Below are 55,634 nucleotides of genomic sequence, written 5' to 3' on the forward strand. Positions count from 1 at the left end.
GTGGTGCATGCGGAAATCTTTTTTGACCCCCAGACCCATACGGCCCGAAAAGTGTCCATGCGTACCGTCATCACTGGTTTGCACCGCGCTTGTGTGGATGCGCAAAATCAGTTGGGCATCAGCTCTTCATTGATTTTGTGTTTCTTGCGTCATTTGTCGGAGGACGAAGCCTTTGAAACGTTCGATGAAGCTTTCCCTTTCAGAGACAAATTCATCGGGGTGGGTTTGGACTCCAGTGAACGCGGCCATCCACCCGAGAAGTTTGAGCGGGTGTTCAAACGTGCGGCTCAACTGGGCTTCAAGCTGGTAGCCCATGCGGGTGAAGAGGGGCCACCTGCCTATATGTGGAGTGCTTTGGATGTACTGAAGGTGCAGCGCATCGACCATGGGGTTCAAGCCATTCACGATGAAGCGCTGATGGCGCGTTTGGCCAAAGAACGCATGCCCTTGACGGTGTGCCCTTTGTCCAACCAAAAGCTGTGCGTCTTTCCCAATTTGGCCGACCACAACTTGGGGCACATGTTGGCGCAAGGCCTTTGCGTCATGCTCAACTCTGACGACCCCGCTTACTTTGGTGGCTATTTGAACGAGAACTATCTGCAAACCTTTGCCGCCTTGAATTTGAATGCGGAGCATGCCTACCAGTTGGCCAGCAACAGCTTTGAGGCCGCCTTTGTTTCGCCAGACCAAAAGGCGTTGTGGCGTCAGCAGTTGAACGACTGCTTTGCGCAGTTTGGGGCTTAGAAAGCCATTTAATTTATCCAGTTTTCCAAAGACAACTGCGGTACGCGTTTAAAGTCGCGGGTGTTATTGGTCACCACGGTTGCGCCCAGGCTAAGGGCATGGGCGGCAATCATCAAGTCGTTGCTGCCGATCAACTTGCCCTTGGTTTTCAAAGCATGTCGAATATGGGCGTAGTGCATGGCAGCTTCATGGCTCCAATCCAGCGATTTGATATGTTGCCCAAGCAACGCCACAGCTGAGCGGTTTTCCTCCACACGGTTGGAGGCTTGCACACCGTACTGAAGTTCAGCCCATGTCACCATCGACATTGCCAAGTGGTTTGGGTTGATGCTTTGCAAGCGCTTAAGAAGGCTTGGTGAATTGCGCCTGAGCAGGGCCACGCAGGTGTCTGTATCCAAGAGGTACAAAGCGCTCAAAGGCTCTCTCGCTCTTGCACGGCTTGGTCCTCAGGCGTGGTCATGAAGTCTGCGCTGACTTGGGCGCCAAGACTTAAAAAATCTGCCCAATTGTCTGGGCGTGGTGACAACACCAGATCGTCACCAATTTTGCGAATGTAGACTGTTTTTATAGTGTCTGGAAAGCGAAATGCCAAGGGGATGGTCACGATTTGGCTCCGGTTGTTGGTGCCCACTCGGGCGGTGGTGAGGGTCATAAGCTACTCCATTTGCCAGCTACAAAAGTATGTGGCACTTACTAAATTTTGTCAATCTACTTACAAACCGTGGCAGGCACTTGCTAGCATGGGCCGATGGACGAGATCTTGTTGGTAGGCGGCGGAATAGGGGGCTTGGCGGCTGCTTTGGCCTTGGGTCAAGGCGGCGTGGCCACGCAGTTGTATGAGCAAAGCCCTGAGTTCACTGAAGTGGGCGCAGGTATTGGCTTGGGGCCTAACGCTTTGCGGCGACTGCAAACTTGGGGCGTTTGGGATGCGCTGCACGCCAAAGGTTTTGTGCCTTCACAGCTCGAGGTGATGGACGCGCAAGACGGGCGGCAGTTGGGCTGCTTGCCCATGGCAACAGCGTTTGAGCTGCGTTATGGTGCGCCTTACCTCACCATCCACCGAGCAGATTTGCATCAAGTCTTGTCAGATGCGGTGAATACGCAAGGCCTGTCTGCGCTGCATCTGGGGCATCGTTTGCAAGATGCAAAAGCCCATGCCTCGTGCGTCAATACCCATTGGCTGGCGCCTGATGGGCAAGCTGTTTGGCATGAAAGCCAAGTTTTGGTGGGCGCGGACGGCATCAGCAGCAAGGTGCGTGAACTTGCATGGCCTTCTCAGCAACTGCAAGCCAGCGGCCACTGGGCTTATCGAACATTGCTGCCTCGCCATGCATTACCCGCTGCGTGGCGCAGTGACGCCATGGGCTTGTGGCTGGGGCCTCGATTGCATGTGGTGCACTACCCTGTGCGGGGTGGTGAATGGCTTAATGTGGTGGTTTTGGTCGAGGCCACTGACTCAGCGCAAACCCCAGGTTGGGACATGCAGCGCAGCGCAGACCAAACTGCCGACGATTTGCAGCGTGCCCTCAAAGACAGTTGCAGTCGCTTGCAAGATATGGTGCTTATGGCTGAGCAATGGCGAGCATGGGCTTTGTTTGACCGCCCTCCTTTGCACAGTGCCAGCGATATGGCTAAGGGCAGGGTGGCATTGCTAGGCGATGCGGCCCACCCCATGTTGCCCTACTTGGCGCAGGGTGCTGGCATGGCGATCGAAGATGCAGACGCTTTGGCGCAATGTTGGTCGCAAGCGGGCCTCTCAGTTGAGCAGCGCTTACTCGCCTATGCGCAGGCCCGTTGGCAGCGCGTGGCCAAGGTACAGGCCAGAGCGCGGCGCAATGCGCTTGTGTTTCACGCCAGCGGTGTGCTGGCTTGGGGGCGGGACGCTGCCATGCGTTGGGGCGGTGCGGCGGTGATGGACATGCCTTGGCTGTACGCGGGCTAAATTCAGAGCCGACCCAGTAGCAACCACTCCATCAAGGCTTTTTGCACATGCAAGCGGTTTTCCGCTTCGTCCCACACCACCGATTGCGCCCCGTCTATCACCTCGGCTTGCACTTCTTCACCACGGTGGGCCGGTAGGCAATGCATGAACAAGGCCTCGGGCTTGGCTTGCGCCATCATGCGCTCATCCACGCACCAAGCACCAAAGGCTTTTAAGCGTGCCTCGTTTTCGGCTTCAAAGCCCATGCTGGTCCACACATCGGTGGTCACCAAGTCTGCGCCTTGGCAAGCTTGCAAGGGGGCTTTAAATACTTTGAAACAGTTGGCGTTTTTCACGCCTGCAATCGCTTGGTTCACCTCGTAGCCGCTGGGCGTGCTGACGTGCACCGTGAAGCCCAGCAAGTCGGCCGCTTGCAACCACGTGTTGGCCATGTTGTTGCCGTCGCCCACCCACGCTACCACTTTCCCCTTCAAACAATCCAAGGGGTGGTTGACGTTGCCGCGGTGCTCAATAAAGGTGAAGAGATCAGCCAAGATTTGGCAGGGGTGGAACTCATTGGTTAAACCATTGATGACTGGTACGCGAGAGTTGGCGGCAAAGCGCTCTATCTTGGTTTGCTCATAGGTGCGAATCATCACCAAATCCACCATGCGGCTGATGACTTTGGCGCTGTCTTCTATCGGCTCGGCCCGACCCAACTGGCTGTCGCCTGTGGTGAGATGCACCACCGCGCCGCCCATTTGGTACATGCCGGCTTCAAAGCTGATGCGGGTGCGTGTCGAGGCCTTCTCGAAAATCATGGCCAAGCTGCGGTCCACCAACGGCTGGTGTTTTTCGTAAGTTTTGAATTTATGCTTGATAAAAGCAGCACGGCTGAACAAATACGCGTAGTCATCGGCAGACGCATCGCCAAAGTGCAAATAGTGTTTCAAGGCTTGGCTCATCTCAGGCCTTAGGCGTGTTTAAAAACGCTTTCACCAAAGGCACCAAGATGGCCACCACTTCATCCGCTTCTGCCTCGGTCATGGTCAGGGCTGGCAGCAAGCGAATCACGCTGTCGGCGGTGATGCTGAGCAACAAGCCTGCTTCCAAAGCTTGACCCATCAAAGGGCCACATGGGCGGTCTAGCTCGATGCCGATCATCAAGCCTTGGCCGCGAATCTCTTTCACACCCGTCATGCCTTTGAATTCACGCTCGAAGGCAGCTTTGAAATACAGGCCGAGTCGGTGGGCGTTGTCCAGTAAACCGTCTTCTTCCATGATGCGCAGGGTTTCCACACCGGCACGCATGGCCAAGGGGTTGCCACCAAACGTGGTGCCGTGGTTGCCGGGCTGAAAAATATTCGCGGCCTTGGGGCCAGCGACCACCGCGCCAATGGGCACGCCCGAGCCCAAGCCTTTGGCCAAGGGCATGACATCAGGCTGAATGCCAGCCCATTGGTGGGCAAACCATTTGCCAGTGCGACCTATGCCGCATTGCACCTCGTCGATCATCAGCAACCAGTCTTGAGCGTCACACAGAGCGCGTACCTCGCGCAGGTAATCGGCACGCATAGGGTTGATACCGCCTTCGCCTTGAATGGTCTCGAAAAACACCGCCACCACATTCGGGTTGCCATGCGTGGCTTTTTTTAAGGCCTCGATATCGTTCAAGGGCACTCGAATGAATCCTTCCACCAGCGGCCCAAAGCCTTGTTGAATTTTGGTGTTGCCTGTGGCACTGAGTGTGGCGATGCTGCGGCCATGAAAAGCGCGTTCGTAAACCACGATTTCAGGTCGCTCAATGCCTTTGTCGTGGCCAAACTTGCGGGCCATCTTCAGGGCGGCTTCGTTGGCCTCTAAGCCTGAATTGCAAAAGAATACATTGCTCAACCCCGACAACTCGACCAGCTTGTCAGCCAGCTGTTGCTGCAAAGGGATGTGGTAATAGTTGCAACTGTGCATGATTTTTCTGACCTGATCTTGCAGGGCAGGCACCAGCTTGGGGTGGTCGTGGCCCAAGGTGTTCACCGCAATACCGGCCAAGGCGTCTAGGTAGCATTTGCCAGCGGTATCCCACACACGCACACCTCGGCCATGCGACACCGTCATGGGCAGTCGGCCATAGGTGTTCATCAAATGGGCAGCAGGGTCGTGGGCGGCAGGCATGGGCATTCCTCGGGCATCAAATGAAATCGGCTCTGCAGACATGCAGGCTGGAGCCGAGGTGCAGATTCTAGGGGGCAATGCTTGTCAGCCCATTGAAAAACGCCGCGCATAGAATGAAATTGCTGCAAAGCAACAACCGCCATGTTGGCGAAAAGGCTTTTGCGCTTTATTCATGGTCAGCCCCTTACTACACGAAGTCATTATTCTCGGCGTGACCACCAGCGGTCAAACTTTTCGCCCCAGCGACTGGGCCGAGCGTTTGGCAGGCGTGATGAGCAGTTTTCGCCCTGGGGGTGCCGTACCTGGCGACCATTTAAGTTACTCCCCTTGGTGCGTACCCAATACCTTGGATGGCAAAAAATGCGTCATCGTGCATACCGATATGCGGGAGGCCAATGTCATGGCTTGGGACTTTGTCATAGGTTTTGCGCGAGACAACCAGTTACAGGTGGTCAAGGCCTCGCCATAAAAAAACCGCCCCGAGGGGCGGTTCTTGCTTTTTTTGCCGTCAGCGCACCGTTTTCAAACGGCGGTCAGCGCAAAGGCCGACCGGGCTGTTTGCCTGAATCGTCAGGCGGCGAGGGCCAAGGTTTTCACCTTGGCGGCTAAGCGACTCTTGTCGCGAGCAGCCTTGTTTTTGTGGAAGATGTGCTTGTCGGCGATGGTGTCCACTACCGACTGCATCTTGCCAAACAGTTCTGTGGCTTTGGTTTTGTCACCCGCCAGCACTGCTTTTTCAACATTCTTAACCGCAGTGCGGTATTGCGAGCGCAGCGAGGTGTTCGCGGCGTTGAGTTTGACGTCCTGACGGGCGCGTTTACGGCCCGACGCTAGGCGCGGGTTCTTTTTCTTGGGCTTTCCAGAGGCCATGGTGTTTCCTTTAGGGGTTTGATGATGATGACGGCAAAGCCCGACATTGTAACAAGCCTGTTTAGCGGTACATGAAGCCCTCCCGCTACACTCCACGGCGTGAGCCTGTTCAAGTCCGCCTCTACCGTGTCCTTATGGACTTTGGCCTCGCGCATCACCGGTTTTGCGCGGGAGACGCTGATCGCCAGCGTGTTTGGCGCCAATGCCCTGACAGACGCCTTCAATGTGGCGTTTCGCATCCCCAATTTGTTTCGCCGCTTGTTCGCCGAAGGCGCTTTTGCCCAAGCCTTTGTGCCGGTGTTGGCGGTTACCCGCGCCGAGCAGGGCGACGCCGCTACCCGTGTGTTGATCGACAAAGTGGCCAGCGTGCTGCTGCTGGCGGTGGTGACGTTAAGCCTTTTGGGTGTGTTGGCCGCGCCCTGGTTGGTGTGGGCCATGGCCAGTGGTTTGCAGCAGTCGGCGCAGGGCATGGCCACCGCGGTAGACCTCACCCGCTTCATGTTTCCCTACATCGCCTTTATGTCCATGGTGGCTTTGTCAGCGGGTATCTTGAACACGTGGAAGCGCTTTGCGGTGCCAGCGGCCACGCCGGTGCTGCTGAATGTGTGCATGATCAGCGCGGCGGTGTGGGGTGCACCTTGGCTGGGCGCGCAAGATGTGGAGCCTATTTTTGCCATGGCGGGTGGGGTGATGCTGGGCGGCTTGCTGCAGTTATCGGTGCAAATACCGGCATTGCGCCGTTTGGGCGTGTTGCCGCGCTTAGCGTTTTCTCCCACAGGTCTTCAAACTGCATGGCAAGACACAGGAACCCGGCGCATTTTGTCTCTGATGGCACCGGCTTTGCTGGGGGTGGGCGTGGCGCAGTTGTCGCTCATCATCAATACCCAAATTGCTTCGCATTTGACGCCGGGCAGCGTGAGCTGGATCAGCTACGCCGACCGCCTCATGGAGTTTCCTATCGCCTTGCTGGGCGTGGCCTTGGGCGTGGTGCTGATGCCGCAGCTCTCCGCCGCGCAAGCCAGTGGCGATGCAGATGCCTACTCTTCCATGCTGGACTGGGGCTTGCGGCTGGTGGTGGTGTTGGCTTGGCCGTGCGCCGTGGCGTTGCTGGTCTTTGCCCAGCCCCTGGTGGCGGTGCTCTACCACTACGGCGCTTTCACCGACCGAGATGTGGCTCAAACCACGCTGGCCTTGACAGGTTATGGCGTGGGCGTGCTGGGGTTGGTGGCCATCAAAGTGCTGGCACCAGGTTTTTTTGCCAAACAAGACACCCGCACCCCTGTGCGTATAGCAGTACTGGTGCTGGTGTTCACCCAAGTCATGAATATGTTGCTGGTACCCTACTTGGCCCATGCGGCGCTGACCTTGTCGATTGGCCTCGGCGCCTTACTCAACGCCTTGTGGTTGCTGCAAGGTTTGCGGCGCAACCGCAGTTTTGTGGCCAAGCCGGGCTGGGGTTTGTTGGTTTTGCGGGTGGTTTTGGCATCTGTCGCCATGGGAGGCTGCCTGTTTTACAGCGCTGGCCATTGGGATTGGACGGCCTTGCGAGTCACGCCTTGGCTACGAATAGGCTTGATGACAGGCGTATTAAGCGCCTGTGCTGTGGTGTATTTCGCGACACTCAGGGGTCTTGGCATGGATCTGCGTGCACTTTTGCGGCGCTAAAGGCATGATGACGCCATGGACTACAAATTAAAGCCCCCCAGCGCCCTCGACTACTTCACCGCCTTGGTGCAAAGCGATGACGAGTTTCCTCTGTTGGAGGCCGCTATCAGCTTGGCGCAAGATGAATTTCCCATGCTCGATATTCAGCAGGTGCTCAGCGACATGGACCATTGGACGGCCCGTTTAAAGCGCAGCATCCTGCCCGTTGCAGACGCTTTGGACAAACTGCGCGAACTCAACCACTTTTTTTACGCCAACCTGCGCTTTGCAGGCAATGTGAACCACTATGACAACCCCCACAACAGCTACTTGAATGTGGTGATGTCTACCCGCTTGGGCATTCCCATCAGCTTGGCGGTGTTGTGGTTGGAGTTGGGTCAAAGCATTGGTTTGCCCGTGTTTGGTGTAGGTTTTCCGGGGCACTTCTTGGTGAAGTTGGATTTGCCAGCGCCCCAAGAAGGCCATGTGGTGATTGACCCCTTCAGCGGCGAGTCGCTAAGCCGCGAGGACCTGTGTGAGCGCCTCATTCCTTGGTTGCCCGGCGCTAAGCTTGGTCAACCAAATGCCATCTCCGACGATGCTTTGGCGTTTCATCTGCAAGCCGCCGAGCCTCGCGACATCATCGCTCGCATGTTGCGCAATTTGCATGAGATTTACCGCCGCCAAGGCGACCAAGAACGTCTTTTAAGAGTTCAAGCGCGGTTGGCGGTGTTGTTGCCGGAGTAGATGGCTTAAAAAATCACCACCGCAGCACCCTCGCCCTTATCAGCGATCACGCCAATTCGGTAAACCTGCTCGCCCAAGTCCGCCAAGGTTTTGGCGCAAGCCTCTGCGGCGGAGGCGTCTAGCACCAAGACCATGCCGATGCCATTGTTGAAGGTGCGGCACATCTCGGCCTCGTCAATGCCGGCCGTCGTTTGCAGCCAGGTGAACAGCTCCGTGCGCGGCCAACTGGCGCGTTGCAGGTGCGCGGCGCAGTGGTCAGGCAACACGCGGGGGATGTTCTCGGTCAAGCCGCCCCCTGTGATATGCGCCAAAGCTTTGAGGGGATGCGCCTTCAAAGCCGCCAACACCGACCTCACATACAACCGAGTGGGTGCCATCAGCGCTTGCTTGAAGGGCTGGCCGTCCAAGGTGGCGGGCAAATGCGCCGCCGCTCTGTCGATGCATTTACGCACCAAGCTGAAACCATTGGAATGCACACCGCTGGAGGCCAAACCCAGCACCACGTCGCCTGCCTTGACATCTTTGCCTGTGAGGATGAGCGACTTTTCCACCACGCCCACTGCAAAACCCGCTAAGTCGTATTCGCCAGCCGGGTACATGCCGGGCATCTCGGCGGTCTCGCCGCCAATCAAAGCGCAGCCCGACAATTCGCAACCCTTGGCAATGCCGCCCACTACCGCGGCGGCGGTGTCCACATCGAGCTTGCCGCAAGCAAAGTAGTCGAGGAAAAAAAGCGGTTCCGCGCCTTGCACTAACACGTCGTTCACGCTCATGGCCACCAAGTCAATGCCCACGGTGTCGTGCATCTGCCATTCAAAGGCCAGCTTCAGTTTGGTGCCCACGCCATCGGTACCGCTGACCAACACCGGTTCTTTGTAATTTTTGGGTACTTCAAACAAAGCGCCAAAGCCGCCAATGCCCGCCAACACCCCTTCGCGCATGGTTTTTTTCGCCAAAGGCTTGATGCGTTCAACCAGTGCGTCACCTGCGTCGATGTCAACGCCAGCGTCTTTGTAGGAAAGGGGAGTGTTCATGGGGAGTAGGGCGCAAAGGCGCTAAAGGGTCGGGTCGATAGAATGGCGCATTCTAAATGCCGGGTCTAACGCCAGCTAATGTCATCCTCCCCTGATTACCGACTCTATGCCGCTTGGCTGTCCATTGCGGCAGCGGTGGCGTTCGTGTTGTGGTGGTTGCTGCCCGTCTTGACGCCGTTTTTAATTGCCGCCGTCATGGCCTATGTGCTCTCGCCGGTGGTGCAGCGTTTGCAGCAATGGCTGGGTGAGGGCTTCCCCAAAAGCTTGTTGGTGCTGGTATGCGAGACCGCGTTCATCGGGATTTTGCTGGCTGTGGTGGCCTTGGTGGTGCCGGTGCTGTTCAAAGAAGCAGCTCGAATACAAATGCAATTGCCGCAGCTGCTCGATGAGCTGAAAACCCATCTAGAGCCTGTAATGCTGAGTTGGGGCTTTCCCATTGAGCTCGATGCCCAAGCCCTTAAAGCGTGGCTGGCGAAAAATGCGGATGGCCTGTCAGACAGCGCCTTGACCTCTTTGTTGGCGTCGCTGCGCATCGGTGGCAGCGTGGCTTTGGCGGTGGTGGGCAATTTGGTGCTGATCCCCGTGGTCTTGTTTTACCTGCTGATGGATGGTCATGTGGCTTTGTCGCATCTGCGCAAATGGGTGCCTTTGAAAGCGCAAGCCTCGGTGGACAGTTTTGTGCATGAGGCTGACAGCGTCTTGGGTGAATATGTGCGTGGCCAGTTATTGGTCATGCTGATCTTGGCGGCGTATTACGTGATCGGCTTGTCCTTGTTCGGCTTGTCGGTGGCTTGGCCCATTGGCATCTTCACGGGCTTGGCGGTGTTTGTGCCCTATGTGGGTTTTGGCGTGGGCTTGTTGTTGGCTGCCTTGTCGGGTTTTTTGGAAATGGCACCCATGCAAGCCACCATCATGTTGTTGGTGGTGTTTGGCGTGGGCCAGTTGATCGAGGGCTTTGTGCTCACACCTCGTTTGGTGGGCGAGCGTATTGGCTTGCATCCACTGGCGGTGATTTTTGCCTTGTTGGCTTTTGGGCAACTGTTGGGGTTTGTCGGCGTATTGATGGCCTTGCCTGCAAGTGCGGTGCTGTTGGTTGCTTTGCGCCGAATGCGAGAGCGTTACATGGCCAGTCGTTTGTATGCTGGTTAGCTTGGCATGAGGCAAATTGCTTTGGACATCGGCGTCGATGTTGGCCCGACCCTCGCCAATTTCGAGCCAGGCGAAAACGCCGCGGCAGTCGAGCATTTGCAACTGTGGATGGCAGGCAGTACCCGCTCCCCAGTTCCCACTTATTTATGGGGTGAACAAGGTTGCGGCAAAAGCCACTTGCTTGCCGCTGTGGCACATGCCATCACCTCGCAAGGCCATAGCGTGGGTTGGCTGGACGCAAGCATTACCGAGCCCAGTGCCTTTGACTCCACTTGGAATGTGGTCTTGATGGATGACGTGCAAGCCTACAGCGCGGTGCAGCAACATGCAGCTTTCAACTGGTTTGTACATGCTGCAACACCTGGCTCAGCGCATCAGCCATGGGTGCTGGCTGCGGGTTCCTTGCCCCCGCAAGACCTGCCTTTGCGTGAAGACCTGCGCACCCGCTTGGGCTGGGGTCATGTGTTTCAGTTGCAGGTGTTGGGCGACAACGATCGCCGCGCCGTGTTGGTTCGCCACGCACAGGCTTTAGGAATGACCTTGAACACCGATTTGTTGGACTATTTGCTAAGCCGATTCAGCCGTGACTTGGGTCATTTGATCGACCTGCTGCACCGCTTGGACGCCTTTGCCCTGCAAACCCAGCGCCCTCTCACCATCCCTTTGCTTCGAGCCATGCTCGATGAGAGTTAAGCCCATGAAATTGGCCCTGTTTGATTTAGACCAGACCTTGCTGCCGCTGGACTCTGACCAATCTTGGGGCGAGTTCACCTTGGGTTTGGGTTGGGCTGACCCGCTGACGTTCAAGCAGCGCAACGATGGGTTTTATGCCGACTACAACGCCGGTTGCTTGGACATCCATGCTTATGTGCGATTTGCCACCGAAGCGATCAGGCAACACGGCTTGACCGCAGCCCATGAAGCGCACCAACAATTCATGCGGCAAGTGATTGAACCGGCGATCAAGCCGCAAGCAATCGACTTGGTGCAGGCGCATCGTGCGCAAGGCGACACCTTGGTGATGGTGACTGCCACCAACGAATTTGTCACCACCCCTATTGCCAAAGCCTTTGGCATGGACGTGCTGTTGGCGGTGCAACTGGTGCGCGATGCCGAGGGCAACTTCACCGGCGACATTGACGGCGTGCCTACGCTGCGCGAAGGTAAGGTCACTCGGGTGAGCCAATGGTTGCAAGCGCAGGGTTTGAGTCTGCCGCAGGTTCACGCCACGTTTTACAGTGATTCCATGAACGACTTGCCCTTGCTTGAAAAAGTCGATGTCCCCGTGGTCACCAATGGCGGTCCAGCCCTCAAGCAAATTGCCCAAGAACGCGGGTGGCGTATCCTCGACCTTTTCGAGACTTCATGATCAGCAAAATCATTAACCGTTTGATGGGCAAGTCCAGCCCCAAACCTGAACCTAAATTCGGCAAGCGCCGCGTCATCAGCGAACAGGTTCATGGCATTGACCATACCTTGGTAGACGAACGCGCCATGAACGTGGTGCGCACTTTGCAAGAGCGTGGCTTTGAAGCCTATATCGTGGGCGGTGCGGTGCGTGACTTGCTGGTGGGCTTAAAGCCCAAAGACTTCGATGTGGCCACCAACGCCACACCTGAAGAGGTGAAAGCCTGTTTTCGCCGTGCCTTCATCATCGGGCGGCGCTTTCGTATCGTGCACGTGGTGTATGGCCGTGGTCGTGAACACGAGGTGATTGAGGTGTCCACCTTCCGCGCCCACCTCGACAGCAACGATGCCGAGCAGGTCAGTGGCAATGAGCGCACCAGCAAAAAAGCCCTCTCCAACATGACCCATGCGGTTGACGCGAGCGGCCGTGTGTTGCGCGACAACGTCTGGGGTCCGCAAGAAGAAGATGCGGCGCGACGTGACTTCACCGTCGACGCCATGTATTACGACCCCCTGACCGGCGACGTCATCGATTACCACCATGGTTTAGAGGACGCCAAAAAACGTGTGCTGCGCATGATTGGCGACCCCGCCACCCGTTACCGCGAAGACCCGGTACGCATCATCCGCGCAGTTCGTTTTGCAGCCAAGTTAAACAACCTGGGTTTCAAGATAGAGCCACGAACTGCCAAGCCATTGAAGGCATCGGTGGGTTTGTTGGCCGAGGTGCCGCAAAGCCGGTTGTTTGACGAGATGCTTAAGCTTTTGCAAACTGGCCATGCACTGGCGAGTATTGAGCAACTCAAAACTTTGGGGCTGGCGCGGGGCATTTACCCTTTGCTGGATGTGGTGGTGGAGCGGGTGGAGTCCAAGTTTGTCCATGCCGCTTTGCAAGACACCGACCGCCGTGTGGGCGAAGGTAAACCGGTAGCACCCAGCTTTTTATTGGCTTGCGTGTTGTGGGCCGATGTGCGTGAAGGTTGGCAAGTACGCAGTGCCGAGATGCCCACTTTTCCCGCTTTGCAAGAAGCGATTGAAGATGTCTTCAATGCCCGCATTGGGGACGTGTCGGGGCGTGGCAAATTGGCGGGCGATATGCGCGAAATTTGGACCATGCAACCGCGCTTTGACAAACGCAGCGGCAGTGCCCCTTTTGGCTTGGTCGAACAAGCACGTTTTCGTGCCGGTTTCGATTTCATGCGCTTGCGTGCTGAAGTGGGCGAGATCGACGAAGAATTGGCCGATTGGTGGGAAACCTTCAGCACGGCCAGCGATGACACCCGAGCCGACATGTTGCAATCGGTGAAAGCGCCACCCCGCGCCGTGCGAGCCGACGGCACGCCTGTGGCACGTAAGCGACCGCGCCGTCGCCGCAAGCCTGCCGACAGTGGCCCCAGCAGTGGCGATGACGCCACTTAAGTAAGTGCGTCAATGTTCAGTGAACCCGTCTAAGTACAGAGAACCCGTCAATGCCCTTGTCGCACTGGGCGCGAATTTGGGTGATGCAGCGGCCACTCTTCGCCAAGCCGTGGTTGACATCGCTGCATTGCCCTACACCCAACTTTTGCAAGCCTCTCCTTTGCTTGGCAGCGCACCGCTGGACGCGCATGGCCCGTCGTATGTGAATGCGGTGGCACACATACAAACCCGTTTGAATGCAGTGCAACTCTTAGAGGCTTTGCAGTCGCTAGAGCAAGCCGCGGGGCGCACCCGAGACTATCTTCATGCGCCACGCACGCTGGATTTGGATCTGCTTTTTTACGGTGATGCGCAAACACAAAGCGCTTTTTTAAGTTTGCCCCACCCGCGTTGGGCGCAGCGTGCTTTTGTGTTGCTGCCCTTGGAGGTGGTTTGCCCTGAAAAGGTGACGCCTCAGATGCTGGCAGCCGTGGCCCACCAAGCCTGCGCTTGGCTCAAGGACTAGGCAGTCATTGAGAAATTTTTCGCGCCTCTTCGATTTGTGACTCAAAGTAGCGCTGAAAGCCATAGGCCAAAGTGGAGAGCAAAGCGGTGGTGCCCACCATCAAAGACAAGACCAAGGCACCCACGGTCAACCAGTTGGTGGCGCCAGCTGTTGATTCCACATCCTCTTGCGGGTTGTAAGTGCAGTTCCAGCGTTCGGTGGACATTAGTCCCCAGTAAATCGCATTCAGCGCACCGCCGGCAACCGTGATACCCAACAGGGGGACCAACCACCAACTGAGAGGGTCGTCCACGCCAAAATCTTTGGCCCGCTCAAAGCCATACAAACCCAGCAGGGTGGGCCAAGGCAAAACCCAGGCCAGCCAATCACTTTTGCCAAACATGTAAAAGCGGTGGACACCCAAGGCACCGCCAGCAAAGCTCAACCACGTCGCCAATGTTTTATGTTTCATGGACGAGATTATCGGTTTGGCGGCAAGAGCTCGCTGGCGGGGCTGGAATCTCCCGCCCCCAAGGCTTTTTGCATGAACACCGTGTCCAGCCATTGGCCGTGTTTCCAACCGCTGGCTTTCAACATGCCGGTGTGCTCAAAACCCAGACTGCGGTGCAGCCCAATCGAACCGGCGTTGGCCGAGTCGCCAATGACCGCCAGCATTTGTCGAATACCCAGCACCTCGCAATGGCGAATGAGTTCGGCCAGCAAGGCGCGGCCCAAGCCTTGACCTGCATGGTCGGCATGGATGTAAACCGAGTCTTCGGCCATGAAGCGAAAAGCAGGTCGGGGCCTGAAGACGCCCGCATAGGCAAAGCCCAGCACCTCTGCACCACGGCTGGCGACCAAGTGCGGCAAGCCTTTGGCCAGCACATCGGCGCGTCGTTGTGTCATGTCGGCCAGATCCGGCGCTTCTATTTCAAAGCTGCCTTTGCCATGCCTCACATGGTGGGCGTAGATCGCGGTAATGGCTGGCAAGTCGTCTTGCAAACTGGGTCGGATAAGCAGGGCGGGAGAGGGCATGGGTGCTCAGTCTATAATGGCAGGCTTTTCAGCGAGCGCTGGCCGGGTGGCCATGTCGCGTGTCTCATCGCTGAATCAAAGTCTGCACCCAAGGATAAACCATGGTCGTCATCCGACTTTCACGCGGCGGAGCAAAAGCTCGCCCCTTTTTCAACATTGTTGTGGCTGACAAACGCGTTCGCCGCGATGGCCGCTTTATCGAGCGCATCGGTTTTTACAACCCTATCGCTTCTGGTGGTGAGGAAGGCTTGCGCATTGCCCAAGACCGACTGAGCTACTGGGTCGGCGTCGGTGCGCAAACTTCACCCACCGTTGACCGCCTCATCAAACAAGCCGGCAAAACTGCCGCTTAAAAACCCATCCCCAACCCATGCAACCCGCTTGGGAGCCTGCTGAATTACCAGCGGACGCTGTCGAAGTCGGGCGCATTCTGGATGCTTGGGGGCTTAAGGGTTGGCTGAAAATCCTGCCCCACAGCGCCTCTCCCGAGGCGCTGTTTTCTTCTAAACGCTGGTTTTTACAACCCAACGAACGTGGCGCTTCGCCTTTCACTGGGACGGTCTTGTTGCGAGTGCGTGAAGCCAAAGAGCATTCGGACAGCGTGGTGGCTTGCATCCACGAATTGGATGACCGCGATGTCGCCCAAAGCCTCAAAGGTGCCCGCATATTTGTTCCTCGATCCAGTTTTCCCACCCCCGCCAGCGACGAATACTATTGGGTTGACCTGATGGGTTTGCAGGTGATAAACCGCGAAGGTGTCAATTTAGGCGAGGTCACCGAATTGTTGTCCACCGGACCTCAAACTGTTTTGGTGTTACGCGACGCGGTAACCGACGCCCAAGGCAAACCCATTGAGCGCATGATCCCCTTTGTCTCTGCCTATGTCGACTCAGTGGATACGCAGGCCCGCCTCATCACGGTGGATTGGCAAGCCGATTACTGATCGCCGCACTTGCCGCATACTTTCGCCATGCGCGTAGACATCATCACCTTGTTTCCCGAACTGTTTGCGCCTTTTGTGCAAGCTGGGGTCACGCGCCGCGCCTATGAAAGTGGGCAGCTGCTGGTCAAGACTTGGAACCCGCGTGACTTTGCCGAAGGCAATTACAAACGTGTCGATGACCGGCCTTTTGGCGGAGGCCCTGGCATGGTCATGCTGGCCCAGCCTTTGGCTGCTTGCTTGACTACGGTGCGTGCTGAAAGCGGCTTGAACCGCCAACAATCGCCGCTCATCTATTTCTCACCTGTGGGCGAGGTCTTGAGCCAAAGCTTGGTGGAGCGCAGCGGTCAAACCGAAGGCGTGGTGTTGCTGTGTGGCCGCTATGAGGGCATAGACCAGCGCTTCATTGACGCTTATGTTGACGCCCATATCAGCTTGGGTGACTTTGTGTTGTCAGGTGGGGAGATTGCTGCCATGGCATGGCTGGATGCCTTGGCACGATTGCAACCGGGCGTTTTGCACGATGAGCAAAGCCATTTGCAAGACAGCTTCACGCCAGCCCTGAGCGGTTTGCTGGACTGCCCGCACTACACCCGTCCTGAGGTTTGGCAAGACCAAGCCGTGCCCGAGGCATTGCTGTCGGGTCACCATGCCCATATTGCCGCTTGGCGTCGTCAGCAAAGTCTGACCCTGACAGCCCAAAATCGCCCTGATTTGCTGGAAAAAGCCCGTCAATCTGGGCTTTTAAGCCGTTCAGATGAGCAGCTGTTGGCCGCAAAGCCTAAGAGTTAGACAGCAAGCTATAATGTAGGGCTTTCGATCCTCTGGATGGCCGCCTCGTGTTTCAAACACCATAGGCCTTTTGTGTAGCGCATCCATGATCATTGTGAGGACATCATGAATCTCATCCAGACCCTGGAACAAGAAGAAATCGCCCGCATGGGCAAGAAAATCCCTGTTTTCGCCCCAGGCGACACCGTGGTGGTCAGTGTCAACGTGGTCGAGGGAACGCGCAAACGTGTACAGGCCTTTGAAGGCGTAGTCATTGCCAAGCGCAACCGCGGCATCAACTCCAACTTCATCGTTCGCAAAATCTCTAGCGGCGAAGGCGTTGAGCGTACTTTCCAGACCTACAGCCCCTTGATCGCAGCCATTGACGTCAAGCGCCGTGGCGATGTGCGTCGTGCAAAGTTGTACTACCTGCGCGAACGCAGTGGCAAATCTGCCCGTATCAAAGAAAAACTCACAGCCAAAGCAGCCCCCGCTGCTGCCGCTAAATAAGACCTACCCCAAGGTCTGCTTGAAACAAACCGCCCCAGTTCAGACTGCGGCGATTTTTTTCTGACCTCTCAAAGACCAACTTGGTTTCCTTGACCCAAATTCCCCGTTTTTCGCCAGAATCCGCCGAAGTTTTGGGATGGGATGGGCATTTGCCACGTGTGCCTGTGCAAAGGCTTGGGCCGCTGGGCTTGCGACAGCATTTCGCCAGCCCACCCGTGTGGCAGCCCGACGCCATGCTCGAGCCGGCGTTAAACCCCCATAAACCGCCGGTGGATGCCGCTGTCCTCGTGGGGGTGGTGATGCGCCCTCAGCCCAGTGTGTTGCTCACGCTCAGGACTGCCCATTTGTCGACCCACTCGGGCCAGATTGCCTTTCCTGGGGGACGCCTAGATGAAGGTGACGCCGATGCGGTGGCGGCGGCTCTTCGGGAGTCGCAAGAAGAAGTGGGGCTGGACCCCTCACATGTCGAGATCTTGGGGCAATTGCCCTTGTACCTCACTGGCACAGGCTTCAGGGTCACGCCAGTGGTGGCTTTGCTAGACCCTGCGATGCGTTTAAACGCCAACCCGCATGAGGTGGCGCAAGTGTTTGAGGTGCCGCTAGCCCACGTCATGAACCCTGCGAACCATTGCCGCCATGCGGTGGAATGGTCAGGCGTGCGGCGCGAATGGTTTTCGATGCCGTATGAAGACCGCGATCAAAAACGCTTTATTTGGGGCGTTACTGCAGGTATTTTGCGCAATCTGTATTGTTTTTTAAGCACGGACCACTGATCCGGCTGATCCAAGCGTCGAGTCTTGACTATCATGCGGGAATGAGTTTTTTTGCACTTTTATTCGCTTTCTTGCTAGAACAAGCCCGACCTTTGAGTTTTGGCGAGAGTTTGGAACGAGTCTCGCGCGCTTGGTCTGACAAGGTACGTAACACCCTAGATACCGGCGACCAACGCCATGCTTGGACCGCTTGGGGCTTGGCCATTGGCTTGCCCTGCTTGCTGGTTTGGGCTGTTCATTTTGTTTTGGCGTGGTACTTGGGTTGGGTGTTTGCCATGGTTTGGAGTGTGGCCGTGCTTTACGCCACTTTGGGGTTTCGCCACTTCAGCCATCATTTCACTGGTATTCGTCATGCGTTGTCGGTGGGGGACGATGTGCAAGCCAATACATTGCTGTCTGAATGGTCTGGCGCCAAAGGAGAAAACCTCTCCCGCGAGGAAATCATTCGTCATGTGATTGAATATTCAGCTATTGCCGCGCATCGGCATGTATTTGGTGTGGTGGTTTGGTTTGTTGTGTTTGCCGGTTTGGGGCTGGGCCCCGTTGGTGCAATTTTTTACCGCTTAAGTGAATTTTTATCCCGCTCGTGGGAAAGTTCCCATACTTGCGCTTTGTCAGATGCCAAGCACAACAGTCCCGCGCTAGAAACCTCTGCCGCCAAAGCTTGGCGCAGCGCAGACTGGTTGCCAGCCCGATTGACCGCCTTAAGTTTTGCGGTGGTTGGCAATTTCGAAGACGCTGTCGAGGCATGGCGTCACGATGCAGCGCATTTCCCCGACTCCAACGATGGCGTGGTGCTGGCCGCTACCTCGGGCGCCATCAATGTGCGCTTGGGTGGCAAAAACTTAGGCGTGCCCGACGATGAGTTGCTTCTCACCCCAAGTGCAGTAGAAACCACCGCGGGAAGAGAGCCCGAGTTGTTTCATCTGCGCAGCATGGTGGGCTTGGTCTGGCGAGCTGTGGTGATGTGGATGTTGCTGCTGGCGCTTTTGACTTTGGCCCGCTTACTGGGCTGATTTCTTAGTAAGTTTTAGGCGCCGACAGTTCGGCAAAAAGTTCGGTGTAAATTTTGTAGCGCCCTGCGTCAATGGCTTGTTCAAGCAAAGCTTGGCGCACGCCGCAATCGGGTTCATGCACATGGCTGCAGTTGTGAAATTTGCAGTGATCTGCATAGGCGGCAATATCGGGCATGCAAGAGGCCAATGCATGGGGGTCGATGTGGTGCAAACCAAAGGCTTGAAACCCTGGTGAATCCATCAAGGCGGTTTTTTTGGTTTCATCTACCCAGTACCAAGTGGTGGTGGTGGTAGTGTGTTTGCCCGACTGCAAGGCCTGAGAAATGATATTCGTCGCCGCATTGGCATCGGGCACCAAGCGGTTGATCAGCGTGCTTTTGCCAGCCCCAGAGGGGCCCAGCACCAAGGTAACCCGGTTGGCAAGTTCGTGGTTTAAGACACTCAGATCTTGTTCGAGGTCTTTCAGACTCAGCGGCAATACCAGACACCCAAGTTGCTGGTAGGGCAGGAGTTTTTGCCAAGCCCTTGCAAAAGCAGCGCTTAGGTCTTGTTTATTTAAGCCAATCAGAGTGCGGATGCCTTCGTGGCGAGCCGCAATCAGGGCCCGGGCAAGCTGGCTTTGCGAAAAATCGGGCTCTGCTGCAACGAGAACCAAAACTTGGTCGATATTGGCAGCAAATGATTTGGTTCGAATTTCATCTTGACGGTAGAAGATATTTTTCCGAGTTTCAACTGACTCTATGCTGCCGCCGTCTTCGCTGGCGCTCCACTGCACATGGTCGCCTACCACCGCTTGGTTTTTTTTGCCACGGGGATGACAAATTCTGCGCTCACCCGCGGCATCTTCAACCCAAACATGGCGACCATGACTGGCCACCACCAAACCCCAAGCGGTCATGCAGTGAGTCGGGCTAAGCGCTGTGCAGCCGGAGGGTGTGAGTGGTAAAAGGCCACATAAAGCGGATCGGGCGTAAGCGTTGACGCATTGTCTTGGTAGAGCTTGAGAAGTGCATTTCGCAAGTCAGCGCCTTTGGCGTGTTGGCAAGCAAAGGCATCTGCTTCAAATTCGTGCTGTCTAGAGCGGGCAGATTGCCAAGGTTTGGTGACAAAGGACACAAGAGGAACAAACATCATGAACAAGAGCAAGGCAATGGCGTCATTGGCGCTGCCCAAGTGCGGTTGAACGCCTAAGCCTTCGAAAAACCATGTTTGTGTGCTGAGCCAACCCAGGCCTGCAAGTCCCACCAAGGTGAACACAAAGCTGCTTAGCAAAGATTTTGGAATGTGCTTGAGTTTGGCATGACCCAGTTCGTGGGCTAGCACGGCTTCCATTTCATCGGCGTTCAGTTGCTTGAGCAAAGTATCAAAAAACACCACACGTTTTTGTTTGCCAAGACCGGTGAAGAAGGCATTTGAATGGGCCGAGCGGCGACTGCCATCCATTACAAAAAAACCATTCGCTTGAAAACCTGTGCGCTGCATTAAGGCAATGACACGGTCCTTGAGAGATGCGTCTTCCAGTGGTTGAAATTTATTGAACAAGGGCATGATGACGCTTGGGGCCAACCACATGACAAACAACTGGTAAGCCACCAACACCCCCCAAGCAATCATCCACCACCATGCGCCGCCCGACTGCATTAAATACAAGACCAACCACAGCAAAGGCAGACCCAATGCTGCACCTACCAAACTACCCTTGAGCAAGTCGCTCAGCCACAAGCCAAGTGTCATACGGTTAAAACCAAACGCCTGTTCAATGTGAAAGGTTTGTACGTATGAGAGGGGCAAACTGACCACAGCGCTCACAAGTGTGAAGCCCACCACCAAGGCGATTTGCTGCCACATACCAGCGCCGATGAGGTCGAGCAATAGTTGGTCCAGAAATCCCAAACCGCCGAGCAAGGTCCACATCACTAACATGGCCGTGTCCAGTGCCAAATCCCAATGACCTAAGCGTAATTTGGCGATGGTGTAGTCAGCAGCTTTTTGGTGTGCAGCAGCATCTATCACAGAGGCGAATGCATCGGGAACTTTGGCGCGGTGTTGCGCTACGTGACGCATTTGTCGATTGGCAAGCCAAAACTTGATGAGCAAGTTGAGCACCAGCAGGCTGGAAAAAACGAAAGTAAAGGTTAGTGAGGTATTCATCTCTCTAGTTTAGAGGACAATGGGTGAATGAACATGACTCTAACGAATAGCCCTGCTGCCACCGAAAATACCGTATTGTCCAAATCGGATGAAAACCTTGTTTGGTTGGACTGCGAGATGTCTGGCCTTGACCCCGAAAAAGATAAGCTGCTGGAAATTGCAGTGGTGGTGACGGGCCCGCATCTCACGCCTCGCAAAGAAAGCTCAGTGTGGGTGTTACACCAATCAGACGCCGTCCTCAACGGCATGGACGCATGGAACAAAGGGACACACGGCAAAAGCGGCTTGATTGACAAAGTCAAAGCCTCCACCTTGGATGAAGAGCAAGTGCAAGAGCAACTCATAGCTTTTATGAAGCAGTATGTTTCTAAAGGTGTGTCGCCTATGTGCGGCAACACCATTGGCCAAGACAGACGTTTTTTGGTCAAGTACATGCCCAAATTCGAGGCATGGTTTCACTATCGCAATTTAGACGTCAGCACACTCAAAGAACTTTCTAAACGATGGAGGCCAGAGGTGTATGCCTCTTTCAAGAAGCAACAAAGCCATACGGCCTTGGCCGATGTGCATGAATCGATTGATGAGTTGGTGCATTACCGCGAGCATTTTTTGAAGCTGTAAAAATATTTCTCAGGGTAGACCCTAATTCGTGCCACAATACATGTTGTTGGGTCATTGACCCGCTTGCTACATCTGCCTCACACCTTGGGTTCATAGAGTTGAACCACGCCAATGTTCATTTATTGGCTTGCTTTGTTTGAAGGTTGATGTTTTTCCAACCTTTGAACGGAGCGCCCGCCTTCAGGCAGGGCTTTATCTATGACTGATTTGAATTCCCACGCATTAGCCGAAGTTGTTCTCGATACATCCGACGACAACTCAATTGCAACAACAGTTGCATCCCCTAAACCCACCGCTGTTGATGGTTCTGGCTTTGTTGAGATGGGGCTTGCCCCCGAATTACTGGCCGCGTTACGTGACTTGTCATTCACCCAGCCCACACCGGTACAAGTTCGTGCCATCCCTTTGGCCTTGCAAGACAACGCCGACAAACCCGCCAACGATTTGCTGGTTTCCAGTCAAACGGGCAGCGGTAAAACGGCAGCCTTTTTGCTGCCCGTGATGCACACTTTGTTGCAACAACAAAAGCAGGCTGAAAAGGCCGAAAACAAAGCTTGGGCTGAAAAGGTTGCCCAAGCTGTTGAACGTGGTGAAGAGGCTCCCAAAAAGCCACGCCGCAAAAATCCCACCGATACACGCCATGTCAAACCTGCCAACCCAGGCGCTTTGATTTTGTGTCCTACCCGTGAATTAGCCCAACAAGTGGCCAAAGATGCTATCGACTTGGTACGTCACTGCAAAGGCCTGCGCATCGCCTGTGTGGTGGGCGGCATGCCTTACCCTTTGCAAATTGCACGTTTGCACAACGCCGACTTGGTTGTGGCCACACCTGGACGTCTGCTTGACTTACAGCGCTCCAAACAACTGCATTTGGATAAAGTGCAGTTCTTGGTGGTCGATGAAGCCGACCGTATGCTCGATTTGGGCTTTGCCGAAGATTTGGCCGAAGTCCACAAACTGACCGAGTCGCGTCGACAAACCATGATGTTCAGCGCAACATTTGCACCTCGCATTCAGCAGTTGGCGGCTCGCATCATGCGCACGCCCCAACGTTTGCAAGTCGACTCACCTCAAGAAGCGCACGTCAATATCAAGCAAGTGCTGTTTTGGGCTGATAACCAACAGCACAAGCGCAAGTTGCTTGACCACTGGTTACGCGACACCACCATTGACCAAGCCATTGTCTTTGCGTCTACCCAAATTGAGTGCGATGCCTTGGCTGAAGATTTGCAGCAAGTAGGTTTTTCTGCTGTTGCATTGCATGGCGCTTTAAGTCAAGGTTTGCGTAACCGTCGCTTGCAGGCCCTGCGGGACGGTCGCGTGCAAATTTTGGTGGCCACCGATGTTGCAGCCCGTGGTATTGATGTCCCTAGCATCAGCCATGTGTTCAATTTCGGCTTGCCCATGAAGCAAGAAGACTATGTTCACCGTATTGGCCGCACAGGTCGAGCAGGGCGCGATGGTTTGGCGGTGACCTTTGCTGAATGGCGTGATCGTCGCAAAATTTTGGACATCGAACATTTCACCCAACAGCCTTTACGTGCTGACATGATCCCTGGCTTAGAGCCCACCCAACGCGCACCGCGCGCTCCCAGCGGTGCAGAGCCCAAGCGCTTTGGCAAGCCCTCAGGCGGTCGCTCTTACGCCGGTGCTGCTGCCAAGCGCGGTTCTGGCTTTAAACCACGCGGCCCAGCCCGCGGTTAAAAAACCAAATGGGTGCTATTGTTCATTGAGCGAAGTACCCAAGCTCTTGATCACTGGTTTTAACAATGTGACCTTGGGAATTTCAAAATGTACCTCGGCTTTGGCATGGAGCAAAGCCGCTTTGAGTGAGATGATGCGATAGCGGGTTTCTTCTAGGTTGGCTTGAACCCGTTATTTCAATGTTTCGCCATCAGCGGCTTGGACCAATTTGTGGGTGGTCATGACCAAGGTGTCTGTTGGGCGTAATTTTCGAAGCGTTTGCGATGCCAGATGCCGCTGGTCAGTGACAGCAAAAAAAACATATTGGGAATGGTGGAGCGCGCGCGATGGCCCACAAAACCGATCCCATTAAAAAACCGAGGCGACTTCATGCTTTGGAATGACTTTTAAATTTGGAGAATTGATTAATTTGGAAATAAATCGTTCAATTACAAGTTATTGTGAGATTTTTTGAATGCAAAGCTTTAAAAATAATAGTTAATAAAGGCACTTTCTTCGCTTGTCTCATTTAAGCGTTGCAAAACAACCTCGAATTCACTAATTAGTGAATTATTTTGGGAATTTAGAAATATTGCTCGGCTTTTATAATGAATTAATAATAACTTTAACACTAAAAAATATGAGTACTATTATATAAATTTATTTTTGTATTTTGAAAGTTATTGTCGTTAATTAATTTTTTCTTCAATTAAATCAATGGCTTCAACAAAAAACTTAATTTATATTTATTCTTTGCTAAAATGCCGATCAAGGAGCATGTATGGCTAATCAATCCGATTCTTTAGAAAGCGTTGTCATTGGGGACGGCGTGGTTGTCAAGGGTGCGTTTACCGTTCCTTCAAAAGCTGTGATCAACGGCGTGATTGAAGGTGACTTGACGGCAGAAGAGGTCTTGATTGGCCCCACAGGACGTATCACTGGCCGTGTTTCAGCCAAGGTTATTGATGTTCGCGGCCAGCTTCACAACACTATCGTCAGTGAAAAAAGCTTGATTGTTCGAACTACAGGAAAAATTGTTGGCAAAATTCACTATTCAGAAATTGAGATTGAAAAGGGCGGCGAAATTGAAGGCGTGCTCAGCCAAGGCGCTGAGCCAACAGCCCCCTCCGTACCGCCCCCTAGTCCCTCTAAACCCTAGGTTTTATCCGGTTTAATTTACGAGATTTATGCGTTTAGCGCTCAGTCCTTTTTTAGCTCAATTGCGAACTCTGCCGCACCTTGTGCGCCAGCTTTGGGTGCGCGATTACCAAGACGTCAAACTCATCATTGAGCAAAGCGGCGATTTGCGTTATTTCAATATCCCTGCGCGTTTCCAACGTGTCTTCGCTCGCGGCACCATCATTGTGATGTCAGTGCTTGTTTCTAGTTTGCTGGTGTTGTTGGTTACCTCCTTGTCTCTGGGCATCAGCCGCGCCCGTCTAGAGCGCTCGCATGAGGAGGTATTCAGGGCCTTGATCACCAGCACCGCCGAATCTCAGCAGGATATAGAAAACCAGCAAGCCTTGACCGAGGAGCAGATGGTGAGCTTGGCGCAAACCATCCGCGACCGTGATATGAGCATTCGACGGTTTGTGGAAACTTCAATGGTGGCTGTTTCGGAAGAAAATGACAACCTCAAGTCTCAGTTGGAAACTTCTGGCCTGACTGAGAAAATCATCAAAATCATCCAACAAAACTCGGCCAATGGTGGCTTTACCTTGGAAGGCGATTTACAGGCCAACCCGTTGATGCGTGGCAAGGTCGCGGAAGAATTGTCCACTAACCGTTCTTTGCGTGAAGTACTTTATGCTTTGCCTAACCGTATGCCGGTGACCAATTTCAGCTTTTCCTCTGACTTTGGTATCCGTAAACACCCTCTTACCGGCAAATCCCATTTCCATACTGGTGTTGATATGATGAGCGAAACGGGGGACGATAAAGTCCTTGCCGTCAAGCCTGGCGTTGTAGTTATGTCAGAATTCCACCCCCAGTATGGCAACACCGTTGTCGTTCGTCACTCCAATGGAGTGGAGTCTCTGTATGCTCACATGGCCCAGTTATTGGTCAAAGTGGGCGATAAGGTGACAACCGACAATGTCTTGGGCTATATTGGGAACACTGGATTTTCAACCGGCAAGCATCTGCATTTTGAGATATTGGTTGGGGGTTATCCTGTGAATCCTCAAAAAGTGATCCGCACCGCCCAATATGTTCAGCAAATCCAAAACAAACAGCCCTAATCCGGCGGTTCAGAGCCCTGCAGTTGCCCCCCAGCCTGTCGCTCCTGTACAGTCAGCACTCCCCAGCGAGTCGGTTCCGCTAGATCAACCTCAGAGAAATACCATGATGGATATCATTTCTTCCAATGCTTCGAAACCCTCTATTTTGAGTGAGGGCTTTTCCTTTCGAGGTGAAATTTCCGCCAAGGGCGCCATTCATGTTGAAGGTTCTCTCAATGGCCAAGTTCAAGTCGATGAACTTACCATCGGCTCGCGTGGTCAGGTTGAAGGTGTGGTGACTTGCTCGAGTCTGCATATCAAGGGTAAGTTTTCAGGCACAGCCACTTGCAGCGAGTTGATCGTGACCTCTTCTGCATCAGTCGATGGCCATGTGGTCTACCAAACTTTATCGGTACAAAAAGGCGCCTCTATCAAGGGCGAGTTGCTACTGGTAAAGTAAAGCCTTTCGCTGTCCCGCTTAAGGTTTGGAATGTCGGATGTTTCTCAAATAGATGGAAGTGCGGTACGTTTGTGCCGCGAAGCCCAAGGCTGGGCAATCAACGATCTCGCTGCCAGGGCCTGTTTATCGGTCAAGCAAGTGCGGCAAATTGAAGAGGGCGGCCTAAGTTCTTTTTACAGCGAGAGCGTCAAACTTACTGCGGCCAGAAAAATTGCTGGTTTATTGCAACTCAGCGAGGCTCAATTATTCGGTCAAGTTCCACCCGCTGCTTCTCCTATCGAGGAGGAAATGCTCTTTTTTGCTTCGCAATCGACACCCGCAAGCGTCGTTGCTTCAAGCGCTGCCCAACCGTACTCTTCGACGGATACAACCCAGACAGATGCTTCAGGCGTTCATTTGATGCGCAGCGAGGCTTTGCACATCTTGGCGCAACCCCCAGAAATCGACTGGACCAGCTCTTCGGCCCAGGCTCAAGAAGCCAGCCATCTTCAAGAACAACCCCAAACCTCAGTCCAGGCAGCGGCTACTCAGGAATCAAGCTCAGCTGCTTCAGAGGAGCCAAGTCCCTCGGGTAACTATTTCCTGAAAATCTTGGTCTTGTTTTTGGTAGCGATCGCTGTGGCTGCCTTGATGCGTCCTAAGCCTGTGGAGCCCACTACAACCTCGCCAGAAGCTTCCACAGGGCAAAGCATGACGCCACCAGTGACCCCTGCAGCAGGTGAATCTGCCACCCCTGAAACGGCTACTGGAGCAACTGCTGGGGTTGTTCCAAACCAAGCTGATGGCAATAAACCCCCAGCAACATCAGAATTAACCCCCGCTAAAGCCCCCTCCGAGCGTTAATTCTCTGCGCCCATGGCAAGCGCTGCCTCGCGCGATGCCTGTGCCTCGTGGGCGGGTGCAGGATGCAAAGGCCAGCCTGCCAGATGGGACGTGGACAAATCTTCCAGAGCTTGAATCCATAAGGGGTTGTCATTCAGGCAAGGGATATAGCCATAAACCTCTCCACCTTCTTCAAGAAACGCCTCTTTGACTTCAATGGCAATTTCTTCCAAGGTTTCTAAGCAATCGCTGACAAAACCAGGGCAGACGATATCCATGGACTTCAAGCCAGCCCGTGCCAATTCCCTCACCGTGGGTTCGGTGTAAGGCTCTAACCATTTGGCTTTGCCAAACCGCGATTGAAAGCAAACCCTATATTGATCTTTAGATAAACCTAAAGCGTGCGCTAACAAACGCGCGGTTTTGTGGCATTCGCAGTGGTAGGGGTCCCCTAATTTCAAGGTGCGGGCAGGCACACCGTGAAAGCTCATGACCAAGAGTTCATTGCGGCCGTGGGTTTGCCAGTGGCGTTGAATGCTGTCGGCAAGCGCCGCGATATAGCCAGGGTGGTCGTGGTAGTTGTTGATAAAGCGCAACTCGGGTACGCGGCGAGTGCGCAAGGCCCATGTGTAAACCGCATCAAACACGCTGGCAGTTGTGGTGGCCGAATACTGCGGGTAGGCGGGGATGACCAGCACGCGGTTGACGCCATCTTGTTTGAGTTCATCCAACACCTGCGCAACCGCAGGGGAGCCATAGCGCATCATCAAACGGACCTGAACCCCACGGCTGCTCCACTTTTGATGCAATGCATCTGCTTGGCGTTGTGACCACACTTTGAGTGGGGAGCCTTCTTCGGTCCAGATGCTGGCGTATTTTTGCGCCGACTTGGCCGGGCGCACCCGTAAGATGATGCCGTGCAAGATAAAAAGCCATAAAAAACGGGGAATTTCCACCACCCTTGGGTCACTTAAAAACTCAGCCAAATATCGGCGAAGGGCAGCTGCGGTGGGTGCGTCTGGGGTACCTAGGTTGCAGTAGACAATAGCGGTATGGGAAGCTTGCCCATGGGCGTAAGCAGGCTCTTGGGCAAAACGGGGTTCTATAGACATGCCCGTATTTTCACTTATTGCGAAATAGCTTTTTCGCCTAAGACTATTGCGTTAAGCAAGGCTTAGAAGGTCTACGGCTGCAAAGCCACTGCGCACCGCAGCTTCCAGTGTGGCGGGGTAGGGGCCTGAAACATAGTCGCCACACGCGACAACCCCCTCGCACACTTGTAAAGGCGGTCGAGAAAGTGCGGGCACACAGGCAAAGGTGGCTCGCTTTTCCACCACCGTGGTGATGTGTACCGCGTCGTGAATACCTAGTTCATCCTGTATTTGCTGCAAGACGTCTTGCGTGGTGGCGCAGCGCTCGCCAGTGCTGGCGCTCACCACCAAAGCCAGTACACCTTTGAAGAAAGGGTCGGCATTGAGGTGACCTTTGTCAAAAGCAAATTGAGCGGGAGCCTGGGGGTTGCTGTGCATGGCCACAAGAGGCTTGAGCCACGATAGGCGTTGGGCAGTGCGCACGTAAACGGTGGTGATAGCGGTGTGCGTCAAACTTGCCGCTTGCGCAGACCATGTGGGTGCCAAGCTGTGGGTCAGCTTGGCTGCTTCCCATGGCGGACAAGCCAGCACCACGGGGTTTTGCAGCCAAGGACCGAGGTCATCCACGCGTTGGTGTGTTTGCACCACAGCACCATGGGCGCTCAACCAAGCGTGGGCGGCGTCAGGCATCAGGCTGCCCAAATCCACCTTGGGCAGCAACATATCGCTGCTGCCCTTGCCCGACCACAACGCATCTTTCAAAACGGCGAGAAAAATTTGGCCACTGGCGTCAACGGCTGGCAGGTTTAAAGCAGAAACGCAAAGCGGCTCTATCAGTTCTTGCATGACTTTTGGCTTCAAGCCTTTGCACAGATGCGCCACCGTCATCCGCGCATCGCATGCAAAGCCTTGGGCTTGCCAGCGCGTGGCTTGGTGCAGCAAGCTGAGTTTGTCTGACCAAGACCAACCATCTGCCATGCACACGCCCATCAAAAGGTTAAGCGGTGCTGGCAAAGAAGGCAAGGACAGACCCTGACCATCAACGTACTTCAAATGCAAGGGCATACGCCACAAAGTGTCTTCGGTATTGACACCCACCGTTTGTAAAAGTTGCAAGGTATCGCTGTAAGCGCCGATCAAAATATGCTGGCCGTTGTCAAGAAACAGGCCTTCATGCACCACCCGTCTTGCGCGACCGCCCAATTGCGGGGCGGCTTCGAGCAAGCGCACCGCAAAACCCGCTTGGGTTGCGCGAACCGCAGCGGCCAAGCCAGCCCAACCGCCACCAATGATGGTCAAGGGCGTCAAAAACGCCCCAAGGCCTGCATTTTCCAAGCCAACCAAAACTTGCGCAAAGGTGTGAGCGCCACGCGTTGGCGCAGCACGGGAAAGCCCGCTGCTTGGATTTCCACCAGCAAGGTTCGGTAAATGCTGGCCATCATCAGACCTGGCTTTTGGCTGCGCCAATCGGCTTGCGGCAAAGCGGCCAAGGCTTGCGCGTAAAGGCCTTGGGCGCGTTCGTATTGAAAAGCCATCAAGGCTTGGAAAGCGGCGCTGTCGCGGCGCTCCAAAATATCTTTGGCGCTCACCCCAAACTGCTGCAATTCATTCACCGGCAGGTAGATGCGCCCTCGCAAAGCGTCTTCGCCTACGTCACGGATGATGTTGGTCAGTTGAAACGCCAAGCCCAATTGATGGGCGTAATGGGAGGTTTCGTCTTGGCTTTGCCCAAAAATACGCGCCGCCACTTCGCCCACCACACCGGCCACCAAATGGCAGTAGCGTTGCAGGCCCGCAAAGTCCAGATAGCGTGTTTGGTTCAAATCCATGTGGCAACCCGCAATCACATCTTGCAGGTGTTGGGCGAGGATGCCAAAGTCTGCGGTCAAGGGCATCAAGGCTTTCATCACTGGATGCTGGGCGGTGCCTGCAAAGCTGCTTTGCACCTCCATTTGCCACCAATGCAATTTTTGGGCGGCTACCGAGGGGTCTTGAACTTCGTCCACCACATCGTCGACTTCACGGCAAAACGCATAAAAAGCGGTGATGGCAGCCCGCCTGTGCGGTGGAAGGAATAAAAAAGCGTAATAAAAACTGCTGCCCGAGGCGGCGGCTTTTTGTTGAACATAGTCTTGCGGCGTCATGTCAGCGATTGTGGCATCCAGCTCACATCCAAGCGGCTCGCCAAGCCACGCTCAGCCAGTCCAAGCCTTTGAGCACAGGGCGTTGCTGGAAGGCATCCAGCTGTTCGAGTTTGTCCAAAACGCGTAAACCACCTTGCACCACCAGACGCAACTCCCAACCGCCACGCCCTGGCAAGGTGTGGACCAGTGGGCTGCCTTGGCGCATTAAGGCGCGGGCAAAAGCGGTTTCGTCGCAAAGTTTGGCGTTATGGGGCAGGTAATGCCTGCCACGGGGTATGTCAACGCTCAAATCTTGCCAAAAGTTGATGAGTTGCAAGGCCGAGCAAATGGCATCACTTTGCGCTAAAGAAGCTGCGTCGTTCACGCCATACAAATGCAGCAATAACCGGCCTATGGGGTTGGCCGAGCGGCGGCAGTAGTCCAGCAGTTCCTCACGCGAGGTGTAGTGCCGTTGCGACTGGGTGTAGTTAACGTCTTGGGTGAAGGCGTCGAGCAGGTCGAGCAAGGGCTGCAGGGGGATGCTGTGTTGGCGAATTTGTGTTGCCAAATGCGTGAACACCTGCGGCCATTGGGCGCTGACATGGCCATCGTTGGTGCACGCCAGCAGGTCTGTTTGCATGGCCGATAGGCCAGCCAAGCGACTGTGGGCATTTGCATTTCCTTCATCGGCCATATCGTCAGCTGTGCGGGCAAAGTGGTAGATCGCCACCACCGCTGGTCGCAACTGCGCAGGGCACAGCCAAGAGGCGACAGGAAAGTTTTCGTAATGGTCTATGGCCGACATGGTTTTTCTATTGTCGCTTGACACACCAAGGCTGTAGAATTAGGTTACTAACCAGTCAGTCATTAATATTTTATAAAGAAAGCCTCGTCATGCCGCACTTGTCCCGACTTTTCTTGCTAGCCACCATCATGGGGCTGGTGGCATGCTCCCCGCCACCTGCCGCCCAAGAACCGGTGCGCTCCGTCAAGGTCATTCAAGTGGGGGAAACCGCCTTGGCAAGCCCCACCGAGTACGCAGGCGAGGTTAAGGCGCGTATCGAGTCTCGCTTGGGCTTTCGGGTAGGTGGCAAATTGATTGCAAGGCATGTGGAATTGGGTCAGCGTGTCAAAGCGGGGCAGTTGCTGGCAGAGATTGACGCGCAAGACTACCGATTGACGGTGGATGCCGCTCGCGCACAAATCAACGCAGCCGTCACCAACCGCGATTTGGCTGCTGCCGAATTCAAGCGGTTCAAGGAATTGCGTGACAAAGAATTCATCAGCAGCGCCGAGCTTGAGCGGCGCGAAACCACCCTCAAAGCCGCCCAGGCCCAAGTCGACCAATCGCAAGCGCAGTTGTCCGCTCAAACCAACCAAGTGTCTTACAGCAAATTGGTGGCCGATAAAGCCGGTGTGGTCACTGGCATCGACGCCGAAGCAGGGCAGGTTGTGAGTGCAGGCATGCCCGTGCTGCGTTTGGCCCAAGACGGCCCCCGCGATGTGCTGTTTGCCGTCCCCGAAGACAAAGTGGCCAGCCTGCAGCGAGGCCAAGGCGTGCAAGTGAAGTTTTGGGGCAGCGAAGAACTGCACAAAGCCTCGGTTTACGAAATCGCTGCGAGCGCAGACCCCGTTACCCGTACGTTCAGCGTCCGCGTGGCCTTAACAGGGCCAGTGACCGCGCCTTTGGGTAGCACGGTGACGGTCAACATGCAGTCCAACCTTGCCGCCAGCGTTCAAAAAATCAAGCTCCCCACCAGCGCTTTGCGCCAAGAGGGCGGCAAGACCATGGTGTGGGTTTTGGACATGGCCACCATGACGGTGAAATCCCAAGAAATCCAAATCACCACAGCTGACGGTAATGAGGTGGTGGTCAACAGTGGTTTGCAATCAGGCCAGCAAGTGGTGGTGGCAGGTGTGCATGTGTTGTCACCGGGTCAAAAAGTCACCTTGTTTCAGCCTGCTGGCGCTAAACCATGAGCGATACACCCAGCCCCAAGGGCTTCAACCTTTCACTGTGGGCGCTCAAACATCCAGCCCTTACCCGTTACCTGATGGTGGTGATGATGGTCTTGGGCGTGACTGCCTACTTTCAGCTTGGGCAGGATGAAGATCCGCCCTTCACCTTTCGCGCCATGGTCATTCGCACCTATTGGCCAGGCGCGACCGCACAGCAAGTGGCGGAACAAATCACCGACAAGCTAGAGCGCACACTGCAAGAGGCGCCCTTTGCCGACAAGATTCGCAGCTACTCCAAGCCGGGCGAATCGCAAATCATTTTTCAGATCAAAGACTCCTCCAAAGCCGCGGATGTCGCCAACGTCTGGTACACGGTTCGCAAAAAAGTCAGCGACATGCGACAAACCTTGCCGCAAGGCGTGGTTGGACCATTCTTTAATGACGATTTTGGCGATGTGTATGGCGTGATCTATGCTATCGAGGCCCAAGGCTTTTCCATGGCTGAAATCCGAGATATCGCCGATGAGGTTAGACAGCAATTGCTACGGGTGACCGATGTCTACAAAGTGGAATTGTTTGGCACCCAAGACGAAAAAATTTACATTGAAATACCGCAAAAGCGTTTGGTCCAACTGGGCTTGGACTTGAATGCGGTTCTGGCGCAACTGGGTCAGCAAAACGCAGTGGAAAGTGCCGGCACCATGCAAACGCCTTTGGACGTGGTCCAAATTCGCGTTCAAGGCCAGTTCCAAGCGATAGAGCAACTCCAAGCCATGCCCATACGAGGTGCATCGGGGCAGCAAATCAAGTTGGGCGATATCGCCTCCATTCAACGCGGCTATGTGGACCCAGCCTCTGTCAAGGTGCGTTTTCAAGGCAAGCAGGTGGTGGCGCTGGGTGTATCCATGGCCAAGGGCGGCGACATCATTGCATTGGGCAAAGCCTTGCGTGAATCAACAGCCAAAATTCAATCTAACTTGCCCCATGGCGTGACGTTGTTGCAGTTGCAAGACCAACCCAAGGCGGTGGGTCGTTCCATCAGCGAGTTCATCAGCGTGTTGATCGAGGCTGTGGTGATTGTGTTGGTGGTCAGCTTTGTGGCATTGGGTTGGCACAAGGGCGGGCGTTTGGGGTGGTACATCGATATGCGCCCTGGTTTGGTGGTGGGCATCACCATCCCCTTGGTGCTTGCCATGACGTTTTTGGCGATGTATTACTTCGGTATTGGTCTGCACAAAATATCGCTGGGTTCGCTCATCATCGCTTTGGGCTTGCTGGTCGACGATGCCATCATTGCGGTGGAGATGATGGTGCGCAAAATGGAGGAAGGCTTTGATAAGGTCAGGGCTGCGACCTTTGCCTATGAAGTCACAGCCATGCCCATGTTGACCGGCACACTCATTACCGCTGCGGGTTTCTTACCCATTGGTTTGGCCAAGTCCGTGACGGGCGAGTACACCTTTGCGATTTTTGCGGTCACCGTCATTGCTTTGCTGCTGAGTTGGTGGGTCTCGGTATTTTTTGTACCCTATTTAGGAACCTTGATCCTCAAGGTCAAGCCACACGCTGTGGGTGGGGCGCCACAAGAACTCTTTGACTCAGCCTTCTACAACACCTTTCGCCGCACAGTGAACTGGTGTGTGAAGCACCGCTGGCTCACCATAGGTGCCACGCTGCTGACGTTTGCGCTGGGTATTGTCGGCATGGGCAAAGTTCAGCAGCAGTTTTTCCCTGATTCCAGTCGTCCCGAAATCATGATGGACATCTGGTTTCCCGAAGGCACCAGCGTCGCAGCCAATGAAGCTTTGAGTTTGCAAGTGGAAAAGCGCTTGTTAGCCACTGACGGTGTTGAGTCGGTCAGTTTGTGGGTGGGCTCTGGTGTGCCGCGTTTTTACCTGCCACTGGACCAAGTGTTTGCGCAAAGCAATGTCTCGCAATTCATCATCCAACCCAAAGATTTAAAGCTGCGTGAAAGCCTGCGGGTGGCCTTGCCAGCCATCATGGCCAAAGAGTTCCCTGACGTCAGAGCCCGTGTCAAGCTCTTGCCCAATGGGCCGCCTGTGCCTTTCCCCGTGCAGTTTCGAGTGGCTGGCCCCGATCCCCATGCTCTGCGTTTACGGGCTGACGAGGTCAAGGCGGTGATGCGAACCAACGCCAATACCCGAGGCGTGAATGACAACTGGAACGAGTCCATCAAGGTTATTCGATTGGCAGTCGACCAGGAGAAGGCCCGCGCTTTGGGCGTAACCAGCCAATCAATCGCTCAAGCCTCACGGGTTTTGCTCAGCGGAACCACCGTGGGTCAGTACCGCGAAGGCGATAAATTGATCGATATCGTGTTGCGTCAACCGCAAACCGAGCGACAAGCCATCACCGATTTGGGTAACGCCTATGTGCCCACCGCCTCGGGCAAATCGGTGCCGTTGTTGCAAGTGGCCAAGCCGCAGTTCACTTGGGAGCCTGGGGTGATGTGGCGGGAGAACCGCGACTACGCCATTACCGTGCAGTCCGACATCGTCGAAGGCTTGCAAGGCGCCACCGTCACCGCTCAGTTGTTGCCAGAGTTGAAAAAGCTGGAGAAGCAATGGGCCGCGGACGGGCTCGCCGAGTACCGCATCCATGTGGCTGGGGCGGTAGAAGAAAGCTCCAAAGGCTCGGCATCCATCGCTGCTGGCTTGCCCTTGATGCTGTTTGTCACCTTCACCTTGCTGATGTTGCAGTTGCAAAGCTTTAGCCGTGCCTTGCTGGTGTTTCTCACTGGGCCGATGGGCATTGCGGGCGTTGCCTTGGCTTTGCTCACCCTGGGTCGCCCCTTTGGCTTTGTCGCATTGCTAGGGGTGATTGCGCTCATGGGCATGATTCAGCGCAACTCGGTCATCTTGATTGACCAAATCGAGCAAGACCGTGCCAATGGTGTGCCTGCATGGGACGCCATCGTTGAGTCGGCGGTCAGGCGTTTGCGCCCGATTGTGTTGACTGCCGCTGCAGCGGTGTTGGCCATGATTCCACTGTCGCGTAGCGTGTTTTGGGGCCCCATGGCGGTTGCCATCATGGGTGGTTTGATTGTGGCAACGGTGCTGACTTTGTTGGCGTTGCCAGCCATGTATGCCGCTTGGTTCAGGGTTAAGCGTTAAGCCAAGCTTGGCCTACAGCCGGGGCGGGTAGAATTTCGCCTTGACCGATTTCAGATGGGCGGTATGTTCAGTCACACCGCCCTTTGCTTTTTTTTAAATCCCGCGCGGGTGGCGAAATTGGTAGACGCACCAGGTTTAGGTCCTGACGGTAGCAATACTGTGGGGGTTCGAGTCCCCCCCCGCGCACCAATGTATGCCCAAAGCCCCGCGCTTTTAAGTTTAAAGATGGAGAAACCACATGGCTGTGAATGTTGAAACCTTGGAAAAGTTGGAACGCAAAATCACTTTGACTTTGCCAACCACTGTCATCCAAAACGAAGTCAATGCACGTTTGAAGAAACTGGCTCGCCAAGTCAAGATTGACGGTTTTCGCCCAGGCAAAGTGCCCATGAACATCGTGGCGCAGCGCTACGGTTACTCGGTGCATTACGAAGTCATGAACGACAAGGTGGGTGAGGCGTTCAACCAAGCCGCTATAGAAGCCCAGTTGCGTGTCGCCGGCCAGCCCCGCATCAGCGAAAAAGACCAAGCACCTGATGGCGAAATGGCATTTGATGCCATCTTCGAGGTGTACCCCGAAGTGAAGATGAAAGACTTGACGCAGGTTGCCATTGACATGCTCAAAGCCGATGTCACCGACGAAGCCATCGACAAAACAGTTGAAATTTTGCGCAAACAACGCCGCACTTATGCCCAGCGCTCTTTGGACTCCAGCGCTGACGCAGATGACCGCGTGACAGTGGACTTTGAAGGCAAGATAGACGGCGAGCCTTTTGACGGCGGCCGTGCCCAAGATTTCCAATTCGTGGTGGGCGAAGGCCAGATGCTGCAAGAATTTGAAGCTGCGGTCAAAGGCATGAAGGTCGGCGAAAGCAAGACATTCCCTTTGGCATTCCCCGCTGACTACCAGGGCCGCGAAGTGGCCGGTAAAACCGCTGACTTCATGGTGACCTTGAAAAAGTTGGAAGCCAGCCATTTGCCCGAAGTGACTGACGAACTCGCCAAGTCACTGGGTGCGGCTGACGCCACCGTGGCCGGTTTGCGAGCGGACATCCTTGGCAACTTACAGCGTGAAGTGAAATTTCGCTTGCTGGGTCGCAACAAACAAGCCGCTTTGGACGCATTGGTTGAGCACGCTGAACTCGACTTGCCCAACTCCATCGTTCAGGCCGAGCTTGACCGCATGGTGCAAGGCGCCCGTGAGGAGTTGAAGCAGCGCGGCATCAAAGACGCTGACAAAGCGCCTATCCCCGAAGATGTGTTTAAGCCGCAGGCTGAGCGCCGTGTGCGCATGGGCTTGGTGGTCTCCGAGTTGGTGCGCCAGCAGGGATTACAAGCCACCCCTGACCAAATCAAAGCCCATGTGGAAGAACTGTCTGCCAGCTATGAAAAACCCACCGAGGTTCAGCGTTGGTATTACAGTGACAACCGCCGCATGGCCGAGGTTGAAGGCATTGTGATTGAGCAAAACGTCACCAACTACGTATTCTCACTGGCTAAAGTCAGTGAGAAAGCCATCAGCTTCGATGAATTAATGGGACAACAAGCCTAAGCAGGCTGGAGAAACGCAATGAGCGCATTAGATACACAAGCGCTGGGCATGGTCCCAGTCGTCATCGAGACCAGCGGTCGGGGCGAACGCGCTTACGACATCTATTCGCGTCTTTTGCGCGAACGCGTCATCTTCTTGGTCGGTCCCGTCAACGACCACACCGCCAATTTGATCGTTGCGCAGTTGCTTTTTTTGGAAAGTGAAAATCCTGACAAGGATATTTCTCTCTACATCAACTCACCTGGCGGCTCTGTCAGCGCAGGCATGGCGATTTACGACACCATGAACTTCATCAAGCCAGCGGTCTCCACCTTGTGCATTGGCATGGCAGCCAGCATGGGTGCATTCTTGCTCGCTGCAGGCGCCAAGGGCAAACGCTTTTCTTTGCCTAACTCCAAGGTCATGATTCACCAACCCTTGGGCGGCACACAGGGGCAAGCCACGGAAATTGAAATTGCAGCGCGCGAAATTTTGAAGACCCGTGAACGCTTGAATCAGTTGTTGTCCGAAAACACTGGACAACCTTTGTCACGCATTGAGGTCGATACCGAGCGCGATTACTACCTCACCGCTGATGAGGCTAAGGCCTACGGTTTGGTGGATGATGTGATTGCCAAGCGGCCCTGACGGTTTTGAGTATCATTGAAACTTCTACTTAAGACATAAGATCGAATGGCCGACAAAAAAGGTACTTCCAGCGAAAAAACGCTTTACTGCTCTTTTTGCGGCAAAAGCCAGCATGAGGTCAAAAAACTCATTGCTGGGCCCTCTGTTTTTATCTGCGATGAATGCATCGATTTATGCAATGACATCATCCGTGACGAGTTGCCCCCTGATGCGGCGACCATGCGCGAAGGTCGAGGCGATTTGCCCAGCCCCTTGGATATCAAAAACAATCTTGACAACTATGTGATTGGACAAGAACCCGCCAAGCGGGCTCTGGCGGTGGCGGTTTATAACCACTACAAACGCTTGCAGCACAAGGAAACTGCTAAAAAAGACGAGGTCGAACTGACCAAGTCCAATATTTTGCTGATTGGTCCCACCGGTTCAGGCAAAACCCTGCTGGCGCAAACCTTGGCCCGCATGCTGAACGTGCCGTTTGTCATGTCCGACGCCACCACCCTGACCGAGGCCGGGTATGTGGGTGAAGACGTGGAAAACATCATTCAAAAACTGCTGCAAAACTGCAATTACGACGTCGAGCGTGCTCAACGTGGCATTGTTTACATCGATGAAATTGACAAAATTTCTCGCAAATCCGATAACCCCTCCATCACGCGTGATGTATCCGGCGAAGGCGTTCAGCAGGCTTTGCTGAAGTTGATCGAAGGCACCATGGCCAGCGTCCCCCCCCAAGGCGGGCGTAAGCACCCCAACCAAGACTTCCTGCAGGTCGATACCACCAATATTTTGTTTATCTGTGGCGGGGCTTTTGCGGGCTTGGAAAAGGTCATTGAAAACCGCACAGAGCGCTCTGGCATTGGCTTTAGCGCTGTGGTCAAGACTAAAGAAGAACGCAGTTTGTCCGATATGTTTGGACAAGTAGAGCCAGAAGATTTGATCAAATTCGGCCTGATTCCCGAGCTTGTAGGACGTTTGCCAGTGGTCGCCACTCTGAGTGAACTCTCTGAGGATGCGCTCATGGAAATTCTTACCGAGCCCAAAAATGCGCTGGTCAAGCAATACAACAAACTGTTTGGAATGGAAGGCGTTGAGCTAGAGATACGACCCTCCGCTCTCAAGGCGATTGCCAAAAAGGCTTTGGCCCGGAAAACCGGTGCACGCGGATTGCGCTCTATTCTTGAACAATCGCTGATTGACACCATGTTTGAATTGCCCAACAGCACCAATGTTGAGAAAGTGGTTGTAGAGGAATCTACGATCGAAGAGAACAAACCTCCTTTATTGGTCTACCGCGAGGCAGCCAAAAAGGCCTGAATTTCCCGTCGACCCTAGGGTTGGCTTTTTTCCAGATTGGATGTTTGACCATGTCAGGACAAACCCCTTTGCCCCCCGTTGCTATCGATCTGCCTTTGTTGCCTTTGCGCGATGTGGTGGTGTTTCCGCACATGGTCATCCCGCTGTTTGTGGGTAGACCCAAGAGCATCAAGGCGTTGGAGACTGCCATGGCGGCAGACCGCAGCATCATGTTGGTGGCTCAAAAAGCAGCAGCCAAAGATGAGCCTTTGGTGACCGATATGTTTGAGGTGGGATGCGTATCCACCATCTTGCAAATGCTCAAGTTGCCCGACGGCACCGTCAAAGTGCTGGTCGAAGGCCAACAGCGCGCCATGGTCAACCACATTGAAGATGGCGCTTCTCACTTTGTTTGTACCTTGACGCCAGTGCAACCCGCCGAGGTAGGTGACCAAGACACCGAGATCGAGGCCTTGCGTCGCGCTGTGATGCAGCAGTTTGACCAGTACGTCAAATTGAACAAAAAAATTCCCCCTGAAATTCTGACCTCTATTTCCAGCATTGACGATGCAGGTCGCTTGGCTGACACCATCGCGGCGCACTTGCCACTCAAGCTTGAAAACAAACAAGCGGTGCTCGATTTACCGCAAATCAAAGAGCGTCTTGAAAACCTCTATACCCAACTCGAGCGCGAAGTTGACATCTTGAATGTCGACAAGCGCATCCGCGGCCGTGTCAAACGTCAGATGGAGAAAAACCAACGCGATTTCTATTTGAATGAGCAAGTCAAAGCCATTCAAAAAGAATTGGGCGAAGGTGAAGAGGGCGCTGACATTGAAGAGATCGAGAAAAAGATCAAGGCTGCTCGCATGTCTACCGAGGCCCGCAAAAAAGCCGACAGCGAACTCAAAAAACTCAAACTCATGTCACCCATGTCGGCCGAGGCCACCGTGGTGCGCAATTACATCGATGTCTTGGTGGGCTTGCCTTGGAGCAAACGCACCAAGATCAAACACGACTTGATGAACGCCGAAGCTGTCCTCAACGAAGACCACTACGGCCTTGAAAAAGTCAAAGACCGTATTTTGGAATATTTGGCGGTACAGCAACGTGTCGACAAGGTCAAAGCACCCATTTTGTGTTTGGTAGGCCCGCCCGGCGTGGGTAAGACCTCTTTGGGTCAATCTATTGCGAAAGCCACTGGACGCAAATACGTTCGCATGGCTTTGGGCGGTATGCGTGACGAGGCTGAAATTCGCGGGCACCGCCGCACCTATATCGGCGCTTTGCCAGGCAAGGTATTGCAAAACCTCGCAAAGGTAAACACCCGTAATCCCTTGTTCTTGTTGGACGAGATCGACAAACTGGGTTCTGACTTCCGAGGCGACCCCTCCAGTGCTTTGCTGGAAGTTCTTGACCCCGAGCAAAACAACACCTTTAACGATCACTATGTGGAAGTGGACTTCGATTTAAGCGATGTGATGTTTGTCGCCACCTCCAATTCCATGAACATTCCTCCCGCCTTGCTGGACCGCATGGAAGTGATTCGTTTGTCTGGCTACACAGAGGACGAAAAAATCAATATTGCCACTCGTTACCTCATCCCCAAGCAGTTGAAAAACAACGGCATCAAGGAGGAAGAGTTGCTTATCGAAGAATCTGCGGTACGCGATATCGTTCGCTACTACACACGCGAAGCAGGTGTGCGTTCGCTAGAGCGTGAGATCTCCAAGATTTGCCGCAAAGTGGTCAAGGCCTTGTTGCTCAAAACCATGCAGCCTTTGGTCGTCGTTAACGAAGATAACCTCAACGACTTCCTGAGTGTTCGCAAGTACACCTATGGCCGTGCTGAGAAAGAGAACCAAGTCGGTCAAGTGGTGGGTTTGGCTTGGACCGAAGTCGGTGGCGATTTGCTGACTATCGAAGCGGCCATCATCCCTGGTAAAGGCAATATCACCCGCACCGGCTCTTTGGGCGATGTGATGAAGGAGTCTGTCGAGGCAGCTCGCACCGTGGTGCGCAGCCGCTCAGCAAGTTTGGGCATTCGCAGTGATGTCTTTGAGAAGTCCGATATCCATGTGCACGTGCCTGACGGGGCGACGCCCAAAGATGGCCCAAGTGCGGGTGCTGCCATCACCTTGTCCATCGTTTCTGCCCTCACAGGTATTCCTGTACGCAGCGATGTAGCAATGACAGGTGAAATCACTTTGCGTGGTGAAGTCACCGAGATTGGCGGCTTGAAAGAAAAATTGCTGGCAGCATTGCGTGGCGGTATCAAAACTGTGTTGATTCCCGAGCAAAACGTCAAAGATTTGCAGGAAATTCCTGACAACGTCAAAGCCAATCTCGAGATCATTCCAGTTCGCTGGATTGACAAAGTGCTTGAAATTGCCCTCGAACGCATCCCCACGCCCCTGCCTTTGGATGAGCCTGAAGTCGTTGCAGCAGCACCTGCTGTTGAAGTAGCTACGGTCGCTGTCAAACATTAACCGAGACGGAATAATTTTGGCGAAATTTTCAGCTATAATTTGCGCCTCATGCGGGAATAGCTCAGTTGGTAGAGCGCAACCTTGCCAAGGTTGAGGTCGCGAGTTCGAGCCTCGTTTCCCGCTCCAAATAAGAAACAAGGGAAGCACCAGCTTCCCTTTTTCGTCAAAGCATATGGCTCGATAGCAAAGCGGTTATGCACCGGATTGCAAATCCGTGTAGGTCGGTTCGACTCCGGCTCGCGCCTCCACCATTCAAAGATAATTATTGCGATGAAATACTGGCTGTCCACGTAATAGAGCATTTGTGCCCCAACTTAACGACGGCTTGTGAAGAATTTTTAAGAAATCCTGAAAAAGCTTCTCAACCCGGACCTGAGGGACAACGAACCATGTGGGTTTTTTATGGTGACCAAAGATGGCAAGATCCTTTGATGGTGCACCGTTGGGGATATACCCCCATTTCCTTAGCTACGCTAATGAAGACCTGTGGACTTATTGAAGTTAAGCAAGAATCTGCCCAGTACAAATTGAGAGAACCCCGCGATATGCGGATAACTGGAATTAAGCCTTTGTTAAATGAAAAACCAAGCCTCTCATTTAATCCAATAAATTACTTATTCAAGTTACGGTAATTATTAAATGATTTTGATTCATTGGCTCATCCCCGGAAACTTCAAATCTTTAGAAGATCTATCTGAATCCCATTTAGCCAGTATCCGAATGAGAGCAGGCTTGGTTGGAAAATGTGCACTTGACATTCAAGTTAAATTGACAACAGGAGACATCATCAACACAAAAGCAGATATTGTGGTTGTGGGAAAAATTGGTGGCGATTGTCAAAATGGACGTGCCAGTCTATGGATTGAGCAGATTTCAAAAGCAAATAAACAATCTAAGAAAATTATTCTTGACTATACCGATCACCACTTAGAGTCAATCTCGTCGACAATGGGTGTTTTTTACAAAAATATATTGCCGTTTATTGATAAAGCAGTTGTTCCTTCAACGCGTTTATCTCAGTTATTGATGCAATTTCTCGATAAAGAAATTACCGTCATAGAAGACCCTATTGAAATACAAATTACACCACCCAAAAATTTGCCTCCTTCTGATGAGATGACTTTGTTATGGTTTGGTCATGCAACAAATACTTCTTACTTGGTTAATTACTTGCAAAATAATTTGCTTTGCGACGCGGGCTTTAGATTAATTACTTTATCAAATGGACCTGGGCTTGAAATGCTGGCATCGCATCAACAACGTTTACGCTCTAGTATCAAACTGGATCTTGCTGAATGGTCATTGCAAAATATGATTAATGCTTCATTGGTTAGTCACGGTTGCCTGATTCCTTCTGATTTGAACGACTCGAGAAAAGCTGGTGCTAGCTCAAATAGATTGATCACTGCATTTGCTCTAGGTCTGCCAGTTTCTGCAGATGTTTTAGAGTCGTATGCTCCATTCTCAGATTACTTTCATAATATTCGAGATACACCGTTATCTGAATTCAATAAACAACTTGCTTCATACGCAAAAAAAATTGAGCTTGCCCAAGAGAATGTTGTACCCATGTTTAGCCAAGGAGTTCTTGCGCAAAAATGGAAAAGTCTTTTTCAATCAGCAACGAAGGGTTGAAGAGTGGTAACTACTGATGCGTAGACTACGAAATCGATTGGATTGAAAACAGTGATGAATCATTTACGCTGAAATTCGTCCAGCTTAACGAAAGAAATTTCTATGGGTGGTGTTTGCTTTTAATAGGCTTGGTGGGTATTCAAACCCAAACATCTACCTCACTGCCCAATGTGTCAACGCCGCCATGCGACTTTTTTTTGGACTGCTTATCGTTCTCTAAAGACGTATCGAGCGCTGGGTAGTCAGAAACCTCATCTACTGCCAAAGTGAGTGGTTGCGTGACAGCCGACACCTTTCTAATAGCACCTTGCGCCTTATTGAGTGGGCGGTTCATACTGACGCTTGAGATTTTCATAGCCTCTCCTTGGCAGGAAACTGTTTCTTACTAAGCTTATCAATCGGCATATGATTGGAAAAGTTGAATAAATCAACACTGAGTTAAGGATTAAAAGAGGCATATTACTCGGGTTAACCATAGGTAATTTAGTCTCTCATACCCGCGAAGATACTCTCTTGCAGAATTTTGTCGTAAATAGGCGCTGAAGATGGTTGATGATGTCATCCTAGAAACCCACCAATTGGTTAAAGAGTTCAAAGGATTTGTTGCCGTCAATGCAGTGGATTTAAAAATACAGCGCGGCTCCATCCATGCCCTGATTGGCCCCAATGGTGCTGGCAAAACCACTTTCTTTAATTTGCTCACCAAATTTTTGATACCCACCAGCGGGCGTATTCTTTTTAACCAACAAGACATCACCTCGGAAAAGCCTGCACAAGTGGCGCGCAGAGGCATTGTTCGGTCATTCCAAATTTCGGCCACTTTTCCCCATTTAACCGTTTTGGAAAATGTCCGTATTGCACTGCAACGCTCTGTAGGCTCTTCTTTTGATTTTTGGCGTTCTCAAAACAGCTTGAATCGACTCAACGACCAAGCCATGCAATTGCTTAAAGAGGTTGAGCTGGGTGATTTTTCTAAGGTACAGGCAGTGGAACTTTCGTATGGCCGAAAGCGTGCGCTTGAAATTGCCACCACCCTGGCCACCGAACCCGAACTCATGCTGTTGGATGAGCCTACTCAAGGCATGGGTCATGAAGATGTCGACAAGGTCACGCAGTTGATTAAAAAAGTCAGCGCCAATCGCACCGTCTTGATGGTTGAACACAATATGGGCGTGGTTTCGCAAATTGCTGACACCATCAGCGTATTGCAGCGCGGTCAAATCATCGCTGAAGGGTCTTATGCCAAGGTCTCGCAAGACCCCTTGGTATTGGAAGCTTATATGGGCAGTACCGACGCGGCCTTGGCTGGTGCCCATGGTCACTGAGTCCAGCACAGCAGTGCCGTTTCTTCGAATGCAAGGTGTGAAAGCCTTTTATGGTGAATCGCATATCCTGCATGGGGTGGATTTGGTGGTTCACCAAGGGGAGTTGGTTACCTTGCTAGGACGCAATGGCGCTGGCCGTACTACCACCATCAAGTCTGTATTGGGTCTGGTGGGGCAGCGAAGTGGTTCGATTGAAATATTGGGTCAAGAAACCATTGACTGGGACACGCACCACATTGCCCGTTTAGGTGTGGGTTATTGCCCTGAAGAGCGTGGTATTTTTTCGAGCTTGACTTGCGAGGAAAACCTGCTGCTGCCCCCTGTCATTGCGCCTGGGGCCATGACCTTGGATGAGATCTACAGCATCTTCCCTAATTTATATGAGCGCAGAAACAGCCCTGGCACCCGTCTATCGGGTGGTGAGCAGCAGATGTTGGCGATTGCCCGTATCTTGCGCACAGGTGCGAAGCTGTTGCTGCTCGATGAAATTTCGGAAGGCTTGGCGCCGGTGATTGTGCAGGCCTTGTCACGCATGATTCAAACTCTGCGTGAAAAGAAATTCACCATCATCATGATTGAGCAAAACTTTCGCTTTGCCAGTGGTTTGGCTGACCGCTTCTATGTGATGGAACACGGTCGCATCGTTCAAGGCTTTGCGGCCCGAGAGCTGCCAAGCAAGATGGGCATGCTTAACGAGTATTTGGGTATTTGATTTTAATAGGACGAACGAACATGAAATTTTCTTTAAACACTTTGATGGTTTGTATGTTGGCTGCGGTGGGCTTGAATGCTCACGCACAAATTTCCGATGGCATTGTGAAGATTGGCGTGCTCAACGACATGTCGGGTTTGTATGCCGATATCACCGGTCCTGGGTCGGTCGTTGCTGCCAAGATGGCTGTTGAAGATTATTTGAAGAGCAGCAAAAGCAGTTTGAAGGTGGAAATCGTCAGCGCAGACCACCAAAACAAGGCTGATATTGGCTCCAACATTGCTCGCCAGTGGTACGACACTGACAAGGTCGACATGATCATTGATGTGCCCACTTCCTCCGTGGCATTGGCCATCAGTCAAGTCAGCCGTGAGAAAGGAAAAATCCATGTCAACACCGGTGCGGCCACTGCAGATTTGACAGGTAAAGCTTGCTCTCCAAACACCATTCACTGGTTGTACGATACTTGGATGTTGGCCAATGGCACGGGCAAGGCCGTGGTGCAACACGGCGGTACCAGTTGGTTTTTCTTGACCGCTGACTATGCGTTTGGCCAAGCCTTAGAACGCGATACTGAAGCAGTGATCTTGAAAAATGGCGGTAAAGTGTTGGGTAAAGTGCGTCACCCCTTAGCGACCCAAGATTTTTCTTCCTTCTTATTGCAAGCACAAGCCTCTAAAGCCAAGGTCATTGGTTTGGCGAATGCGGGTGGAGACACCACCAACTCCATTAAACAAGCATACGAGTTTGGCATTGTCAAAGGCGGCCAGACTCTTGCGGGCTTGTTGGTGTTTCTGACCGACATTCATTCGCTGGGACTTGAAAAAGCACAGGGCTTGTATTTGACCGAGACGTTTTATTGGGACTTGAACGACCAAACCCGTGCTTGGTCTAAGCGCTTCGCTGCTCTCAACAATGGCAAGTACCCTTCGATGGACCAAGCGGGTGTGTATGCGGGCATCTTGCATTACTTGAAAGCCATTGATGCAGGAAAAACCGATGACGGCACCAAGGTTGCACAGAAGATGAAAGACTTGCAAACAGACGACGTTTTGTTTGGCAAAGGCAGCATACGCAAAGACGGACGCAAATTGCATCCCGCTTATTTGTTTGAAGTGAAAAAGCCGTCAGAGTCTAAAGGCCCTTACGACTACTACAAATTGCTGGCGACCATTCCAGCGGACCAAGCATTTCGGCCCTTGAACGAAGGCGATTGTCCTTTGGTGAAGAACTGATCTGCACATGGAACTGTTTGGCATTCCCTCGCAAGCGCTGTTTGGTCAGTTGTTGATCGGTTTGATCAACGGCTCGTTTTATGCCTTGCTGTCTTTGGGATTGGCCGTGATTTTTGGTCTGCTTAACATCATCAATTTCACCCATGGTGCGCAGTACATGATGGGCGCATTTGTCGCCTATCTGTCCCTGCAATGGTTTGGCATGAACTATTGGCTTGCCTTGCTGATTGCCCCGGTGGTGGTGGGCGCCACAGGCGTTTTGATAGAGCGAACCATGTTGGTTCGTTTGTACAAACTAGATCATTTGTATGGCTTGTTATTGACCTTTGGATTAGCGCTGATCTTTCAAGGTTTGTTCCGTAATGCCTATGGGGCATCCGGCATGCCTTATGCGGTGCCCGAGGTGTTCCAAGGCGCAGTCGATTTAGGTTTCATGTTTTTACCCAAATACAGAGCCTGGGTCATCGTTGCTTCAATGTTGATTTGCGTGACGACTTGGTTTGTGATTGAACGCACCAAGCTTGGCGCGTACTTAAGGGCTGCGACAGAGAACCCCTCATTGGTTCAAGCCTTTGGTATCAATGTGCCGCGCATGATCACGCTGACCTATGGTTTTGGTGTGGGCTTGGCGGCCTTGGCTGGGGTCATGGCGGCCCCTATTTACCAAGTCAGTCCCATGATGGGGGCTGACATCATCATTGTGGTGTTCGCGGTGGTGGTGATTGGCGGCATGGGCTCGATCATGGGCGCTATCTTGTCTGGCTTTGGTCTTGGCTTGATTGAAGGTTTGACCAAAGTAGTTTATCCCGAGGCTTCTAACACCGTGATTTTTGTCATCATGGCGATTGTGCTGCTGATCAAACCAGCTGGCTTGTTTGGAACTGAGAAGTGACGCCATGAACAACCCTGTGTTTAACAGCCAAGACCTTCGCCACCAGTGGGTAGCTGCGGGCTTGATGGTGGCATTCTTCGCTATCGCGCCTTATTTTGTTTACCCTGTGTTTTTGATGAAGGTCATGTGCTTTGCTCTCTTTGCCTGCGCCTTCAATTTGTTGCTGGGCTTTGGTGGTTTGCTGTCTTTTGGTCATGCCACGTTTTTTGGCACCTCGGGCTATGCGGCGGCCCATGCGGCCAAGGTCTGGGGATTGACGCCAGAGCTCAGCGTTCTGTTTGCCACGCTGTGTGCCAGTGTGTTAGCTTGGGTGGTGGGTTTGCTGGCGATTCGCCGCCAAGGCATTTACTTTGCGATGATTACTTTGGCTTTGTCGCAAATGGTATTTTTTGTCTATTTGCAAACACCTTTCACGGGCGGTGAAGACGGTATTCAAGGTGTGCCGCATGGACAGTTGTTTGGGTTTATCGATTTGAACAACGAAGTTGCCATGTATATCTTTGTACTGGCTGTATTCCTCTTGGGCTTTGGATTGGTTTGGCGCATTGTCCATTCGCCTTTTGGTCAAGTGCTCAAAGCAATTCGTGAGAACGAGCAACGCGCCTTGTCACTGGGCTACGACACCGACCGGTTCAAGTTGATTGCATTTGTTTTGTCGGGAACCGTGGCCGGCATGGCTGGCGGCACCAAAGCCTTGGTGTTTCAGTTGGCATCTTTGACGGATGTGCATTGGACCATGTCAGGCGAAGTGGTGTTGATGACCTTGGTAGGTGGCTTAGGTACCTTGTTTGGTCCTGTGGTGGGTGCCGCGGTGATCGTCACCATGCAAAACTATTTGGCCCAACTAGGCTCTTGGGTCACTGTGGTGCAAGGTCTCGTATTTGTGGTGTGCGTCATGCTGTTTCGCAAAGGCGTGGTTGGCGAGATTGCCAATCTGCTGAAAAAGCCTTTGTAAAACGACTTAATAACGGTTGTAAATTTCTAGCGCTTTAAGCATAGATTTTTCTTTTTCGATGATGGTAATCATCTTGGACTCTTTGTCATCATATTGCTTGAGAAGGGCAATGATTTTTTCTGCAAGAGCAGCAGGTACTACCACCACGCCATCAGAGTCGCCCACGATGTAGTCGCCAGGGTTGACCATCACATCGCCACATTTCACAGGAACCTGTTTTTCTGCGCCCACCATTCTGCCCACAGAGGTGGCGGGTGTGATTCGCCTCGACCACACGGGGAAACCCATGCGTTTTAATTCCGCTACATCACGCACTGCGCCGTCAATGACTGCCCCAGCCAATTTGCGAGCTTTGGCGGTGGTGCCCATCAAATTACCCATGGCGGCGATGTCTATGCCGTCTTGCATCACATACACCAGCACAGAACCCTCAGGTGCTTGATCCAAAATTTCTAAAGCTGAATTCGGGTACTTACGGTTATCACTTTTCAGCACAGGGCGCAGCAAGGCAGTAACGGCACGTCCGACCACCCGAGCCTCGAAGATGGGCTTCATATCGGCAGACATCCAGCCTCTGGCACCTGTGGCTTCTTCGATGGCGTCTGCAATATTTCCCGTGCTGTTTTCTGGCAATGACAGGGCTTTGATGATGTCAGCTTCAGACATGGCAGCAAAAGCTGACGGAAAACCAAAACAGATTACCAGTGCACAGAGTTGAATAAATCGTTTCATGGGATGTGTCTCCAGAGGGCGGTCAAAAGCTTGGGCGATGGTACAAGATTTGCTAATCAATGACTATGTCTAACGTCATGCTGCCCTATACACGGACGATTGCTCCTTCGCCGCAGTGCCAGACCTGCCTTTACCTGATGCCCTCTGAATCTTCGCGCACTGGTTTGCGCTGCGGTTACCAGTATTTCAAAAGTCCAGTGTTGATGCGTAAGTTTTTACAGATGAAGCATTTCGCTGAAGTCAAGCCAATAAACGCCTGCGAGTCGTGGAGGCTAACAGAGAAAACCAGTGAAGATGGTGCACCGAAAACTGTTTGATGCACAAATTGCGTGCATTTTTTGTTTGTTTATGCCCTGTTATGGGAGGAGTTGCCAGTGTTGAACAGTATTGAAAAGAAATTAGATTCTCAGTGGGTGCAATTGGTGTTGGGTGTACTTTGCATGATGAGTATTTCAAGTCCTCAGTACGTCTGGGCTCTTTTTACAAAACCATTGGGCGCTCAGTTGAATGTGGGCTTGGCTGAGTTGCAGGTGACATTTTCAATTTTGATTGTGTTGCAAACATTTTTCTCACCATTTCAAGGATTTTTGGTCGACAAGTTTGGACCTAAAAATCTGTTGTCGCTAGGATCTGTTTTAACTGGCTTGAGTTGGGTCTTGGCTTCACAAGCAGACACCATCACCATGCTTTACTTTAGCTACGGCTTGCTAGGTGGACTAGGAACAGGCATTGTGTATATCGGTGTGGTGGGGCAGGTGGTGAAGTGGTTCCCAGACAAGCGTGGGTTTGCCGTGGGCATGGTTGCAGCGGGTTATGGCATGGGTGCCATCTTGACCACCTTCCCTATTTCGCAGTCGCTTGCCGACCATGGCCACCAAGATACGCTGTGGTGGTTTGGTTGCACCTTGGGTGCTTTGGGTTTTTTGTTTGCACAGGGGCTTCGATCGCCTGTTAAAGAGCTGGCTGAAGAATCCTCGGATCTGCAAGGTGTAGGCCCCTCGGTCATGCTTCGCACACCAGTCTTTTGGCTGCTATTTGTGATGATGTCCATGATGTCAACATCTGGCTTGATGGTTATTTCGCAAATGGGCGCTATTGCCAAAGACTATCAAGTAGCTGGCGCCATGGTTTGGGGTATGGCTGCACTGCCTCTTGCGCTCACTATCGACCGATTAACCAATGGGTTGACACGTCCATTTTTTGGTTGGGTGTCAGATCGGTGGGGCAGAGAGAACACGATGTTTTTAGCGTTTGGCTTAGAGGCTGTGGCGATGTTTGCTTGGATATCTACGATCGACAGTCCAGTGTTGTTTGTGATTCTGTCCGGCGTGGTGTTTTTTGGTTGGGGAGAAATTTTTTCATTGTTTCCTTCAACACTGACAGATACCTTTGGCCCCAAACACGCTACCACCAACTATGGTTTTCTTTACATGGCACAGGGCGTTGGCTCCATCATTGGCGGCCCAGTGGCGGCCATGGTGCATAACAGCACAGGCAGTTGGATTCCCGTTTTTGCTTTGATGATCAGTCTGGATGTACTCGCTGCTGTCTTGGCTTTATGGGTACTTAAACCTTTAAGAAAAAAACTTTCTTTTTCTCACAGATACCCATGAAACTCCTTCATCAGGTATAGGTACCTAGGAAAAACCATGCTTAAATGTGTTTTGTTTTATAACAATCAAAGCATTCATGAATCGCTTGTGGTTTTTCTTAATGACGCTGTTTTTTTTGGCAGCACCGCAAGCAGTAGCGAACACCTTCGCTATAGAGTCAGCTTATCTGGTTGGGTCAAGCGCTACTGTTCAATTTGAAGATGTCGCCTCATTGCCAAATGATGCATTCAAACCCTTTCAAAAGGAATTGCGCTTAGGTTTTGTAGACAAACCTGTCTGGATCAAGCTGCGCATAAACCCTCACTCGTTCAACACCACTGCGACTCCTTCATCCATAGCGTCTGACAGCGCAGTGGTGCTGAGAACGGGCTTGTTATCACTGGACAGTATCGAGTTATTTGAACAGATTGACGGCGAATGGGTCAAACAAATCCGAGGCGATAAGGTCAAACAAAGATATACCGGTTGCCAAGATGATTTCCATTGTTTTGAATTACGTTCAGATCCCAAGCATCCGATTGAGCTTTACCTTAAAGTTGAAACGACCTCTATCGTTACAGTGGAATTGGAAGCGGTGTCGGTTAGAAACTTATCCGCCTTGGTTGCAAATCGGATGGTCAACCTTGTTACTGCGTTTGCCGTGGCTATATCGCTGCTTGTGATTGGGATTTTGTTTTTCGTGATTGAGCGTTCTAGCTTGGTCGCAACTTTTTGTGGGTACCAAGTTTCGGTCGTGTTGCTGACCTTTGTGAGCACTGGATTGATGGCCAGAATGTTTGAAAATTTTTCGCCAGAGTTTTTCAACAGCATCAACCAATACCTTTTAAATATTCGCGCCATATTCAGTGTGCTTTTAGGCTATGTTTTATTGCGACCATTTGATTTGCACCCTCTCTACCATAAGGCAATGGTTTTGCTAGGAGGTCTTTGTCTGGTGGCTATGTATTTTGTTATTACCGATCAATTTTCTAATGCCAGCAGATTGAACATTGCGATTCATATGCTTTGTTTTATGGTGCAAATTTATGGGGCTGCAACTGCTCAAAACATCTCAAAACTACTTCGATGGCTAACGCTAATTGGGTATCTGATTTTTGAAATTATTTTGATAGGCAGTATTTTCACGGTTTTCAATCTCTTCCCAGAAATCGGTCACTCCACCCCACTGTTTATGCAAAGTTTTGGAGATTGGCGTTTGAATGGCAGTCGAGTCGGTATATTTTTATTTGCTATTTTGATCATTCAGGTTTTTGATCGCAGAAAAATAAATGACCAGACGTTGCAAGGGTTTAAGCTGGAAGCAGCCAAATCGTCTGCTCAGCGAGAGCGTTTGATTGAACGTCAAAGTATGATCGATATGCTTACCCATGAATTAAAAAACCCCTTAGGCACTATTCGTTTTGCCATCGCCAGTTTGAAACGAAGTGTGTCTATAGATAGCGATTCGCTGCAAAGGGTAAAGCGCATTGACGATTCTGTTGAAAGAATGAATGAATTGATTGAGCATGTAGCGCTTTCGAACAAAATTGACAACTTTGATGCGAGTCAGGTCAAGGAGTCTTTAGATATCGCAGAGCTCATAGATGTGTCTATCGGTGACTATGACAACATTAGGGTATTCAGAGTAGACGTTGAACCCGAGTTGACCATCACCACCAGCCGTTTGATGCTCTCACTTATTTTGCAAAACTTGATCAGCAACGCCTACAAATACCATTTACCTAAGGACCCTGTTTTAATCAAAGCCTTTACTCAAAATGATAAAGCTGTGATTGAGGTCTCGAATACGATTGATTTGGATATCTCGCCTGACTCTGCTCAGATTTTTCAATCTTACTATCGACATAAAAATGTTCAAGAACAACCTGGCATGGGCTTGGGGTTGTCGCTGTCCATGTCAGCAGCTGAAAAAATCGATGGAACAATCGATTTTTCACAGGAACGAAATTTGGTTGTCTTTTCCCTTAAGGTGCCTTTATGAAGAAACACCTCGCGGCCCCATTGGTCGCTCAGCCCCCGTCCTTGCAAGTGGCGATTGTGGAAGACGACAGATTGCTACGTGAAGAAATTGTGTTGCATCTCACTGCCAACGATTTCTCTGTGGTGGGATTCTCCAGTGCAGCTGCGTTGGATGACCTTGCCCAAACCGAGCCCATCGATTTATTCATCATTGATTTGAACTTGCCAGGCGAGGGCGGCCTGAGCTTGTGCAAAAGACTTCGTGAGTCTTTGCCCAACGCTGGCATCGTGATCATGACAGCCCGCGTTGCTTTGCATGACCGCTTGGCGGGTTACAGCCATGGTGGTGCAGATTTTTATTTGACCAAGCCGATCTCGCCAGACGAGTTAGTTTTGGTGCTGCAAAATTTGGGCAAACGTGTGAAAAAACAAGTCTCTGACAAGAGCTGGTCTTTGAGTCTTCATGACCGATTGTTAACAGGGCCCCAAGAGTGGCAGAAGCTGCGCTTGACCAACCGTGAAAAAGTGTTGCTGGTGTCCTTAAGTCATGCCAAGGAGCATATTTTGGAGTCAGGCACTCTTTGCGATTTATTTTCACGCAAAGACGATGAAGAGGGTATGACCAAACACGCCTTGGAGGAGCTGATCGCCCGCTTGCGCAAGAAATTCAAATCGGTACAAGAGGGCGACGCTGAGCCAGCGATCAAGTCAGTATGGGGCGTTGGTTACCAGCTGTGCGTGCCTATTAGCTTGGTTTACTAGGCACGCACTTTCTGTTGGTTAGCGGTTGACCAATTTGGCTGGAACCATCAAGGTGATTGTCGCGCCTACTACCAATGCGGCTGCCAGCAGGTACATGCCTGAGTCGGTTGAAGAGGTAAGTTGCTTTAGCCAGCCCACCAAATAGGGCGCTAAGAAGCCAGCCAAGTTGGCAATCGAGTTAATGGCGGCAATACCGGCAGCTGCACCAGCGCCCACCAAGAACGCGGTGGGCAAGCTCCAAAACAGTGGGATGGCAGACACGATTCCCATGCAAGCCAGAATGAGCGCTGCAAATGAAAGGTAGTGGTTGCCAGACAAAAGCACTGACAAAATCAAACCTGTGGACCCCATCAACATCGGCACGACTACATGCCAGCGGCGCTCACGCATTTTGTCTGCACTTCGAGCAAACAGCAGCATAGAAAAAACTGCTGCAATCCACGGCAAAGACGACAGCATGCCAATTTCCAAGTTGTCGGTGACACCCATGCCTTTGATGATGGTGGGCAGCCAAAAACTCACGCCGTACAGACTCATGGCCATGGTGAAGTAAATGGCACTCATGGTCCACATACGGCCGCTTTTAAAGACTTGCATCATGGGCACATGTTCTTTGTCGCTTTCTTCTTCTTCAATTCGCTTTTGCAAAATATCGCGCTCTTCATCTTTAAGCCATTTGGCGCTGGTGATGCGGTCATCCAAATAGAAATACACCACCACGCCAATGATCACAGAGGGAATAGCCTCAAGCAAGAACATCCATTGCCAACCGTGTAAACCGCTGACCTGATCCCAGCTCTTCATGATCCAGCCCGATAAGGGGCCACCAATGACGCCAGCCAATGGGATGCCAGTCATGAACATGGAAACAATGCGAGCACGGCGGTGCGAGGGGTACCAGTAGGTGAGGTACAAAATAATGCCAGGGAAAAAACCAGCCTCGGCAAGTCCCAGAAGAAAGCGCATGACATAAAACTGGGTTTCTGTTTGTATGAACATCATTCCACCAGACACAATGCCCCAAGTCACCATGATGCGGGCAATCCAAACACGGGCACCAACCCTGTGCAAGATGATGTTGCTGGGGACTTCAAAAAAGAAGTAACCGATGAAGAACATGCCAGCACCCAAGCCATACACCGCATCAGAAAACCCCAGTTCGCCAGCCATTTGCAACTTTGCAAAACCTACATTGACACGGTCAAGATAAGCCACGATGTAACAAAGCAGCAGCAGGGGAATAAGACGCCAAGTGACCTTGAGGTAGGTTGCTTCTTCAAAAGGGGTGGGGGGTTGTAAAGCAGTGTTCATGCGTGAGCCTTTGGGCTGAAAACAGCGAAGTGTTCACCTTAGCATAGGGAAGATGGTTTGGTCGCTTGAAAGCGAGCTTGCGCCACGGTTGCAAGGGTAAATACCGAGTTTTTCACTGGTATAACCACCGAGATATTTATCTTTGTTTGACCTTATGCATTTGCTTTCATTGGCTGTTCGTTACTTATTCAGTTTGGGTTTTTTGCTGACTGTGTTCCCGTTATGGGCAGGGGAATTACTTAAAGAAGATATAGACAAAATCTTTGCAGACACCTTCATGGTGGGTGAAATGCAGTCAGGCATGCCGCTTTACCCCTTGTTCAAAAAAAGCACTGAAATGCCGGATGCAAAGCCAGAGCTCAAGGGCTATGTTTTTGAGTCCGTAGATTTTGAACCTGTTCGTGGCTATGGCGGCAAGCCCATAAATATTTTGGTGGCTATTGATACGGAAGGCCGCTTTCTTGAGACTCGTCTGATCAGCCATCGAGAGCCTATTTTTCGATCGGAAGTAGGGATTGCCAAGCTGACAAAGTTTGCCAAACAATACGAGGGCTTGACTGTCAACCACAAGATTGAAATCTTTGGGCATTTGGCAACTGCCCGAAGAGACGATCAATACGCAGCCTTGTTTGGTGTTCAAGCGGGCACGGTGAGTGCCAAGGCGATTGACCGCACCATCGTTACCTCTGCGGCCTCGGTGGCGTTGGCGCACCTAGAGGCGAGCAAGCTAGGGCAGATCGCTGGTAGCAGCGCTTCGAGTTCAGTCAAGCGCAAAGCAGAAGACGACAGTTTCAAGCCTTTAACGTGGGACACCTTGCTCTCGCGGGGCATGGTCAGTGAAATCAGCATTACCCGAGGTGAAATTGAAAAATTATTTGCGGGTACACGTGCTGCGGGTGCAGACAAGTCAGCCGCTAGCAAACCCGATGAAGTGGCTTTGACATTTCATACGGCTTTGGTCAGCTTGCCCTCGATTGGCCGCAACTTGTTGGACGAAGACGGTTGGCGTTTATTAGGTGCGAACAGACGCTTATCGCAAGCCTTGATGGTGACCGAAACAGGGCCACTCTACAAAATGAACTATGAGAGCCAACGCATCGTAGAGGACATTCCTTTTATCGTTTCGCAAGGTGGTAAGGAACTCAAACTGCGTCCCATGGCTTATGACAAAGGTTTAAAGGTCTCTGGCTATCCCGATAAAACAGGTGCTTATTTTTATGTAATCGATACGGCGACACCCTTAGACCCTGGCCAAGGTTTTGAGATTGAGTTGAAATATGGTCGACGCTTTGGTAATTTCCCCAATCAATTGGAAAATCGGCGCATTGACATTCCCTACAGCTATCACGGAATACGTACCCATTGGCACGCACTGTTAGATACCGATTTATCTGCCTATGAATGGGCGCAGGCATGGCAATACAGATCAGATGAAATTGCGGTCTTGTTGTTGGGCTTGATAGTGCTGAGTTCAGGACTGTTTTTGCAAAAACGCCTCAGCGCCAACGCTACGCGCTTGAAGGTGCTGCGAAGTTTGTATTTGCTGTTCACAGTGGGGTTTATTGGCTGGTATTCCCAGGGCCAATTGACAATTGTGAACATCACAGCGGCAATTGAAGCGCTGGCAGCAGGCGGAGATTTAAGCT

55 protein-coding genes and 3 tRNA genes (2 of these 58 running past the window's edge) are annotated in these 55,634 nt (G+C 52.5%); 41 read left to right on the forward strand and 17 right to left on the reverse strand.

What is annotated here, in order from left to right:
• Positions 1–744, forward strand: partial view of an adenosine deaminase gene (locus AC9UEO_RS04620; RefSeq protein ID WP_509530476.1) — the 3' portion only. It extends 297 nt beyond the left edge of the window; 744 of the gene's 1,041 nt are visible here — the last part of the coding sequence; its start codon lies off the left edge, out of view; its stop codon occupies positions 742–744.
• A gap of 8 nt (positions 745–752) precedes the next feature.
• Here AC9UEO_RS04620 and vapC read toward each other — a convergent pair whose 3' ends face one another.
• Both vapC and AC9UEO_RS04630 read right to left on the reverse strand, forming a co-directional pair.
• On the reverse strand, positions 753–1,160 hold the full coding sequence (vapC, locus tag AC9UEO_RS04625) for a type II toxin-antitoxin system tRNA(fMet)-specific endonuclease VapC (protein WP_509530478.1): 408 nt from the start codon (positions 1,158–1,160) through the stop codon (positions 753–755).
• Positions 1,157–1,396 carry an antitoxin gene (locus AC9UEO_RS04630; protein WP_509530481.1) on the reverse strand — a complete coding sequence of 80 codons (240 nt, stop codon included), beginning with the start codon at positions 1,394–1,396 and terminating at the stop codon, positions 1,157–1,159. Before AC9UEO_RS04630 ends, vapC begins: the two co-directional genes overlap by 4 nt.
• Positions 1,397–1,492: 96 nt before the next feature.
• Between AC9UEO_RS04630 and AC9UEO_RS04635 the strand changes: the two genes are divergently transcribed.
• Positions 1,493–2,686, forward strand: a complete 1,194-nt coding sequence (locus AC9UEO_RS04635) for an FAD-dependent monooxygenase (RefSeq protein ID WP_509530484.1) — start codon at positions 1,493–1,495, stop codon at positions 2,684–2,686.
• 2 nt (positions 2,687–2,688) lie between these two features.
• Here AC9UEO_RS04635 and argF read toward each other — a convergent pair whose 3' ends face one another.
• Positions 2,689–3,630: an ornithine carbamoyltransferase gene (gene argF / locus AC9UEO_RS04640; protein WP_509530487.1), complete on the reverse strand. Its 942-nt coding sequence runs from the start codon at positions 3,628–3,630 to the stop codon at positions 2,689–2,691.
• 1 nt (position 3,631) lies between these two features.
• Entirely contained in the window at positions 3,632–4,834 is a 1,203-nt protein-coding gene (locus AC9UEO_RS04645) for an aspartate aminotransferase family protein (protein ID WP_509530489.1), read from the reverse strand.
• 172 nt (positions 4,835–5,006) lie between these two features.
• Between AC9UEO_RS04645 and AC9UEO_RS04650 the strand changes: the two genes are divergently transcribed.
• A complete protein-coding gene (locus AC9UEO_RS04650) occupies positions 5,007–5,303 on the forward strand; it encodes a DUF3579 domain-containing protein (RefSeq protein ID WP_509530491.1) in 297 nt (98 codons plus the stop codon).
• A 101-nt stretch (positions 5,304–5,404) separates the two neighbouring features.
• Here the strand turns inward: AC9UEO_RS04650 and rpsT are convergent, their stop codons facing one another.
• Positions 5,405–5,704 (reverse strand): 30S ribosomal protein S20, encoded by a 300-nt coding sequence (gene rpsT / locus AC9UEO_RS04655; RefSeq protein ID WP_509530494.1) that lies wholly within the window; start codon positions 5,702–5,704, stop codon positions 5,405–5,407.
• A gap of 99 nt (positions 5,705–5,803) precedes the next feature.
• On the opposite strand from rpsT, the gene murJ reads away from it, so the two are divergent.
• Both murJ and AC9UEO_RS04665 read left to right on the forward strand, forming a co-directional pair.
• Positions 5,804–7,369: a murein biosynthesis integral membrane protein MurJ gene (murJ, locus tag AC9UEO_RS04660; protein ID WP_509530496.1), complete on the forward strand. Its 1,566-nt coding sequence runs from the start codon at positions 5,804–5,806 to the stop codon at positions 7,367–7,369.
• Between the two features lie 15 nt (positions 7,370–7,384).
• Entirely contained in the window at positions 7,385–8,095 is a 711-nt protein-coding gene (locus tag AC9UEO_RS04665; RefSeq protein ID WP_509530498.1) for a SirB1 family protein, read from the forward strand.
• 5 nt (positions 8,096–8,100) lie between these two features.
• On the opposite strand, the gene purM is transcribed toward AC9UEO_RS04665, so the two are convergent.
• Positions 8,101–9,129, reverse strand: coding sequence for a phosphoribosylformylglycinamidine cyclo-ligase (gene purM / locus AC9UEO_RS04670; RefSeq protein ID WP_509530499.1), 1,029 nt, complete (start codon positions 9,127–9,129; stop codon positions 8,101–8,103).
• A 78-nt stretch (positions 9,130–9,207) separates the two neighbouring features.
• On the opposite strand from purM, the gene AC9UEO_RS04675 reads away from it, so the two are divergent.
• From AC9UEO_RS04675 to folK, 5 genes are read left to right on the forward strand one after another with little or no spacing between them, the layout of a single operon-like run.
• Positions 9,208–10,278 carry an AI-2E family transporter gene (locus AC9UEO_RS04675; RefSeq protein ID WP_509530501.1) on the forward strand — a complete coding sequence of 357 codons (1,071 nt, stop codon included), beginning with the start codon at positions 9,208–9,210 and terminating at the stop codon, positions 10,276–10,278.
• Positions 10,279–10,284: 6 nt separating this feature from the next.
• Positions 10,285–10,971 (forward strand): DnaA regulatory inactivator Hda, encoded by a 687-nt coding sequence (gene hda, locus AC9UEO_RS04680; RefSeq protein ID WP_509530504.1) that lies wholly within the window; start codon positions 10,285–10,287, stop codon positions 10,969–10,971.
• 4 nt (positions 10,972–10,975) lie between these two features.
• Positions 10,976–11,647: an HAD family hydrolase gene (locus AC9UEO_RS04685; protein WP_509530507.1), complete on the forward strand. Its 672-nt coding sequence runs from the start codon at positions 10,976–10,978 to the stop codon at positions 11,645–11,647.
• On the forward strand, positions 11,644–13,104 hold the full coding sequence (gene pcnB, locus AC9UEO_RS04690; RefSeq protein WP_509530510.1) for a polynucleotide adenylyltransferase PcnB: 1,461 nt from the start codon (positions 11,644–11,646) through the stop codon (positions 13,102–13,104). The genes AC9UEO_RS04685 and pcnB overlap by 4 nt, the downstream gene beginning before the upstream one ends.
• A gap of 19 nt (positions 13,105–13,123) precedes the next feature.
• On the forward strand, positions 13,124–13,609 hold the full coding sequence (gene folK, locus AC9UEO_RS04695) for a 2-amino-4-hydroxy-6-hydroxymethyldihydropteridine diphosphokinase (RefSeq protein WP_509530512.1): 486 nt from the start codon (positions 13,124–13,126) through the stop codon (positions 13,607–13,609).
• Between the two features lie 4 nt (positions 13,610–13,613).
• On the opposite strand, the gene AC9UEO_RS04700 is transcribed toward folK, so the two are convergent.
• Together AC9UEO_RS04700 and AC9UEO_RS04705 are read right to left on the reverse strand one after the other, a co-directional pair.
• Positions 13,614–14,060, reverse strand: coding sequence for a hypothetical protein (locus tag AC9UEO_RS04700; RefSeq protein ID WP_509530514.1), 447 nt, complete (start codon positions 14,058–14,060; stop codon positions 13,614–13,616).
• 8 nt (positions 14,061–14,068) lie between these two features.
• On the reverse strand, positions 14,069–14,623 hold the full coding sequence (locus tag AC9UEO_RS04705; protein ID WP_509530517.1) for a GNAT family N-acetyltransferase: 555 nt from the start codon (positions 14,621–14,623) through the stop codon (positions 14,069–14,071).
• 101 nt (positions 14,624–14,724) lie between these two features.
• On the opposite strand from AC9UEO_RS04705, the gene rpsP reads away from it, so the two are divergent.
• The 6 genes from rpsP (at position 14,725) to AC9UEO_RS04735 (ending at position 18,633) form a co-directional block, all read left to right on the forward strand.
• Positions 14,725–14,976 (forward strand): 30S ribosomal protein S16, encoded by a 252-nt coding sequence (gene rpsP / locus AC9UEO_RS04710; protein WP_509530519.1) that lies wholly within the window; start codon positions 14,725–14,727, stop codon positions 14,974–14,976.
• 17 nt (positions 14,977–14,993) lie between these two features.
• Positions 14,994–15,566, forward strand: a complete 573-nt coding sequence (gene rimM / locus AC9UEO_RS04715; protein ID WP_509530522.1) for a ribosome maturation factor RimM — start codon at positions 14,994–14,996, stop codon at positions 15,564–15,566.
• Between the two features lie 27 nt (positions 15,567–15,593).
• Positions 15,594–16,355, forward strand: coding sequence for a tRNA (guanosine(37)-N1)-methyltransferase TrmD (gene trmD, locus AC9UEO_RS04720; protein WP_509530524.1), 762 nt, complete (start codon positions 15,594–15,596; stop codon positions 16,353–16,355).
• 105 nt (positions 16,356–16,460) lie between these two features.
• Positions 16,461–16,844, forward strand: coding sequence for a 50S ribosomal protein L19 (gene rplS, locus AC9UEO_RS04725; RefSeq protein ID WP_509530527.1), 384 nt, complete (start codon positions 16,461–16,463; stop codon positions 16,842–16,844).
• A gap of 80 nt (positions 16,845–16,924) precedes the next feature.
• Positions 16,925–17,617 (forward strand): CoA pyrophosphatase, encoded by a 693-nt coding sequence (locus AC9UEO_RS04730; RefSeq protein ID WP_509530529.1) that lies wholly within the window; start codon positions 16,925–16,927, stop codon positions 17,615–17,617.
• A 41-nt stretch (positions 17,618–17,658) separates the two neighbouring features.
• Positions 17,659–18,633: a CobD/CbiB family protein gene (locus AC9UEO_RS04735; RefSeq protein WP_509530531.1), complete on the forward strand. Its 975-nt coding sequence runs from the start codon at positions 17,659–17,661 to the stop codon at positions 18,631–18,633.
• A gap of 4 nt (positions 18,634–18,637) precedes the next feature.
• Here AC9UEO_RS04735 and rsgA read toward each other — a convergent pair whose 3' ends face one another.
• Positions 18,638–19,531: a ribosome small subunit-dependent GTPase A gene (gene rsgA / locus AC9UEO_RS04740; RefSeq protein ID WP_509530533.1), complete on the reverse strand. Its 894-nt coding sequence runs from the start codon at positions 19,529–19,531 to the stop codon at positions 18,638–18,640.
• Positions 19,528–20,784, reverse strand: a complete 1,257-nt coding sequence (locus tag AC9UEO_RS04745; RefSeq protein ID WP_509530535.1) for a M48 family metallopeptidase — start codon at positions 20,782–20,784, stop codon at positions 19,528–19,530. Before AC9UEO_RS04745 ends, rsgA begins: the two co-directional genes overlap by 4 nt.
• A gap of 27 nt (positions 20,785–20,811) precedes the next feature.
• Here AC9UEO_RS04745 and orn point away from each other — a divergent pair, with 27 nt between their 5' ends.
• From orn to AC9UEO_RS04775, 6 genes are all read left to right on the forward strand, one after another.
• Positions 20,812–21,405, forward strand: coding sequence for an oligoribonuclease (orn, locus tag AC9UEO_RS04750; RefSeq protein WP_509530537.1), 594 nt, complete (start codon positions 20,812–20,814; stop codon positions 21,403–21,405).
• A 198-nt stretch (positions 21,406–21,603) separates the two neighbouring features.
• Positions 21,604–23,109 (forward strand): DEAD/DEAH box helicase, encoded by a 1,506-nt coding sequence (locus tag AC9UEO_RS04755; protein WP_509530539.1) that lies wholly within the window; start codon positions 21,604–21,606, stop codon positions 23,107–23,109.
• 760 nt (positions 23,110–23,869) lie between these two features.
• Positions 23,870–24,247, forward strand: a complete 378-nt coding sequence (locus AC9UEO_RS04760) for a bactofilin family protein (RefSeq protein WP_509530541.1) — start codon at positions 23,870–23,872, stop codon at positions 24,245–24,247.
• A gap of 28 nt (positions 24,248–24,275) precedes the next feature.
• A complete protein-coding gene (locus AC9UEO_RS04765) occupies positions 24,276–25,328 on the forward strand; it encodes a M23 family metallopeptidase (RefSeq protein ID WP_509530543.1) in 1,053 nt (350 codons plus the stop codon).
• Positions 25,329–25,431: 103 nt separating this feature from the next.
• On the forward strand, positions 25,432–25,767 hold the full coding sequence (locus tag AC9UEO_RS04770; RefSeq protein ID WP_509530545.1) for a bactofilin family protein: 336 nt from the start codon (positions 25,432–25,434) through the stop codon (positions 25,765–25,767).
• A 30-nt stretch (positions 25,768–25,797) separates the two neighbouring features.
• Complete coding sequence (locus AC9UEO_RS04775; RefSeq protein ID WP_509530547.1) at positions 25,798–26,610, forward strand: helix-turn-helix domain-containing protein; 813 nt, start codon at positions 25,798–25,800, stop codon at positions 26,608–26,610.
• Here the strand turns inward: AC9UEO_RS04775 and hemH are convergent.
• Genes hemH through AC9UEO_RS04795 form a run of 4 tightly spaced genes read right to left on the reverse strand, consistent with a single transcriptional unit; the run spans position 26,607 to position 30,608 of the window.
• Complete coding sequence (gene hemH / locus AC9UEO_RS04780; protein WP_509530549.1) at positions 26,607–27,701, reverse strand: ferrochelatase; 1,095 nt, start codon at positions 27,699–27,701, stop codon at positions 26,607–26,609. The two genes, AC9UEO_RS04775 and hemH, sit on opposite strands and share 4 nt — an antisense overlap.
• A 51-nt stretch (positions 27,702–27,752) precedes the next feature.
• Positions 27,753–28,988 carry a hydroxysqualene dehydroxylase HpnE gene (gene hpnE / locus AC9UEO_RS04785; RefSeq protein ID WP_509530551.1) on the reverse strand — a complete coding sequence of 412 codons (1,236 nt, stop codon included), beginning with the start codon at positions 28,986–28,988 and terminating at the stop codon, positions 27,753–27,755.
• Complete coding sequence (hpnD, locus tag AC9UEO_RS04790) at positions 28,985–29,824, reverse strand: presqualene diphosphate synthase HpnD (RefSeq protein WP_509530553.1); 840 nt, start codon at positions 29,822–29,824, stop codon at positions 28,985–28,987. The genes hpnE and hpnD overlap by 4 nt, the downstream gene beginning before the upstream one ends.
• Positions 29,825–29,846: 22 nt before the next feature.
• Entirely contained in the window at positions 29,847–30,608 is a 762-nt protein-coding gene (locus AC9UEO_RS04795) for a squalene/phytoene synthase family protein (RefSeq protein WP_509530555.1), read from the reverse strand.
• Between the two features lie 98 nt (positions 30,609–30,706).
• On the opposite strand from AC9UEO_RS04795, the gene AC9UEO_RS04800 reads away from it, so the two are divergent.
• The 10 genes from AC9UEO_RS04800 to AC9UEO_RS04845 all read left to right on the forward strand — a co-directional run bounded on the left by AC9UEO_RS04800 (position 30,707) and on the right by AC9UEO_RS04845 (position 42,492).
• Positions 30,707–31,783: an efflux RND transporter periplasmic adaptor subunit gene (locus tag AC9UEO_RS04800; RefSeq protein ID WP_509530557.1), complete on the forward strand. Its 1,077-nt coding sequence runs from the start codon at positions 30,707–30,709 to the stop codon at positions 31,781–31,783.
• Entirely contained in the window at positions 31,780–34,896 is a 3,117-nt protein-coding gene (locus AC9UEO_RS04805; protein WP_509530559.1) for an efflux RND transporter permease subunit, read from the forward strand. Before AC9UEO_RS04800 ends, AC9UEO_RS04805 begins: the two co-directional genes overlap by 4 nt.
• 102 nt (positions 34,897–34,998) lie before the next feature.
• Positions 34,999–35,085: transfer RNA gene (locus AC9UEO_RS04810), tRNA-Leu, on the forward strand.
• Between the two features lie 49 nt (positions 35,086–35,134).
• A complete protein-coding gene (gene tig, locus AC9UEO_RS04815; RefSeq protein WP_509530561.1) occupies positions 35,135–36,448 on the forward strand; it encodes a trigger factor in 1,314 nt (437 codons plus the stop codon).
• Between the two features lie 18 nt (positions 36,449–36,466).
• Positions 36,467–37,075: an ATP-dependent Clp endopeptidase proteolytic subunit ClpP gene (gene clpP / locus AC9UEO_RS04820; RefSeq protein ID WP_509530563.1), complete on the forward strand. Its 609-nt coding sequence runs from the start codon at positions 36,467–36,469 to the stop codon at positions 37,073–37,075.
• A 45-nt stretch (positions 37,076–37,120) separates the two neighbouring features.
• Positions 37,121–38,389, forward strand: coding sequence for an ATP-dependent Clp protease ATP-binding subunit ClpX (clpX, locus tag AC9UEO_RS04825; RefSeq protein ID WP_509530565.1), 1,269 nt, complete (start codon positions 37,121–37,123; stop codon positions 38,387–38,389).
• Between the two features lie 50 nt (positions 38,390–38,439).
• Positions 38,440–40,857, forward strand: a complete 2,418-nt coding sequence (lon, locus tag AC9UEO_RS04830) for an endopeptidase La (RefSeq protein WP_509530567.1) — start codon at positions 38,440–38,442, stop codon at positions 40,855–40,857.
• Positions 40,858–40,907: 50 nt separating this feature from the next.
• A tRNA-Gly gene (locus tag AC9UEO_RS04835) sits at positions 40,908–40,983 on the forward strand.
• A gap of 48 nt (positions 40,984–41,031) precedes the next feature.
• Positions 41,032–41,105, forward strand: a tRNA-Cys gene (locus tag AC9UEO_RS04840).
• Positions 41,106–41,496: 391 nt separating this feature from the next.
• On the forward strand, positions 41,497–42,492 hold the full coding sequence (locus AC9UEO_RS04845) for a hypothetical protein (protein ID WP_509530569.1): 996 nt from the start codon (positions 41,497–41,499) through the stop codon (positions 42,490–42,492).
• Positions 42,493–42,631: 139 nt separating this feature from the next.
• Here the strand turns inward: AC9UEO_RS04845 and AC9UEO_RS04850 are convergent, their stop codons facing one another.
• Positions 42,632–42,847, reverse strand: coding sequence for a hypothetical protein (locus AC9UEO_RS04850; protein WP_509530571.1), 216 nt, complete (start codon positions 42,845–42,847; stop codon positions 42,632–42,634).
• A gap of 190 nt (positions 42,848–43,037) precedes the next feature.
• On the opposite strand from AC9UEO_RS04850, the gene AC9UEO_RS04855 reads away from it, so the two are divergent.
• From AC9UEO_RS04855 to AC9UEO_RS04875, 5 genes are read left to right on the forward strand one after another with little or no spacing between them, the layout of a single operon-like run.
• On the forward strand, positions 43,038–43,817 hold the full coding sequence (locus AC9UEO_RS04855) for an ABC transporter ATP-binding protein (protein WP_509530573.1): 780 nt from the start codon (positions 43,038–43,040) through the stop codon (positions 43,815–43,817).
• Positions 43,807–44,529: an ABC transporter ATP-binding protein gene (locus AC9UEO_RS04860; RefSeq protein ID WP_509530575.1), complete on the forward strand. Its 723-nt coding sequence runs from the start codon at positions 43,807–43,809 to the stop codon at positions 44,527–44,529. Before AC9UEO_RS04855 ends, AC9UEO_RS04860 begins: the two co-directional genes overlap by 11 nt.
• A 20-nt stretch (positions 44,530–44,549) precedes the next feature.
• The gene (locus tag AC9UEO_RS04865; protein WP_509530577.1) at positions 44,550–45,764 is read left to right on the forward strand and encodes an ABC transporter substrate-binding protein; all 1,215 of its coding nucleotides are present in this window, start codon (positions 44,550–44,552) and stop codon (positions 45,762–45,764) included.
• Positions 45,765–45,771: 7 nt separating this feature from the next.
• Complete coding sequence (locus AC9UEO_RS04870; protein ID WP_509530579.1) at positions 45,772–46,656, forward strand: branched-chain amino acid ABC transporter permease; 885 nt, start codon at positions 45,772–45,774, stop codon at positions 46,654–46,656.
• A 4-nt stretch (positions 46,657–46,660) separates the two neighbouring features.
• A complete protein-coding gene (locus AC9UEO_RS04875; protein ID WP_509530581.1) occupies positions 46,661–47,611 on the forward strand; it encodes a branched-chain amino acid ABC transporter permease in 951 nt (316 codons plus the stop codon).
• A 6-nt stretch (positions 47,612–47,617) separates the two neighbouring features.
• On the opposite strand, the gene AC9UEO_RS04880 is transcribed toward AC9UEO_RS04875, so the two are convergent.
• Positions 47,618–48,343 carry an RraA family protein gene (locus tag AC9UEO_RS04880; RefSeq protein ID WP_509530583.1) on the reverse strand — a complete coding sequence of 242 codons (726 nt, stop codon included), beginning with the start codon at positions 48,341–48,343 and terminating at the stop codon, positions 47,618–47,620.
• 440 nt (positions 48,344–48,783) lie between these two features.
• Between AC9UEO_RS04880 and oxlT the strand changes: the two genes are divergently transcribed.
• The 3 genes from oxlT to AC9UEO_RS04895 all read left to right on the forward strand — a co-directional run bounded on the left by oxlT (position 48,784) and on the right by AC9UEO_RS04895 (position 52,677).
• Positions 48,784–49,956 (forward strand): oxalate/formate MFS antiporter, encoded by a 1,173-nt coding sequence (gene oxlT / locus AC9UEO_RS04885; protein WP_509530650.1) that lies wholly within the window; start codon positions 48,784–48,786, stop codon positions 49,954–49,956.
• 76 nt (positions 49,957–50,032) lie between these two features.
• The gene (locus tag AC9UEO_RS04890) at positions 50,033–51,937 is read left to right on the forward strand and encodes a sensor histidine kinase (protein WP_509530585.1); all 1,905 of its coding nucleotides are present in this window, start codon (positions 50,033–50,035) and stop codon (positions 51,935–51,937) included.
• Positions 51,934–52,677, forward strand: a complete 744-nt coding sequence (locus tag AC9UEO_RS04895) for a response regulator transcription factor (protein ID WP_509530587.1) — start codon at positions 51,934–51,936, stop codon at positions 52,675–52,677. Before AC9UEO_RS04890 ends, AC9UEO_RS04895 begins: the two co-directional genes overlap by 4 nt.
• A gap of 18 nt (positions 52,678–52,695) precedes the next feature.
• On the opposite strand, the gene AC9UEO_RS04900 is transcribed toward AC9UEO_RS04895, so the two are convergent.
• Positions 52,696–53,988 carry an MFS transporter gene (locus tag AC9UEO_RS04900; RefSeq protein WP_509530589.1) on the reverse strand — a complete coding sequence of 431 codons (1,293 nt, stop codon included), beginning with the start codon at positions 53,986–53,988 and terminating at the stop codon, positions 52,696–52,698.
• A gap of 154 nt (positions 53,989–54,142) precedes the next feature.
• Between AC9UEO_RS04900 and AC9UEO_RS04905 the strand changes: the two genes are divergently transcribed.
• Positions 54,143–55,634: the 5' portion of a 4Fe-4S binding protein gene (locus AC9UEO_RS04905; protein WP_509530591.1), read on the forward strand. The gene runs 662 nt beyond the window's last position; only the first 1,492 of its 2,154 coding nucleotides appear in the window; it begins with the start codon at positions 54,143–54,145; its stop codon lies off the right edge, out of view.

The organism is Limnohabitans sp. (genome assembly GCF_040401495.1).
GTDB lineage: Bacteria > Pseudomonadota > Gammaproteobacteria > Burkholderiales > Burkholderiaceae_C > Limnohabitans.

What these genes read in the sequence shown, in the direction of transcription:
- AC9UEO_RS04630 (WP_509530481.1), bottom strand. Translation starts at nt 1,396, where the DNA reads ATGACCCTCACCACCGCCCGAGTGGGCACCAACAACCGGAGCCAAATC.
- AC9UEO_RS04635 (WP_509530484.1), top strand. Translation starts at nt 1,493, where the DNA reads ATGGACGAGATCTTGTTGGTAGGCGGCGGAATAGGGGGCTTGGCGGCT.
- argF (WP_509530487.1), bottom strand. Translation starts at nt 3,630, where the DNA reads ATGAGCCAAGCCTTGAAACACTATTTGCACTTTGGCGATGCGTCTGCC.
- AC9UEO_RS04645 (WP_509530489.1), bottom strand. Translation starts at nt 4,834, where the DNA reads ATGCCTGCCGCCCACGACCCTGCTGCCCATTTGATGAACACCTATGGC.
- AC9UEO_RS04650 (WP_509530491.1), top strand. Translation starts at nt 5,007, where the DNA reads ATGGTCAGCCCCTTACTACACGAAGTCATTATTCTCGGCGTGACCACC.
- rpsT (WP_509530494.1), bottom strand. Translation starts at nt 5,704, where the DNA reads ATGGCCTCTGGAAAGCCCAAGAAAAAGAACCCGCGCCTAGCGTCGGGC.
- AC9UEO_RS04665 (WP_509530498.1), top strand. Translation starts at nt 7,385, where the DNA reads ATGGACTACAAATTAAAGCCCCCCAGCGCCCTCGACTACTTCACCGCC.
- purM (WP_509530499.1), bottom strand. Translation starts at nt 9,129, where the DNA reads ATGAACACTCCCCTTTCCTACAAAGACGCTGGCGTTGACATCGACGCA.
- AC9UEO_RS04675 (WP_509530501.1), top strand. Translation starts at nt 9,208, where the DNA reads ATGTCATCCTCCCCTGATTACCGACTCTATGCCGCTTGGCTGTCCATT.
- hda (WP_509530504.1), top strand. Translation starts at nt 10,285, where the DNA reads ATGAGGCAAATTGCTTTGGACATCGGCGTCGATGTTGGCCCGACCCTC.
- AC9UEO_RS04685 (WP_509530507.1), top strand. Translation starts at nt 10,976, where the DNA reads ATGAAATTGGCCCTGTTTGATTTAGACCAGACCTTGCTGCCGCTGGAC.
- pcnB (WP_509530510.1), top strand. Translation starts at nt 11,644, where the DNA reads ATGATCAGCAAAATCATTAACCGTTTGATGGGCAAGTCCAGCCCCAAA.
- AC9UEO_RS04700 (WP_509530514.1), bottom strand. Translation starts at nt 14,060, where the DNA reads ATGAAACATAAAACATTGGCGACGTGGTTGAGCTTTGCTGGCGGTGCC.
- AC9UEO_RS04705 (WP_509530517.1), bottom strand. Translation starts at nt 14,623, where the DNA reads ATGCCCTCTCCCGCCCTGCTTATCCGACCCAGTTTGCAAGACGACTTG.
- rpsP (WP_509530519.1), top strand. Translation starts at nt 14,725, where the DNA reads ATGGTCGTCATCCGACTTTCACGCGGCGGAGCAAAAGCTCGCCCCTTT.
- rimM (WP_509530522.1), top strand. Translation starts at nt 14,994, where the DNA reads ATGCAACCCGCTTGGGAGCCTGCTGAATTACCAGCGGACGCTGTCGAA.
- trmD (WP_509530524.1), top strand. Translation starts at nt 15,594, where the DNA reads ATGCGCGTAGACATCATCACCTTGTTTCCCGAACTGTTTGCGCCTTTT.
- rplS (WP_509530527.1), top strand. Translation starts at nt 16,461, where the DNA reads ATGAATCTCATCCAGACCCTGGAACAAGAAGAAATCGCCCGCATGGGC.
- AC9UEO_RS04735 (WP_509530531.1), top strand. Translation starts at nt 17,659, where the DNA reads ATGAGTTTTTTTGCACTTTTATTCGCTTTCTTGCTAGAACAAGCCCGA.
- rsgA (WP_509530533.1), bottom strand. Translation starts at nt 19,531, where the DNA reads ATGACCGCTTGGGGTTTGGTGGTGGCCAGTCATGGTCGCCATGTTTGG.
- AC9UEO_RS04745 (WP_509530535.1), bottom strand. Translation starts at nt 20,784, where the DNA reads ATGAATACCTCACTAACCTTTACTTTCGTTTTTTCCAGCCTGCTGGTG.
- orn (WP_509530537.1), top strand. Translation starts at nt 20,812, where the DNA reads ATGAACATGACTCTAACGAATAGCCCTGCTGCCACCGAAAATACCGTA.
- AC9UEO_RS04755 (WP_509530539.1), top strand. Translation starts at nt 21,604, where the DNA reads ATGACTGATTTGAATTCCCACGCATTAGCCGAAGTTGTTCTCGATACA.
- AC9UEO_RS04760 (WP_509530541.1), top strand. Translation starts at nt 23,870, where the DNA reads ATGGCTAATCAATCCGATTCTTTAGAAAGCGTTGTCATTGGGGACGGC.
- AC9UEO_RS04765 (WP_509530543.1), top strand. Translation starts at nt 24,276, where the DNA reads ATGCGTTTAGCGCTCAGTCCTTTTTTAGCTCAATTGCGAACTCTGCCG.
- AC9UEO_RS04770 (WP_509530545.1), top strand. Translation starts at nt 25,432, where the DNA reads ATGATGGATATCATTTCTTCCAATGCTTCGAAACCCTCTATTTTGAGT.
- AC9UEO_RS04775 (WP_509530547.1), top strand. Translation starts at nt 25,798, where the DNA reads ATGTCGGATGTTTCTCAAATAGATGGAAGTGCGGTACGTTTGTGCCGC.
- hemH (WP_509530549.1), bottom strand. Translation starts at nt 27,701, where the DNA reads ATGTCTATAGAACCCCGTTTTGCCCAAGAGCCTGCTTACGCCCATGGG.
- hpnD (WP_509530553.1), bottom strand. Translation starts at nt 29,824, where the DNA reads ATGACGCCGCAAGACTATGTTCAACAAAAAGCCGCCGCCTCGGGCAGC.
- AC9UEO_RS04795 (WP_509530555.1), bottom strand. Translation starts at nt 30,608, where the DNA reads ATGTCGGCCATAGACCATTACGAAAACTTTCCTGTCGCCTCTTGGCTG.
- AC9UEO_RS04805 (WP_509530559.1), top strand. Translation starts at nt 31,780, where the DNA reads ATGAGCGATACACCCAGCCCCAAGGGCTTCAACCTTTCACTGTGGGCG.
- tig (WP_509530561.1), top strand. Translation starts at nt 35,135, where the DNA reads ATGGCTGTGAATGTTGAAACCTTGGAAAAGTTGGAACGCAAAATCACT.
- clpP (WP_509530563.1), top strand. Translation starts at nt 36,467, where the DNA reads ATGAGCGCATTAGATACACAAGCGCTGGGCATGGTCCCAGTCGTCATC.
- clpX (WP_509530565.1), top strand. Translation starts at nt 37,121, where the DNA reads ATGGCCGACAAAAAAGGTACTTCCAGCGAAAAAACGCTTTACTGCTCT.
- lon (WP_509530567.1), top strand. Translation starts at nt 38,440, where the DNA reads ATGTCAGGACAAACCCCTTTGCCCCCCGTTGCTATCGATCTGCCTTTG.
- AC9UEO_RS04845 (WP_509530569.1), top strand. Translation starts at nt 41,497, where the DNA reads ATGATTTTGATTCATTGGCTCATCCCCGGAAACTTCAAATCTTTAGAA.
- AC9UEO_RS04850 (WP_509530571.1), bottom strand. Translation starts at nt 42,847, where the DNA reads ATGAAAATCTCAAGCGTCAGTATGAACCGCCCACTCAATAAGGCGCAA.
- AC9UEO_RS04855 (WP_509530573.1), top strand. Translation starts at nt 43,038, where the DNA reads ATGGTTGATGATGTCATCCTAGAAACCCACCAATTGGTTAAAGAGTTC.
- AC9UEO_RS04860 (WP_509530575.1), top strand. Translation starts at nt 43,807, where the DNA reads ATGGTCACTGAGTCCAGCACAGCAGTGCCGTTTCTTCGAATGCAAGGT.
- AC9UEO_RS04865 (WP_509530577.1), top strand. Translation starts at nt 44,550, where the DNA reads ATGAAATTTTCTTTAAACACTTTGATGGTTTGTATGTTGGCTGCGGTG.
- AC9UEO_RS04870 (WP_509530579.1), top strand. Translation starts at nt 45,772, where the DNA reads ATGGAACTGTTTGGCATTCCCTCGCAAGCGCTGTTTGGTCAGTTGTTG.
- AC9UEO_RS04875 (WP_509530581.1), top strand. Translation starts at nt 46,661, where the DNA reads ATGAACAACCCTGTGTTTAACAGCCAAGACCTTCGCCACCAGTGGGTA.
- AC9UEO_RS04880 (WP_509530583.1), bottom strand. Translation starts at nt 48,343, where the DNA reads ATGAAACGATTTATTCAACTCTGTGCACTGGTAATCTGTTTTGGTTTT.
- oxlT (WP_509530650.1), top strand. Translation starts at nt 48,784, where the DNA reads ATGATGAGTATTTCAAGTCCTCAGTACGTCTGGGCTCTTTTTACAAAA.
- AC9UEO_RS04890 (WP_509530585.1), top strand. Translation starts at nt 50,033, where the DNA reads ATGAATCGCTTGTGGTTTTTCTTAATGACGCTGTTTTTTTTGGCAGCA.
- AC9UEO_RS04895 (WP_509530587.1), top strand. Translation starts at nt 51,934, where the DNA reads ATGAAGAAACACCTCGCGGCCCCATTGGTCGCTCAGCCCCCGTCCTTG.
- AC9UEO_RS04900 (WP_509530589.1), bottom strand. Translation starts at nt 53,988, where the DNA reads ATGAACACTGCTTTACAACCCCCCACCCCTTTTGAAGAAGCAACCTAC.